This is a genomic window from Carboxylicivirga marina (genome assembly GCF_016612505.1).
Classification (GTDB): Bacteria; Bacteroidota; Bacteroidia; order Bacteroidales; family Marinilabiliaceae; genus Carboxylicivirga; species Carboxylicivirga marina.
Genome location: NZ_JAENRR010000017.1, coordinates 1 through 57,671, shown reverse-complemented (window position 1 = coordinate 57,671; position 57,671 = coordinate 1). Strand labels below are relative to the sequence as shown.

Sequence of the window (57,671 nt, the reverse complement as noted above, 5' to 3'; positions counted from 1 at the left end):
TTGGTTTCTGTTTTTCCTTTGCAGATGTAGCGATTGTGACGGTAAATAGTATTAAGATGAAAAGATATATTACGTTTTTATTCATTTCCATAGATGTTAATGTGTTTCAAAGTTAATACGCCGCTTTGTTTTAATCCAACTTTTATATATCGTGCTGATTGAGGTTGCTCAAGTATGATGTCGAATATACGACCTGTTTTTGTGTGATATGGGTCGTTAGCCCATATTTCATTCCAACTCTTATTGTCTTTCGAAATCCAAATAGTAAGTGAGTTGAGTTGACTATCACCATCTTTACCAGAGGTAATGAGTCGAATAGAATTTATTTCTTTCTTCAGGTTTAAATCGATTATTGCATTGGCTTGGTGTTCATTCTTGGTCTGAATTGTAAACTCAATGTCTTGTTCTTCTTCACTTGATAACAATTGATATTTATGCTTTTTAACTCGCTTATTAATTGAAGAAAAGGATATGGAGGCATTTGGTGATAACCATTTTCCACTTGCTTTTGGAAAAACCATGGCTTGCAAATGTGTTGGGTAGGATTTGAGCAAACCTATTTTATCGTATTCTATAGCCTTGAAACCCTTATTATAGGCAGGTGAATGTTTTGATAAAACAAAATCAGAGGGATTAACCTTACGATAAGTAGGCAGTTGGTTTTCGAATAGTGGATCTAGAGATACTGAACCTTTGTCCCAAGATTTCTCGTTTTGATTAGCAGTGAGAAAATGTTCGATTTTTTCTTTATGAGATAGTGAATAATAAATATTGTCTTTCAATATGCAATCATCTGGTGTGTGGATATTAGATATTTTACGTTCTGTATAAGGCTCAATACTGTTGCGTGTAAAATACATCACATTATTACTTACTATAGAACCCGGAAAAGCTTGCTGTTCAGGATAGGTAGTAAATCGTATGTTGGTATTAATAAACAGGTTATTAATGATGTGGTTGTGACCTTTGTGCACAATGCCACCACTGCAGATAATGTTGTTGGCAAATGTTGTGCCGCGTTGCCAATCATCAGTACGTAAACCGTTACCTACTACATCTATCAGTATATTTGAATTAACCTGGTTACCTGTTCCGGCACCTGATACATTAAGCGCAGCACCGTCACCGATTTTGGTTCTGCAACGATAAATTTCATTGTATTCCACAAGGTTATTTCGGGCATGAAGGTAGGGCAGAAGTGCTTCTTGAGTAACGTTCTCCGGGCTTTGAAGCGCCGAATCCAGTTCGTTCCAACGTAATGTTTTACTGGCTTCGTCCCAATCAACGGCCTGTCCCTCCTTAAATATTGGTCCGCGAACACCACAAATGCCGATGGCTTTACGCGGACAATTTTGTATCAAATTGTGGGCAATATAATTTTCACCACTCTGCCATACGAAAATGGCATGGCCGTGCCAGATGACTTCACCGCAGTGGTCAATAATATTATTTACAATGCGGTTGTTTTTATTTACATCTTTGGTGCCAGGTCCATAACCACATAGCAAAATACCCATGTGCCCAACGTAATTAATAAGGTTATTTTCAATGGCTATATTTTGGGCATGTAAATCCAGGCGAATGGCAGAACAGCCTGATGCTGTGAAATGACATTCTTCAACCCGACAGTTTTCCGCACCTCTGAATCGTAGCAAGGCATTGGCATGATCAAATTTGTCCCAGTCGTGCTGAATACCCCATCCTTTATGATCATCCCACCACTGATAGCGATTACCATGTTTAAATGTCAAGCCTTTAAATGTTATATTTTTAACAGCTTTGTCAACCTCCTTATCGTAATTAATTTGTCCCTCAACTTTAATGTATTCCATTAGTTGAGGTGCTATAATATTATCACTTGGCTTGCCATTTACTGGCCAATAGTATATTTTTCCTTGCTTAGTATCAACTACCCATTCCCCTGGTTCATCCAGATAGATAATGGCATTTTCAATATAGGCAGGGTTATAATCTTTAGGTGTGGTAAATGGAGGAGAGTTGGCCTCATATTTTAACCAGGCTATTTTATTTTCTTCGTCCACACTTTCAAGAGGTGAGAAGTTAACGCACCATGGAACGGGACAAAAGAATACTTCAATATCATTTAGGTTGGGCCAGTTTTGAATCTCATTAGCAGGAAAAGGTATTTGCCTTAATAAAGGTCGGTCTTCTAGCTTTGCGACATTACGGCTAGCAAACTTCTTAAAAATAACTTGTGACATTTGAAAACCTTTGCTTCGTGCACGAGTTAAGCGTTTATCACCATCATAAAGAACATAAAATGGCTTTAATCCCGAAGGTAAATCAGTAACCCATACATGTTTAATTGAGTTTTGGGGCAAATGATTCACGGTGGTATTAAGCTGTCTCCAGTTTGAGATAGTTATTCCTGAACTAAGTTTCGGTTTTGCGTCTTCTGCTGAGCAGTAAGAATAAGTATATCCATCAGGAGCACTATCTTCTAATGCAAAGCTTATAGTTTCGTCAATTTGATAAGTCCCATCTTCCAGATAGACTGTAATATTTTGTCTTCTATCAAAATTAGAAAGGGTTCTGATGTGATTACGGGCACCAATAATTGTCTTGAAAGGATACTCTTTTGAACCCTTATTGTTATCGTGGCCTGTTGGTGAAACATATAATTCTAATGCCTTACCTATGCTTGTAAAAACGAGTAAAATGGATATTGCTAATAGTTTATGCATACTGTATATAACTTGGTAATCTGTTGTTAAAGCAATGCAATTAAGTCATGTTTGTTGTATAGCATGTGTTAAATATGTAATTGTATGTCTTATTTACTGCACTTACTAGTCTTAATAGTTAATTAGACCATAGTTTACGAATTGAAAATGATTTTAATAGCAATGTGTGCAAGTTTTCGTGCAAAATGTTTCTTTGTGGTGCTGTTTAAAATCACTATTTTCATCGAAATAATTTTATCGGTTCAATATTAGAGCTTAACTAAATTTCATTAATCAAATTTTGTGCACTTGATGATTAAAAAGACAGTAGCATGTTTGTTCTTCCTTATGCTCGTTTCTATAACTAAGGCAGGGGCATTGTTCTTTGAGAAGATTTCATTTCCTGTTGATTATGAAATGAAGGTAACGGCAATTGAACAGGATGATGATGGTTACATGTGGGTGGGCACACGGGAAGGTTTATATCGATATGATGGTTATGAGATGGAGCGCATCTTCCCATTGCATGGGGATTCAATTAATTGGCGCAAGCATCAGGTTATTTCTCTTTTGGTAGAGGGGGAGCAATTATGGTTTTCGTTGCACAATGGAGATGTGATGAATTATCAGATGCAGTCAGGGGATGTTACACGTATTTACCCCAAGGCAGGTGAAACTAAATATCAATATGGACGAGCAATTTCTTTAGTTCGGGATAGTCAATCGCAATTGTGGATTGGATTGACCAAAGGCTTGATGAAGATCACTAAGAATCAAGAAGTTGTGCCAATAGGAGATTATTCTAAAGTTTTTAGTCTCTGGTTTAATCACGAAAAACAGCAAACATGGGTTTTGCATGATGATAAGAAGATTTCGGTTATTAATCAGAATGATAGTATTATTCGTGAGTATGATTTTGTATTGCAAAAAGCTGTTCGCCAGTTTCGATCAGGCTGCATTCAAAAAGATCAGGCAGGAGTTATTTGGGCAAGTGTAGGTAATAATGTGTATCAATATTTACCTGATACCGATAATTTTAAAAAAGTAACATCGGTTCAGAATGAAATTATCGATTTTGCCTTTGGGCGAAACAATCGCTTGTGGTTAAACGATGCATTTAAAGAACTAGCCTACTACGATCAGAAAACAGGCAAATTAGAACATATTAAAAGTAGGCCGGAACAGAAAGGCAGTTTAGGGAGTAATAATATCTTTTCGTTACACATGAATCGTTCGGGAGTTTTGTTTATTGGGACGTTGAATGGTTTGTATAAACTTGATTGGACAAAACAGTTCTTTTACCACCTGCCTATTGGAGGTGGAGTAGACTATGCATTGTTTTCGAAAGGTGCTCAGTTGGGCTTGGTGCTGAATAACTTTTTTTACTGGCTTGAACAAAATGAGCAAGGTGCAATTCTTATGAAGGCTCGTGTAGCTTCGGATGTACAGAATGGACTTAAAAAACCGGTAACTATTCCAATAAGTATTCCCAAAGATATCTCTATACTTAAGCGGGCCAGTGATCGTTCTTTGTGGGCAGTTTCTGCTTCGGAAGGTCTAATGTGGATTGATTTAAAAAATAACAAAGCCCATCGTGTTGAGTTAAGACTTGGCCACGATATTCATATCAATGGTGTTAGTAATGGTAAGAATAACGAGCTGTGGCTATCGGCAAATGAAGGTATTTATCGAATATTGTACAAGAAATTTCCTTATCGAATAGAAGAAGTTGAAAAAGTAGAAGCAAACGATGGCAAGCGTTTGCAGAATAGCACATTTACTGCCTTGCACTACGATAAGGAAGGAATGCTGTGGGTCAACGCACGGGGATATGGTATTTTTCGCTATAACCCTTCCACCTTTCAGTGGCAAAAGTTTGAGTTGGGAAATACAAACGCCAATATTGCTGCATTTACACGTATCACCAGTATTAACGAAACATCTGGTGGTACCATCTGGTTAGGATCCACAGATAGTGGCGTGGCCTTTTTTGATAAAGTAAAGAATGATTTCGTAAAAATTTCATCATCAAATGGATTGATGGAAGATGAGGTGTGTGCCATTGTTTTTGAAAGTGAAAATGTAACATGGATTAGCCATGTTAAAGGGCTAACTCGCATTGAGATACCTGAGTTTAAGTTTGATCATTATACTCATGAAAACGGCCTTTTGAGTGGTCAGTTTATTCAGAATGCAGGCTTAAAGTCTGAGAATGGAATTATCTTTTTTGCTAATACGCATGGGTGGGTTTATTTTAATCCATCTATGATGATATTAAATCAGGTGCCACCTCATACGGTACTTAAAAAGTTTCGTGTAAATGGGGTCGAGAAGGTTACGGATTTAAAGCGTTTAAATACTTTTGATTATGAATTAGAATTAACGGGGAAATATAAAAAATTAGAAATGTATGTGAGACCAATGTCTTATACATCTTCGCACCAGAATAAAATTGCTTGGCGCATTGGTGAAGAGGATTGGCAGCAGGTTTCCACCGATACACCATGGTTATCATTGCCAGAGCTAAAAACAGGAGATTACGAATTAGAAATTAGAGCATCTAATAATGATGGAATATGGAGTGATGAAACTATCATTGTGGATTTAAGTGTGAGATCGTCGTTGTCAAGTCGTTTATTGAAGTTGCTCTTACCTTTGTTGGTGCTTGTGTTCTTGGTTATAGCTTACATTCTTTCGGGCAGAGTAATTATTAGTAAGCGCAGAAAAAAAGTAGACGAAGATAAACTCAGCATAGCAGATAAACAACGCATTGATGAGCTTCGAAAATTAATGGAAAAGGAAGAGGTATACCTTAATCCAGAATTATCATTAAAGGATTTAGCCAGTCAATTAAATTGTTCTGCTAATACCTTGTCTTCGGTGTTTAATGATTTATTAAATCAGAATTTTTACGATTACGTTAATAATTACAGAGTTGAACATGTAAAAGCAATGCTGAATAATAAAGATATGGCTCATTACACGCTATTGTCAATTGGGTTTGATTCAGGATTTAACTCCAAATCATCTTTCTATAGAATATTTAAAAAACATACGGGCCTAACGCCATCAGAATATCAAAAACAAGTATTGAGCGAGGGATAGACTCATTGGTAAAATAAAATGTATTTTTTCTAGAGTTCAATAACTAAAAGCAATAGTGGGTAATTTAGTTATGATCTTACTTCTATAGTAATCTAAAATATTTGTTGGATACTAAAAATAGCAGGCAAAGCGATAATTATGATTGTATATGTATTACTGTTTTGCTTTTTTGAAAAAAAAAAATGAATTTATTTCAATAGCGTCCTAAATGCTTTTATTAATTGCTCGAAACGTCTTGTTACGAACCGGCCTCAGCCAGTGAGCCAAAAAACAGGGTTGACATGACGGTTAAGAATTGTTTTTCTGTTTAAGCAGTTTGAGGAACGAAAAGTGTGAGTTTAAAACAATTTCAGTCATGAATCCTAGTTTTTTGAGTGAATTGGAGCGAAGCGGAAATCATGAACACCATAATAGATCAAGCTTAAGTGAACTAAATGGGTGTAGCCGGCGGACTTTTTGCTTACTTTTTTGACTGTAGAATTGAAGTGCAACGTAAATCATGAACTTCAAATAAAACTAACAAAATAGTGAACTAAAAAAGTAAGAGCCATCACGGCTTGAGTGAGAAATAATTAGGACAACATTTAATTTATTTAATGATTACTTGCTGTGTTGTTTTTTTGTTTTTTGTATTGATGCTTACCCAATAAGTTCCAGCTGCCCATTGTGAACAGCTAATTGTCGAGTATTGCTCTTCTATTATCTTTCTTAAGAATAGTTTACCTTCAGCGTTTGTAATCGTTATTAATGCTTGATTATCGGGACAATAAAGAGTAAAGTGATCTGATGTTGGGTTGGGATAAATTTTTACTTCACCTGCCTTACTGGTATTAATGGACGTTGCAGTATTTGTTAACATATACTCAAATGTGTGGGTTTCACTATTTTTTGTTTCAGGTATGTTAATTGAACCAATTAGAGTGTTGTAACCATTCTTAGTTATTGTGATATTAATCGTATGATAGGGATGCAAATGTGTTGTGTAGGTATTTTCATTATTGGAACTGACAGTGATCTTATCGGTATAGGTTCGCTCATCTTCTATTTGGATAGTAACATCATTTAAAAGCACTCCATTTTCATCTTTAATTACAAAGTTAACAGGATGTAATTTCCACTCTCTTCGTGTGGGTAAATAGCCTTCTGGCACCTTTACATTAACTATTTCATTCTCGAGTAACTCTTGCATCATGTTTTTTTCGTCAGCATGCTCAGGAAGGTCGTAAATACTCACTAATTCACTTGGGTCATTTTCTAAATCAAATAAATCCACACCTGAGATGAGTCCATTTTTTGAATCACAGTAACGGATAAGTTTATGTGTTTTAGTTCTGATACCATAATGAGAAGGACAGCTACTGGAGTAAAACTGAAAGAAGGTTGCTGTTCTCTTATTGCTATGGTGTTCACCCCTTAATAGAGGTCTAAAGCTGATGCCCTGCATCTCTTCCGGAGCGGTGGTGCCTGCATAATCGCAAAAGGTTTTTGCAAAATCGATATTGTTAACAATGTCATCACTAGTTGTGCCTGGGCTAATTTCTTGTGGGTAACGAATAATAAAGGGCATACGCAGTGCTTCATCCAAACTCAAACGTTTATCGTAAAAATTGTGTTCGCCCATAAACATTCCTTGATCAGAAGTATAGATGATGATGGTATTGTCCAGTTCACCCATTGCTTCGAGTTGCTGGTAAAGACGTCCAACACTTATGTCAATGGATTTAACGCAGCGTAGATAGTCTTTTAAATATTTCTGGTAAATAGCTTCACGTTGCTCAGCGTCAGTTAAGCCTGTTAGAGTAATAGTGCCTGTGGCCCAATCTGCATCCGCCATTCGTTTACTTAAATCATCTTTTTCAGTTCCTGTTCTAAATAACTGATGTTGCTTGTTTCTTATACCGTTTTCATGTCTGTTACTATAATCATCGTGCAGTGTAAGCGGTTCAGGTATGCTAATACCATCAAATAGATTAGCAATGGCAGCGTCATCCGTTTTGTATTGCCAAGGACCATGTGCTGCTTTATGATGAACCATTAAAAAGAAGGGTTTGTCTTTATTGACCTGGTTTAACCACTCAATGGCCAGGTCGGTATAGAAGTCAGAAACATAGGCATTTCCACCCTTTAGTTTTGAACCGTTTTTTAATACAACTGATGGCTGAAAATAGGATCCTTGGCCATGCGTGACAGCGTAGTAATTATATCCTTGCAAACAGTCACCTTCTATGTGCCACTTACCAACTACCGCAGTTTCATAATTATCAGCTTGTAGAACTTGTGCTATGGTAGGTGTCTCATTACCATTTAACTCTTCTCTTAATGTGAATACACCAGAAGTATGACTGTATCTTCCGGTTATAATTGATGCACGCGAAGGGGCGCATAATGAATTGTTAGCGTAGCAATTGCTTAAGAGAGCACCCTCAGATGCCAATTTATCAATGTTTGGGGTGATATTATGCTGTTTTAAAAAACTTTGCAGATGACTAGGATAGGCCCCTATGGTCGCGGCTGAGTGATCATCTGACATGATAAATAATATATTAGGTCGTTTTTGTGCAAAACTGACTTGGATGAAAAAAAACAAACCAACGAAAGTCAGGCTTTTTTTAATTGATTTTACAAACTGCATATGCTGAAATCATTTGTGATTAATTTACGATGGCAAGATGTCATATTAAAGGTAGAATAAAGTCCATTTTATTAAACTTAAAGCTCAATACATATTCAAAAGGTACTTTTAAAAGTTAAGACAGTTGATAATTTATTTTTAGTCAATTGGTAAGAATCTTGGTCATTTTTGCTTTTTAGTAATTGTTTACACTATTTTACATTTTGCACAGAAATTACAAGAGAGCGTGAGATTTGGACAAAATGAAGAATTCCCATCTCGCTATATTGATTGAAACTTAAGAGAGCGCAATATTTTTCAGTGATTAAATGTGAAAAATTAGATTTGTTATCGTTGGTAATTCCAAATTGGTTCATCGTTGAGTTGTTACTAAAGTATTAAGCACATAGTGGTGTAGAGATATTAGTTATCAGGGTCTCAACAAGAATTGGTACTTAGTATCAGTGGGATAAAACTGATTTGGGTTAATTATTAACAAATGCAAACAAAGACAAAATACATTTAAGAAAAATAAACGGCGAAGCTTAAACAAAAAATTCTATGAAAAAACTCTTAACAAATTTACTATGCCTGTTAATACCGGTATTTGTTCTTGCTCAGGAACGAACCATTACTGGTAAGGTGGTAGATTCGGAAACAAACGAGCCCATACCTGGGGTCAATGTAATTGTGCTTCCAGCGTATAGAGGTACAATTACCGATATGGAAGGAAATTATTCTTTGGCTGATATCTCAAGTTCAGACCAGGTACAGTTTTCATTTATTGGATTTGCTAATCAAACTATTGTTGTTGGTGAGCAAAGTACGATTGATGTTAAATTAGTGCCTGATGTTAACGAGCTGGATGAAGTAGTAGCCATTGGTTATGGAGTGATGAAGAAGAGCGATTTAACAGGTGCTGTTTCTTCTGTTGGTTTGGAGCAAATTCAAATGACAGAAAACATCAGTTTGGATCAGGCATTAGAAGGACGTGTTGCTGGTTTGAATGTGAGTTCGGGTGACGGAACACTTGGAGCAGCAACTAATATTTTTATTCGAGGTGTTGGATCGATAAACTCCAACACTCAACCGTTATTTGTTATTGACGGTTTTCCGATAGAATATTCTTACGATAAGGAGGCTACAGCCTTAGGCGATGATCCTCTTAATCCTCTTGTAAATATTAATCCTGATGACATTGAGTCGATAGAGGTATTAAAAGATGCATCAGCTGCAGCCATTTATGGAGCAAGGGGTGCCAATGGTGTTATTTTAATAACGACCAAGCGTGGTGAAGCAGGTAAAACCAATGTGACCGTAAACGCCTCATTTGGTTTTAAAAAGCCGATGAAGAAAGTCGATATGCTTGAGACACCAGATTATTCGAAGTATATGTATGAAAAGGATGCTGGTGAAGAATGGGACGATTGGAAAGCATGGCAAAGCCCAGATAGTACAAATACAGATTGGCAGGATGTTATATATGACAATCGTTATGCCTTATCCCAGCGCTATGATATTTCCATTGATGGCGGGTCTGAGCAAACAACTTTTAGGACTAATATCAATTATAAAGATGAGTCAGGGGTTATTCAAAATACAAGTCTTCAGAGTTTTAGTGGAGCATTAAAGGTGAACCATAAAGCTGGTCGATGGATGGATATGTTTATGGATGTTAATCTAGCTACATCTGGCAACAGCTCTTCTGCACAGGGGACAGGAAGTACGCCAAAATCTGGTGGTTCAGTAATTAATGCCTTACAGGCTCCCCCAACAAAAGAACCAGACGAGGAAGCAACACAAGATGAGTTGGAAAATGATGATGAGAGTAATGGTGGTTACACGAATCCTTTAACAATGATTCATGGGGTAACCAACAAGAAGCGAAATACGGATATGCGTGTTAACACACAGTTTTTGTTTAAACTGCACCCAAGCTTAACTCTGATGTTACGAGGTGGATATCGCTTAAGTTTTGCTGAGCGTTCACAGTACTATCCTAGTAATACTGGTAGAGGAAATAAGAATAATGGAGATGGTTTTAATTCAACTAATAACAAAAGTTCATTATTAGGAGAATCAACATTAACTTACTTAACAACCATTAATAAGGATCATAATATCAATATAATGGGTGGTGTTTCATATACCGAAAATGTTGATTGGTTTTGGACCGCTCGAAATACTAATTATGGCAATAATGATTTAGCACCCTACAACATGGCCGTTGGTACTGCTCCTTTAGTGCCTGAGAGCTGGTATGAAAAGCCCAAATTGCAATCGTTTTTAGGACGCTTTAACTATAACTATAAAAGCCGCTATTTGGCAACAGCTTCATTCAGGGCCGATGGATCGAGTAAATTTGGTGCTGGTAATAAATATGCCTACTTCCCATCAGGTGCCTTATCTTGGCGTTTAAGTGAAGAAGGGTTTATGTCTGGAGCCACTTGGGTTGATAACCTAAAGCTTAGATCAAGTATTGGTGTTACCGGTAATCAGGGTATACCTTCATACCTATCGCGTGATAATTATACAGTAGCAAATTATGTGTTTGATGGCGAGATGACGAATGGAGCCGGTTCATGGATTACCAATGTACGTGATGATGAATTAGTTTGGGAAACCAGTCGTATGATTGATGCTGGTATTGACTTTGCTGCATTTAAACAACGGTTAATTATAACAGCCGATGTGTATGATAAGGAGACCTATGATATGTTACTTAATACTAATGTATCACCTTCGGCAGGTTTTATGAATGACTGGACAAATGTTGGGTCGATGCGCAACCGAGGTGTTGAAGTTAGCGTGACCGGAGACATATTTAAAAATGCTGGATTCATATGGAGAGCCACAGCCAATTATGCTTATAACGAAAATGAGATATTAAAACTGGCCGATTCTGATTATATATTAATGGATGGTTATATTTTGCAGGAAGGTATGCCTGTAGGAGCATTCCATGGTTACCCAACTGATGGGATTATCAGAACCTTTGAAGAAGCGGCTATAGCTCCGGTGGAAGTTCGCTATACAGCACAAGGTAACATGCCGGGATACCGTCGTTTTAAAGATTTAAACGGTGACGGAATGATTGATAATGTCGATCGGGAAATAATCGGACAGGGCCATCCTGATGGATTTGGTAGTTTGTCCAATGTTTTAACATATAAAGGGTTTCAGTTAAAAGCATTGGTAACATTCCGCCATGGTAATCAGGTTTATAATGCTACCCGCATGAAATTAGAATATATGTATGGTAGTAAGGGTAAGAAAAATCGTATGGCTACCGTTTTGGACCGTTGGAGACAACCTTATGTTTTTGGTGGTGAAGATGAGGGCAATATTGATGGATCTTTGCCATCTGTTGAGTACGATGATAAACTTTTTCATTCAGACTATCTAGAAGATGCTGATTACGTAAAACTAAGGAGTATTTCTCTATTGTATAAGTTTCCTCAAAAAATGATTAAGGATTGGGGCTTTAAGCAACTGTCTTTAAGAACAACAGCTGAAAATATCTGGACAATTACCGGCTACTCAGGTTACGACCCAGAGGTAAGCATGGGACGAAATAAAGGATTGATGCCTGGGTATGATAATGCTGGTGCACCAACACCATTTATATTAACTTTTGGATTGAACGCACGGTTCTAATAAACGTTTAAAACGAAAATAATGATGAAACAAACATATATATCAAGGCTACTAGTTTTTATTATGGGCCTATTGGTTTTCGCTAGTTGTGAAGATTTAATTGTGGAAGAGCCTTATTCGCTTTACACGGATGAGAACTTTTATGAAACCGACAAGCAGGCGATAAGTGCTATAAATGGGGTTTATCGTTGTATGGTTGATCGCGATAATAGCTTAACACCCTACAGTAGTTATGGCATGGCAGGTGCATTGATGATGATGGACATGATGAGCGATATGTGCTACAGTGAAGGTAATAAAACGAATTATGGAGGTCAGATTGCTACCGGAACACACGCAGAGAACGAGGTGGTGTCGAATAATATGTGGGCCTTAAGTTATCTGATGATCAATAAAGCCAACAATGTGATTGGTAATGTGCCTAATATTGAAATGGATTCTGTGCTCCAGCAACGTATTTTAGGAGAGGCCCGCTTTTTAAGAGCCTATGCCTATTTTAATTTGGCTAAATTTTGGGGTAAGGTGCCATTACGAGTTGAAGAAACACGTGATTACGAACCATCAACAACACAAATTGAACGTTCTGAGATACAAGAAGTTTTTCAGGTGATACTGGAAGATTTAGAGTTTGCTGAAAAATCTTTGTTTTTTAAGTATGGCTCATACATGAATGGGGGAGAATTTGGTGATTACCCTCTCGAGTTCTGGGGAAGAAAAGAAATTATTGAAGAGGAAGGGTTAATACGCTATAGTCACCCAAAATTATATTTGCAAACAGATAATGGCCGTGCCAGTATTGAGGCCGCTCGCGGTATGTTGGCGAGAGTGCATCTGTTTTTGGCTTCGATGAATAAGTTTGGTAATGTTGAAGGCTACGATTGGGTAGATTCAGAAGCTTCATATAGAGCAACACGTGACTATTGTAAGAAAATTATTGACTATGGTAACTATGCTCTTGTGGATGACTACATCGAATATTTCTCAACTGACAATAAGCATAATAGCGAAACAATGTTTGAAATAGAACATTATGAACTAGAAGGTAATGGTGGTATCTGGGGCTATTGGCATGGTGATAGTCACCGTATTCGGGCAAGGGTTGAATACCTTGATTTATTTGATGCCGAATTGAGTGAAGATCAAAAGTTTTATGTAGATAGTTTAACCGATGCACGTCTTATCTATAGTGCTAATGTTCGTGAAGGAAAAGATAATCTTGAGATTGCTAAATTCGGCTATAAATCCACTGCCGACTACGATAAGTGGGGTATGCCTGCACATCTTCGATTCAGTAATTTTACCAATGCATTTAATAATGCTGTCAATGTGCCTGTCATGCGTTATGCCGACATTTTATTAATGATGGCAGAGAGCATCAATGAAATTGAAGGACCTGGTCGCTCGTATCAGTATATTAATCAGTTGCGTTCGAGGGCGCGTCGTTCAAATTTTGATGAGACCAACATCCCGGGTGATGTATATGGTATGACACGTGATGAATTCCGATTTTTTGTTTGGGATGAGCGCAAGAGAGAGCTAAGCTTTGAGTGCCATAACTTTGAGGATCTAGTTCGTACCGGCACATTTATGGAGAAGATATCTTCAACAAAAAAAGTAAATAACTGTAACGTTTACTTTTTAAATCCTATTGAATGGATTGAAGCGCCACCCTCATTACTGGCTGATAATGTTGAAGAGCATCACCAGTTGTTTCCAGTTCCTTTGAGTGAAATCAATGTGAATCATGTTATCGACCAAAATCCTGGTTATTAATAAATGATATTTTAACTGTTAAAAAGCAGAACGATGAAAAACAATATAAAATATATATTTCTACTAACCATAATGCTTGTGCTGGGTTTTGGCAATAGCATTGCACAGGAAACAGTGGCTGTTCGTGAAGACTTTGTCGATATAAAAAAGGCAGATGTAACAGTGGTTACTGATAACCCGGAATATTCATGGAAATGGGTATCTCCCTACTCTGGCATTGAGTGGTATGGTTTTTCAAATATTGTAGGCCGTGACCCAATCGATGGTATGGTGATAGAAGGAAAGCGTATCAACATCATGGAGGGGGAATATCTTGAAGCGGTAGTGCCGGCAGATAAGATGTTAGGAGTTTCTAAGCTCTTGTTAGGCTTTAAGAAAACGATGGATGTTGAAATTAATGGTGAAGTAGCATGGACTGGTACTCATAATAAATTGTCACTTAGCAAAGCTATATGGGCTGAAAATATCGATGCCAAAAGCCCATACCGTATTCGCTTTAAGCAAAGTCCTTCGTCCGACGGTATGGTGCAGTTACGTGTTTGCCACCTGTATGGTTGGACACCGGTGGAAATTTCACAGGGTGCAACGGCTGAAGATGGCATGACAGCTGAGTTAGAGTTAAGCGAAGCCTTAACGATTCCTAACGATACAACAATCTATGTTGGACATGGCTTTGACATTGATGTAAATACAAAAGGTAGTGAGGAAGATGTTGAAATTGAAAAAGTTGATATTTATAATAACGGTACAAAAGTAAAACTGTATTTCACCAATATTACTTATCGCCACCATAGTGTAAAAGTGGTGTATGATAAAAGTATAGGTGGTTTTATAAGTGTTAACGATAATACCATGCAGTCCTACGAAGGATTGGAGATTACCAATAACTCACCAATTGTACCTCCTTTATTGCGTAAACCTTGTTGGACTAATGATGGAACTTTTGTTACCATTCGTTTTGATAAGGATATGCAACAGTTCAACCTGACTGACGGCGGTGGTTTCACTATTAATGGCAGTCTGTCTGGTAGTCTAGCAATTGACTCCTTGTACACTGTTGAGGATAACCTTGAACAAATTGTACTTAGATTATCTAGCCCAGCAGTAGCTAATGACATTCTGACTGTTAGTTATGCAGGGGAAAACATCAAGTCTGCCGACGAAGGTGTTTTGGAAGCTTTGAGTGATTTTCCTGTCGTAAATAGTATGGTGGGGGCAGATGCACAGCTAACCCTTGACCCTGCTACTGATTTATTAGGAACTTATGTTAGGGTCTACTTAAGTAAAGAGTTAAATGTTTTACCTGTAGATATTGTTAGCTCATTTGAAGTTAAGGTGAATAACCAGGTAAGGAATATTACCAATGTTACGTTTTATGAGGATAGAGCAAATGAACTTTGTGTTTTTATGGAATCACCAACCATCAAAACAGATGAAATAACTATATCCTATTCAGGAGATAACTTGTCAACTACCGAAGATGCTTCGGTTGTTAAGTTTACAGATCAGCCTGTTGTAAACCATAGTCCGGGAGTACCACCTCTGCCATTGGTAGCTATAACCGATTCGGCGGCAACGAAAGTCATTGTGGAGTTTGAATTTACTTTAGGCTTATATGCTCTGGATGCCTTGGCGAAAGGTGATTTCGTTGTGGAGATTACTACAATGGATGGAACCATGGTTAAGGACTCATTAGTAAATTTTGCCTTTCCATCGTGGGAACACCCTATTTATGGCACCATTTACGAAAGAAATAAAGTAGAGATGGAATTTACCAAGCCAGTGTTGTTTTCAGATCACTTGCATATTATCTATACAGGTACATCTATTCAGGGCTGGGACAGAGGAGTTGTTTTGCCATTTGACATGACTCTTCATAGCCAGATGGCAGGAGCGGATGCCTTTGCTCATAAAGCAATATTGTCGGATGATTTATCATCTATTTTTGTTGAGTTCACACAAGATCTGCAAGTTAATTATGTGTTTGACGATCAGGAGTCAGAAAATCCAGATGCTCAGCAGGTCAATATTGATCCTGCAGATTTCATGATTTCCATTAATGATAGTGAGAACATCGGTAATCCGGATATATTACCAACTAAGCGTTCATTTGCAACTTTTGTATCCCGTTATTTCCACGATGAGAATTCATTAATATTGAATTTAGATTTAGATTTCTATCAGATAACGGATTGGGATACGGTAACTGTTCAAACACCCCTTGGCTCTGTTGAATGGATGTTTGAAGACAGTACACGTGTAACACCTGTTGAAACCTATTTAAATGACCAAGGATCATATGATTGGGGTCGTACTGAGAATGTAACAGGCGTTTGGGTGCCACAATGGGAAGAGTTGCTTGAAGCACGAACCGATTCTGGTTTGGTAAAATGGAGCTACAATGGTGCTGAAATGACGGATACGTTGGGACGTTTTGTTCCTGAGAACGATACTTTAGTGGCCATTCCTTTCTTTGCTAATGGCCTTGAATTACTATTAGATACAATCGTAGTGAAAGACACTAGTTATGTTGAGTTTTCTTTCGGTGATACGATAACTGGTAGCTTCCAATCATACATGCGTAAAGGTAATATCACCTGGGATTATGGCGATTCAACCATCGTGAATAGAGGTAAAAGTGCGCCTTATGGCACTTTATTGACGAGCTACGATATCAATGGCGTTTATACGGCTATATTAGATACGAGCTTTGTACCTACCGACTCTACATCAATTTACTGGAAAGGTGGTGATGATTTAACATTGACCTATGTGCCAGGAGCTAATCGCATTAAAACGGTTGAGCAGGCTTATGATGAGGTATTAACGATTCCTGATTCGACTACTATTGTGACAACTGCGCCTGTTTATGATCCTGTAAGCTTTATTATTAGTGCACCGGCCGAGTTTGCTGGCTCAATATTCAAAGACAGTGTACGAACTGTTGACGATGCTTATTGGGTACTAACCATGGATTACAAATACAAGAGTCAGGGTTTCAGAACTGGTGTTGTTCAACCTTTTGCTTTTGATATGCAAATACCAATGGATGCTGTGAATAAGAGTGCCTTAGCAAAAGATTTTGTTGAGCCTGATAAGGAGGAGGATGAATTAACGGTTTATCCTTTAACATCGCCGGTGGATTATTCGTTAAGCATTAATAATGCCGATGGTTTTACCAATGTTCAAGTATATAGCCTGTCAGGAATGTTGATGATACAAAAAACCATTTCAGATTCATCGATGGATATTCCAGTGGCACACATGCCATCAGGTATTTATATTGTTGTGCTCTCAGGTTCAGAAACGAAAGAGCGATTTACAGGAAAGATTGTTAAGCAATAATACCAATTGTATGTCAAAATGCGCTGAAAGCCATTTTGCTCATTACAATGGTTAATGCCGATACATAATCAAAGCGTCTTAGTTTTAAGGCACATTTTGATTAGTAATCGGTATAATTACTGGTTTAGTTTATAAGGATTGTATAAGGTTTAAGCCTTATACAATCCCATTATTTATAATTAATCAATTAATGATGTACAAAATCGTTAATCAAGTACTATTAAGCATTGTGTTGTTGTGCTGTGTTGCAGTCGTAAATGCTCAAGAAGATTCTGGTAAAGAACTTTTAATAGAAGAATGCGAAAACGTATCGGAAATTTTTGATGAACTGGCATATTATACAACAGAGATTGAGGCCATTAAGAGGCGAAAAACAAAAGGGTACTATTCAAAAGAAGAATTTCCTTATGAGATGCTTGATTTGAGTATGCGTAAGTTTGTGAAGAAAAAGATTACTAAAGCTGAGTTTAATTTTTTTACACATACAATGAAAAATGTGGATAACTATATAGCGGCGATAGAGAATAAACTAAATAAACATATCTCAGATCAAAAAATGGGTTTCGACAATAAAGCAGAACAACAACGCTTTAGAGATGCCCAACTGGCTGCAGAACAAGCTTTTGCAAAAGATAAAGCGCAGTTGGATGTTAATTGCATCAATGCGACCAAAGACTCAAAAAAGACGAAAAAGAAAAATAAAAACTAACCCTTTTTATTTAAAATTAGACTTTTTGGTGGGGTGGTTTCTTGTGAAGGAAGTTACCCCATTTTTTATGTTTTAATATGCTTGCTTCCACGTTATGAAAAAATTACTTCCATTAATAATTCTTATGGCTGGCCTTATGGTTTCAGCCTTTGGCCTGATCGATGACGCACCCCTTAAACGATTGGTTGATAAAATACACCAGCAAACAATTCATAATCATCAGGAGAAGTTATACTTGCATTTTGACCGGCCAGTGTACCATGCTGGCGACGATGCCTGGTTTAAAGCTTACCTTTTAAATGCTGCCAATCATAAACCCGAAAAGGCTGAAAAGATTATTTACCTCGAGTTGATTAATCCTAATGGCAAGGTGGTTAGTAAAAAAATATTTAAGGTGAATGAGGGAAGGTGTCAGGGGACCTTCCCTTTACACGAAGATTTGTCGAGTGGCAAATATTTAGCGGTAGCCTACACCAACTGGATGCGTAACGCCGGTGCCGATTTCTTCTTTAAACGGCAGATTATGATTTTGAATGAGGCCGAATCAATAAGGAGCAATTCCTTGTTGTCATCTGAATTGGTCAATGCATCTGACAATTTAATTGATGACACTTTATCATTAGCGACAAAAATTGTATCAGCACCCGAACTGGCTCTTCAATTTTTTCCTGAAGGTGGTGAGCTTGTCGCTGGACTAAACTCTCTGGTGGCTTTTGAAGGCCTTAATCAGCTTGGCAAAGCCATGGATTTTGAGGGCTATATTATTGATGATACAGGTCAGCGTTATGCCTTTATCAAACCCCTGAAAGATGGAAAGGGTTACTTTTCATTAAAGCCCTTAGCCGGAAGACAATATATGGCTGTTATATCGGGTAACAATGGTGAAAATCTGCGGTTCGCACTACCAAGCGTACGAGCACAAGGGTATTCAATGACTGTTACAAATACCTATGCCAACGAAGAAATTGAAGTAAAGGTGATGGCACAAGCACACGATAAGCAACCCATGGTTTATTTATTAGCCATGCAGAATGGTTCGGTGAAAGTAGCTCTACAGGGTAAAATAAATGGTCGAAGCCTTACGTTTACGATTCCCAAGAATAAATTCAGAACAGGCGTGGTGCAATTTACCGTTTTGGATCACTTGCAAATACCTCGTTGCGAAAGACTTTCCTTCATTAATCATTATGATGAACTTAATATTGCTATTCAGGTATCGGATAGAGAACCAAACAGGCGAGAAGCCGTGAAAGTAAATTTGCAAGTGACGGATAAACAAGGGCAAGCTATTGAAGGTGATTTCTCAATGGCTGTCAGTGACCTTTCACTGGTGCCAGACTCATTATATCAGCACCACAGCTTAGTTGATTACCTGAGTATTTCGTCGGATATACCCAATGTTCCAGCTAGGCTTCCGGAACTGTTAGAGAACAGCCGGGGAGCACACAATAAGATGGAGTTACTAATGCTGACCAATGGATGGCGACGCTTTAACTGGAAAGCCTGTTTACTTGATAGTGTACCTGAACCAAGTTATACGATGGAAGAGGGCATGTATGTGAAGGGGCAAGTGAAAAAACGTAAAAGCAATAAACCTGTATCAAAAGGAGTGGAGGTGACCATGATAACACAAGGTAATATCGTTGATTTTTACCGCGTTAAAACAGATGAAAAAGGACAGTTTAATTTCCCCCTGTTTGATTTTAATGATACGGTTGATGTGGTGGTTCAAACACGAAATAAACTATCGTACAAAAGTGATTTTGTGGTTGAACTTGAATCTAACCTGTCGTTTCAGCCTGTTGATAAAGGGGCGCGTGAACGGATGAATGTAGAGGAGAACGTAGCGACCACTTTCTTTACCAGTGATGCGTCGCATGTAGATGCAAGTGCTTTTGATCGTAGCGGAGTGGTGCGAGCACAAAAAGAACGATTAACGGATTTAGGACTGATGGATACAACTGATATATTTATTCAGGAAGTTGAAGTTGTTTCCAACAGAGAAAAGACGCCCAAGGAGGAGATGAACGAATTTTTTGGAGCAGCCAATGCCATGATTAGTGAAAAACAGGTAGAAGCCATTGCAAAAAATACGCCCTGGCACAGTGGTTTAATCGACCTATTATTTGATGCCATACCCGAACTGCAAGTAACTGTAAATGGGCACGACGAGCTTGCTAATGATAATGTGTTGTTGAGCGGTAATTTTGAGAGAAGTATCGATGCCAATGCTGATGATGTTTCGAGCGAAGGTTCTTATCAGGCGCCGGTAGTGTCAAAGGAATACATCCATTTTGTAATGCCTAATAAGGGCTTACATACCTTTTATATATTTATTGATGGTCAGTTTATAGGTAGTACCGATGGAAATGGTTATTTGAATGGTCTGCAGCCACCATTAGAACTCAATGATTTTATTAGTATGGATCCGGCCACTATGCAGTCAATAGAACTGCGTCACGATTTAAAAAATCATCCGGTTCAGTATGCTTTGTCTGTGCAAAGTACTTTAGAAGGCAGCCCATATGATTTACCACCCGCTGTATTGTCTATTTATACCAAAGACGGCAAAGGTCTTTATTCGGGTAAAAAGAAGAAAGGGGTGGGTAACTTGCGCCTGTTTGGTTACACACGTGAGCGTGAGTTTTACAGTCCTTTATATGATGGTGAGGCTGATGAAGCAATTACCTTTGATAAACGAGCTACCTTATTCTGGAAGCCAAGTGTTAAAACGGATAATGAAGGAAAAGCTAGCATTGAGTTTTATAATTCAGATGTAGCACAAGCCTTTAGAGTGGATGTAGCTGGTATGTCAAACTCATCATTGCCTGGAGCCAAACGTGAGGTGTTTGGAGTTGTTGATCAGGCATTATCAAACAATATAGATGCAGATAAACATGTAGCTGAGATAAGGCATAAAAGAACAAGTACAACACATCAATTTACCCAAGATAAATGGCAGCGCTATCAAGTCGAATATGCACAAGAGCACTTGTTAATAGGTATTGTGTTGGATGAGCAGGGGCAAGGGATAGCTTTTGCGGATATCAGCTTAAAAGATTCACCCATTGGAACAACTGCTAATGCATCCGGTATCTTTGCTTTGGAAAAGGCCATGCTTGCAAATGATGATATAATACAAATTAGTAATGCCGGTAAAGGGTATGTGGAGCTTTCGCTTGAGCAACTTAAAAACAAAGCCATGCAGGTTACATGTGTTAGTCGTACTGACCAGCCATCTGATTTATCTGTTGAACAAGTGATGAAAGAAGTGTACGCCATTGCTGCTGCCAAAAGAAAAGATAAGCTACAAGCCTTTGAGGCGGTGTATCGTCAGATGCTAATGAAAGATAACTTACTGTATGGCTTAGCCGATTTTGGACTACAAATAGAACAAAATAATGTGCTACGTGCCCAGGTGCCTCATATATCAAATATTGTGCAAGGGCGAGTTTATAAAACTGATGATTACGGACAGGCTATCAGGTGGGAACCGCTGGCAAGTATAAGCAACGAAGTGGTACAACTAATCGATCCTTTACAGACCTTGATGCCCTTTGTTGATAAAGCACATCGAAATAGCTTTAAATACCGTCTGAAAGGGCTAAATACATACCGTGGCAAAGAAGTGATAGTTATCGATTTTGAACAGCTTGAAGGTAGCTACCATAGCTTTTACGATGGGCGTATGTTAATCGATAGCCAAACCAATAAAATAATGCATTGCGAATGGTGGGCTGCAGCGGCCGCTGAATCATTTCAAACGGCTGACCGTTATATCAAACCAGGTCATCGATATGAGTCAGTAGCTTTCACTAATAACCATCTGCAATGTTCATATACCCATTTGGGTGATCAACCAGTACTCAAACACCAGGTTGAACAAGTAGAATTAATGGCCGATGGACAAGCGATTGCTTACTCGCGCGAATTATGCTTTTCCCAGATAAAAATTCAGGGAGAAAAGTTGAAACGCCAGGCACTAAAAGATCAGTTTGCGCGTCGTTCACTCATTAACCGGGTGAGCTATCAACCTAAGTATTGGCGCGAAAAGAGTGTTCTGTTACCTGATTTTTATATGATGGACCAGGTGAAGTATTTGCACGAAATAGAGTTTTATAAGGGAAATCATTAATCAAGAAGGTGTCCAAAATAAAATTAGGACATGCTTATCGCTATGATTAAAAGAGATGATTGTGAGCGAGATTGTTTGTAGGCGTGTGTTCTTTAAGCGTCATGCGTTTTGCCCTTTTTTAAAATAGGTTTTGATTTTGGCTATGAGCTTTAGTAAAACCGAGAAGTTGAGAGCTTGCTCGAAAATCACTCGGTTGCACTTAAGTTCTAGGTAAATAAGAAAGAGATTTTGAAAGCAGCCTTGACCTTTTTTGCTTCGTTTTTTTGGCCAAAAATATGAAGTCGGGTTTGGGCGGAAAGCCCAATCAAATATATAAATAGGGCAAAATTGATAGTAATAGGTATTTTATAATATGCCTGATTGGCAGCCCGTAATCAAGAAAGATGGAATATCAGTGAGAGAGAAGTATAACAAACCTATAAGCTTTAAAAGGTAATAGTGTACGACCCAATTGGGTATTAATATAAAACCCAATTGGGTTTGAGAGTAGAACCTAACTGGGTGTTATAATAGTGCCTTGTGTGGAGTTTTCTATAAGACAGTGAGTTGCAGGTTGAGAGTTCCTTGTCGAACAGATTGTGTGCGTGGTAATTTAGCCTTCACAGAAATAGAGTATATGCTTTTATTGATTTTCTCAGGGAAGATGAATAGCAACTCAGACGGCTTGTTTTTAACAATGTGTTCTATTTTCAGTTCATGACCGTCATTATTTGATAGAAAGATACCCTGCTCTGGATCTGTTTCGTCAAATTTAAGTAAGCGACCCTTTATAGATGCTACCTGACCAGGGGTAAAAGTTCCATCTGTTTTTTTTGTGTGTAAATCAATAAAACGAATAAGTTGTGGGGAGCGCTGTTGATGTGTGACTTGCTTAACCTTTATTTGCTGTTCAATTTGCAATAATCGTTTACCAGGGCGCAGGTTTAATTTTACCTGATGCTTTTTATGCGTAAAACTTTCATGCTCATCGTTAAAGGTGCCTTTTATGCTTGGTGTGATATTGAATAGTTCGGTTTTGATATGAGCGCCATCACTCACAAGGCTTTCAATGGCATGACTGAATTCTTCCATTACAGCTAATGCTTCAGCTTTGGTAACTGTTGAGCCACGCCTTATCATGTGCTCAATAACGTGCTCAATGGTATAACTATCGTTTTTATTTACTGAGCTAATGTATTTTCCTGATTTTGTTTTTAAGGTGTTGGGCACCAAACTGTATCTTAAGGGCATAGGTTTGTTGTTTAAGCTTAGAGTATAAAGCTATAAAAAATATTTATTCAAGCTGTTAACAAAAAAAGCAGAGCCCATTAATGAACCCTGCCTTTTTACACAAACTAAAAATCAATTTTATTTGAGTAACTCCATAAAATTACCTTGTATATCTAATGGATCATCCATGTCTTTTTGAAGCTGCACTAATTCGGCAAACATGGCTTTTACTTTTTCTGGTTGTTGAGCCGAAATATCGTTCATCTCCTGTGGATCCTTATTTAGATCGTACAACAATAACTGTGGTACTTCAGGGTAAGCGATGAGCTTATAGCCATCTTTACGAATACTTCGTTGCAAATCTCTGTAGCAACCATAAATAGCATCGTAGGCACTTTCGGTTTGCTTGCCTTGAGCCAATGCCAGTAAACTACTGAATTCAACGTATGCTGGTTGTTCTGCTCCGGCTAATTCTAATGCTGTCGGCATAATATCCTGTAAGTACACATCAGCTTCCACCTTGCTGCCCTTCGGAATATCAGGACCAATAACAATCAGTGGTGAACGTGTACTGTGATCGTATAAACTTTGCTTACCTATTAATCCATGGTTTCCACAAGCTAAACCATGATCAGCAGTGTAAAAAATATAGGTATTATCCATTTCACCACTTGCTTTTAAAGCATCAATAATACGCCCAATCTCACGATCCATATGGCTAATAATGGCGTAATACTCCTGGCGGTTAACTTTAACAGAATACTCTGTGCGAGGGAATGGCGCTAAACGCTCATCGCGTAATGCCGGTCCATTACCAATTTTATCTTGATTTGCGTATTCGGGCATAAATGTTTCAGGAACCGCAATGTTCTCCAGTGGGTACATATCCACAAATTCTTTTGGTGATTGGCGAGGATCATGTGGAGCATTAAAAGCTAAATACATAAAAAATGGCTTGTCTTTGGTTTTGGTGTCATCAATAAAGCCAAGTGCTTCATCGCCCAATACCTCTGTCCAATGCTTGCCACCCTGCCAAAAACCACCATATTCTTCTTTCCAGGGTTTCCAGCCTTCATCGCCTTCTTCTGTAAACGTACGATTATAACGCTCATCGGTTTGCTTTGGCATGCCTGAACGCACCGTTCCAACATTGTTAAACATTTTTTTTGCATCAGCCTTTACATGCCATTTTCCTGTCATATACGTTTCGTATCCGGCATTTTCCATCAAGTTACCCCAGAACGTTTCGGTGTACTCGGGTTTTTTTAACTGTTTTTCAATGGCATGGGCTTTCCATACACTTCGCCCGGTATTAATCATGGTACGTGAGGCAATACAAACAGCACCATTCCAGGCACCCATGTTAAAGTTATGGGCAAAGTAAGCCCCGTTATTAACCAACTTATCTAAGTTAGGTGTGATTATTTCGTTATTGCCAGTGGCATTAATGGTATTAAAACATTGATCATCGGCGAATAAGAAGATGATATTAGGTTTTTTTGCCGGCTTATCGGCTGTGCATGAAATCACAGATGTGAATAATGCTGCAAATAAAAATGCGCTTAGTAATTTCTTCATCTTAAATTATAACTCTTGGTGAATGTTGTTATTTAGTTTGTATCAAAAGTAAATAAAAGGCTGATAATAATTGGTTAATATTGCCCCATTGTTAGTTCAAATTGCACACTTTGCTTCAGCATAGTTCCTAATGGTTTGACTAAAAGCAGTGGTACTGGTTCTTCTCATCAAATGAAATATTTGTCAATAAAAGTGTAACTTCGGTGTTTAGTCAAATGCCTGAACATTGCTTTTGTTTTGGTGATTAGTGAGTTATATGTGTTGGACTTAGGTGTGAAAGGGTGCATTATAAGAGACTTGTTCATTTTGTATTACTAATAGAGATATATGAAATAGACACTTGAAAGTTATCTCGATTAATTTGCATCAATAACACTTAATAAAAACACATAAAGATATGAAGAGAGCTTTATTAATATTATTAGTTATAAGTATTGGCGGATTAGGATTCGCACAAAAGAGTTATGAGCCTAATTGGGAATCACTCGATTCACGAGAATGTCCACAATGGTTTCCAGATGCTAAGTTTGGGATATTTATTCATTGGGGCTTGTACTCGGTGCCCGGATATACCAACAAAGGAACTTATGCTGAATGGTATTGGAATGCTTTATTAGAAGACCCGAATACCGCAAATGAAAAACGAAAGTTAAGACATGAGGTCATTACATCTTTTCATAACAAAAACTACGGAGCTGATTTTAAATACGCCGACTTTAGAAAGGATTTTACCTGTGAGTTATTTAACCCAAGTGAGTGGGCTGATATCTTCAAACGCTCGGGTGCTAAGTATGTAGTGCTGACATCAAAACACCACGATGGTTATTGCTTATGGCCCAATAAAGAAGCAAGCACTAGTTTTGGTATGGCTTGGAACTCTGTTGAGTCAGGGCCTAAGCGCGACTTAGTGCGTGAACTGACCGATGCCGTTCGTGATGAGGATATTAAAATGGGTCTTTACTATTCGATATGGGATTGGTTTAATCCTTACTGGACCAAGCAGCAGCAGCAATTGATGAGTTCAGGTAATATGGCTGTTAATTTTAATGAGAAAGCCGATAAGGTGACGCCAGCCAAAAAGAAGGAGCTTAAAGCCGCTAAGGAAGGGCTTTCGAAATATGTGCATGAGGTCATGTATCCACAGTTTAAAGAGTTGGTAAATGAGTACCAGCCATCATTACTGTTTTCTGATGGCGACTGGTGGATGAATGATGAATTGTGGGAGACCAAACCAATGTTGGCATGGCTATATAACAATGCTCCAAACAAAGATGAAGTGGTGATAAACGACCGTTGGGGCAAAGGACGAGGTCAACACGGTGGTTATTACACCACTGAGTATGGCGCAGGCTTTGAAGGGATAGATAAGCCATGGGAAGAGAATCGTGGTATTGGTATGTCATTTGGAGTAAACCGTATCGAAAACATCGATGACTACCGCACGGAAAAAGAACTTTTGTTTATGTTGGCTGATTTGGTGAGTCGTGGTGGCAACCTTCTTTTAAATATCGGACCAAATGCTGATGGTACCATACCTGTTATTATGCAGGAGCGTCTGATTCAAATTGGAAACTGGTTGGATGTAAATGGTGAAGCTATCTACGGAACACGAGCGAACAGTGAATCAGCACAATGGAGTGAAGGTAAACGCCCGGTTTTCAGCAAGCATGATTTTCATGCGGGTTTTCCGATTTATGAGATGACGATAGCTCCTAAAGCAGGTAACGCTTTTAAAGAATGCTGGTACACTCGTAAAGAAAATACATTGTATGCTTTAACACCAGGATGGCCAAAAAATAATCAACTGGTATTACGTAATTTATCTATAAATGAAAATACCAAAGTAAGTATGTTGGGAGTCGATAAGGAACTGGACTATACGATTGATAATGGGCAAATACAAATCGATTTATCGACTATTTCAATTAACGATTTGCCATGTAATCATATCTACACCATAAAAATTACTAACGTTAACTAAGCTAAAATGAGGCAAGTAAGAATATTGCAATTAGGTATGTTGGTGTTGCTGGTGAGTAGTTTCTCTTGCAAGACTGCAAAGCAAGCCAAAAGAGAAGTGCAAAAGCCCAATATTTTGTATATCATGTCCGACGACCATACTTCACAGGGTTTTGGTGTGTATGGTAGTCGTTTAGCATCTTTAAATCCTACACCAACCATTGACAGGTTGGCCCACGAAGGTATTTTATTCGAGAATGCCTTTTGTACAAATGCCATTTGTACGCCATCGCGTGCTACAATCATGACTGGGCAATACAGTCAGGCCAATGGTGTTCAGGATTTAGATGGTAACTTACCTGAGGAACGTCAGTACTTGGCACATGAGATGAAAAAGTTGGGCTACCAGACAGCTGTTATTGGTAAGTGGCACTTGAAGAAAACACCTGCTGCCTTTGATTATTACAATGTATTATATGGGCAGGGCGACTATTTTGACCCTGTATTGGCTGAGAAAGGCTCTAGTGATTCCATCATAACCAAATTCCATGGTAAAAAAGGCTTATGGCCTGGTAAGCAATATGAGGGGCATTCATCGGATGTCATCACTGATTTATCTTTAGAGTGGTTAAAGAACAAGCGCGATAAAGATAAGCCTTTCTTTTTGATGCACCATTTTAAAGCACCTCACGACATGTTTGAGTTTGCACCACGCTATGCTGATTATCTGGAGGATGTAACAATTCCAGAACCAGAAAGCTTATGGGATAACAAAAACAATGGTTCGGTTGGTACCCGCGGATATAACGACTCCTTGCTGGATACTATTGGTTCGTCGGTAGGTCATCGAAACATCATTCGTAACATGGGCATGCACATGAAGATTGATCAGGATATACCAGATCCGGAATACAAGCGATTGGCTTATCAAGAGTACCTAAAACGTTATTTACGCTGTGTAAAAGGGGTTGATGACAATGTGAAGCGTTTGTTTGATTATATGGAAGCCGAGGGTTTGATGGAGAATACCATTATTATCTACACTGGCGACCAGGGTTTTATGCTGGGTGAACACGATTATATCGACAAGCGTTGGATGTATGAAGAGAGCTTGCGCATGCCATTTTTAGTGCGTTATCCTGAAATGATTAAAGCAGGAACGCGTACCGATGCCATCATTAATAATGCCGATTTTGCTCCTACTATCATCGATTTGGCGGGTGGTAAAGCACCTGAATATATGCAGGGCGAGAGCTTTGTTGATATATTACCTGAAGGAAAAGAACCTGAAGGATGGAAGCAGGCCACTTACTATCGCTATTGGATGCACATGGCTCATAAGCACAGTAACCCTGCTCATTTTGGAATCCGCACAAAAGATTATAAGCTGATCTTATTTTATGGTTTGGATTATATGAAACGTGGAAAGAAACCGAAGGGGTTCTCACATAACCCGGCTTCTATGTCTGCATTTCAAACACCCTTAGCATGGGAGTTTTACGACCTGAAGAAAGATCCTAAAGAAATGGATAACCGATACGATGACCCGGCCTATGCCGATGTCATCAGTTCCTTGAAACAGCAGTTAAAACAAATGCGTACAGAACTGAATGAAGGAGATGAGAAGTACCCACAGATACAGGCCTTGATTGAAGCCAATTGGTAAAAGAACACCTTTATTAAGCTAGAATAGGATGGTTTCATAAATTTGAAGCCATCCTATTTTTATAGGGAGGTGAGATTTATAGTATTCTTTGATATTTCTGTGCTATTTTTGTCTGCTGGGAAATTGCATTTTGTGAAGTATTAAATCACTTAAAAATCCAATATGAAGAATCTAGTTTTAATGGTCTTAGTTGTATTGCTATGCGGTACGGCCATAGCCCAAGAAAAAAAGAGTAAGAAAAGTAAGAAATACAAAAAGGTTGAAAGTATTTATCCTGTTTATTTAGAACTCTGTGAGTTAAATGAAGAGCAAAAAACAGCATTATACTCCTTACTTATTAATCGTCAGAATGAATTAACTGAGTGTAAAAAAGAGTATAAGAACAAGGGCGAAGAGGCAAGTAAAGCGCTTGTGGAAATTAGAAAAAGCTACCTGGTAAAGATGGAAGAGCTAATTGGCCAGGAAAATATGACCAAAATGCAGGAATACAAAAGTTCTCAAATACGAATGGGAATGAAAGAGTTAGAAGCAAGTTTGTAACATTAGTTTTGAATTGAATATACCCCGAGAGTATTATTTGTCAAAGGACAGGTAATACTCTTTTTTTGTTTATGTTTCAGAGTATTTGAAATAGTTTTTGTCAAATTTTTGATAGAAACTAAAAGGCGAACCTTATTTTTTTACAGTTCACATACTCAAAATTCAGTTATGATTAAATCAAAACTTGTCAAGTTAACTGCTACACTTGCTCTGTGCTTGCTTAACTTTTTCGTAAGTGCTAAAGAATACGCTTTAACACCTTCTGATATGAGCGCTGCTAAGAAAGCCAAAGCAGGAGATATACTGTGGCTATCGGCCGGAATCTACTCACAGAAATTATTACTAAGCAACTTGAAAGGTACCGCTGCTAAACCAATTATCATTCAGGCCATACCTGGTGAAAAAGTACTGTTTGATGGGACAGATGATTTATCAGGCGATTGGCAAGTCCTTAGTGCTGATATGCCGGAAGGTAAAATGATACAAGAAGCTCAATGGGAAAAGCTTAAGGGTAAGCTGTATTGTAAAAAACTCGATGCACCTATTTATGGATTAATTTATAAGGGACGCCTAATGAGTCAGGCACGTTGGCCTAATGCTCGCTGGGATGATCCCTGGAGACTGGATCGTTACTTTGTTCTGCGTCGAGCTGAGGATACTTCAATAAAGGGCACTATTTACGATGGTTTAAGTACTGATAACACCCTTGAGGAGTCATCAAAATGGTTGCATTACGATCGCTCACAATGCCGACACCGCGATGAAATGTTGGGTGATACTGATATTTCGTATCAGGGAGCAGTGGCTGTTATGAGCTACACCTGGGGAAGCTGGGCGAGTAAGGTAACCAGTCATCAGGCTGGAGATAACGACTTTAATTACGACATCAATTTTGAAAAGAGTGGCACCATTAAAAAAGAAGCACTCACTTTTTTAAATAAGCGTGTTGGTTGGGAGAAAGGAAAGGGAAAGTTTAGAAAGAGTGGCCATGCTGGTATTCAGTTCTTTCTAATGGGTTTGCCTGCTTTGGATATAGAAGAGGAGTGGTGGTATGATAAGAAGAGTGGTGTGCTCTATTTTATTTCGCCCCAAGGTGAAAATCCTGATAAAGGGCAGATAAGGGGTAAGCGACGCGATTATATCTTTGAGGCCCGACATTGTCAATACCTACACATAAAAGGAATTTAGTTTCATGGAGCAGCGGCCTTACTTAAAGGGTGTAGCTACAGTCGTTTAGAGGATTGTAATTTCACGTTCTCAGCTACTAATAAATTTGAAGTTGATAATTTCGATATACCAGTAACAACACGCATTGAAAATGCCAATGGTAAAAACTATAAAAATACCATGTATGGTAATGCATTAGTTAATTGCCAGTTTACCTATTTAGATGGCAATGCCTTTGAAGGTCGTAGCAACGGCTTAATTATTGATAATGTCTTGATTTATCGCACACAGCAAACTACTCTGGGACTTGATTCGCGTTCCATGAGTATTAACCGACCGTCTGTGGTACGACGGGTAACAATTGACGATGTGGGTGCTTCAGTCGGCATAAAAGGAGGTGGTATAGCTTCTGTTTATAAGTTGAATAATATCATGCATTTTGGGGGCTTGCAGTATGATGGCGCTTCATTACAAATGGGCGGTCGTGATAAAGTTATATACCGATATAATTGGCCACACGATCATCCCAAGCGCTCGTGTCGTTTTGATGCGAGGGGGTACCCGACTTATGCCAATGCTTTTGGTGAGATGAGTTATAATGTAGCCTGGAATACGCCTGGTGGCTTTGCCATTAAAGGCGATGACCATTTGTTGCACAATAACTTGATACTTGGAGATGGTGGTTTTGAGCTTTTTAACATGAAGCAATGGGCCAGTAAAAACGAACGTACGGTAGTGGCTAATAATATTGTCGCTAATTTATCGGCCGGCTTCTATGATTGGGAGAAAGTAGGTACACGTAAAAATAACCTGACTGGAAAGTATGAAGATGTGGATGATTATTGGCTGAAGGAAACGCTTGTTGAAGCTAATCATCCAACAATAATTGGCAAAGACATGCAGGTATTTGATGATGGTAATACGCGGGGACGTAAGAAGTCGCCTCTTTTGGCCATTCAACACAATAACTATCATAATGATCCCAAAGCTGTTTTGCGTGACCCTGATAATTTAGATTTTCGATTGAAGGAAGGTACTGTATTAGTAAATGGAGGTTATGAATTATCCAGCAATGATGTGCCATGGAAAACAATAGCGTTTACCGGAAGATACTCCTCAGATGCGGCTCCCAATATAGGTCCATATGGAGTTGAAAAAGAGTATTATAGGATTCCTGGATTTCAATTCCCACAAGCATCAACGCCCATACCTTGTGATGGAACGAGAAATGCCAAGCGTGATTGTGACTTGATGTGGCTCGCTGGATATGGGGCCGATAAACACATTGTGTATGTAGGCCATTCAAAAACAGAAGTAGAGCAGGCCACAAGCGGAGGAAAAAAATTTGAAGGGAATAAAAATATCTACTCATTTGCAGAAGAACTGGAAAAAGGAGAAACGATATATTGGCGTGTTGATGCCCTTATGGGTACACATGTTATTAAGTGACAAGTGTGGAGATTTATGGTTGAGTAAACAGCTTTTACCAACCTTTTGTGCTACTGAATAGTTTGTAGATCTCCTTAGGTGATATAAATAATAGTATTTGTGCATTTCGTTATATAGGAAGATTGAAGGAAATTATACTTTTACAAACAGCTAATAATACTATAAGTCAGCTAGTGATACTGGCAGAATAGTAATATTCAGAAACAATTTGGTGTCAAATGATTTTGTAAAAAATAATCTATGAAAAAGTTATTATTCTTGTTTCTGATAGCGATGGCGGTGAATGCCAATGCTATTCAAAAAACGTCCAAAGAAGATGCCTGTAAAAGAGTAGTGGACAAAATTATGCATGCATGGAAAGAGGTTTGTTCCTTAAATGAAAAGCAAGAAACCGCATTGTACACATTGTTAATCGAAAGGCAAAGCGAGATTTATGATGTTCGAAAAGCTAATAAAGGAGACAAGAATAAGCAACAGATAGAGGTTGATAAAATTCGATCGCTTTATAATCCTAAAATTGAGAAAGAAGTAGGTGAAATAAACATGCGTTTGATGGATGCTTATTGGAATACACAGATCGGAATGGATATGAACGATTTAATAAATGCAAAGGTATAGTACCGTTTACTAATCAAAATGCACCTTAAAATCAAGGTGCTTTGATTAAATATCGGCATTTATCATTGTAACGATCAAAATGGCTTTAAGCGCATTTTGAAGTACAATTGGTATAATAAGTGCATGTGATGAACTAAATTGAAATTACACATACATAAATTAAAAAATAATGAATATGAAAAATCTATTAATGCTGGCTCTATTATTTATTTGCATAGCAGCTAATGCACAAAACAAGGAGCCTTATGTCAAGGTTGCAGAAAAGAATCTGAAAACCTGGGTGGAAGTTTGTGATCTCGATGATCAACAACAAAAGGACCTTTTAGTGGTAGTGACTAAGAAGCAAAAAGAATTGCACACTATTAAGTTTGAAAATAAGGACAATAAAGAGCAAGCAAAGGCTTTAGGAAAAGAAGTGACTAAAAAATATTCCAAAGAAATTAAGGATATTGTAGGTGCTGAAAATATTCAGAAAATGAATGCTTACTACAGAAAAGCCAATAAGAAATAATTATTGAAGAAGCTGTTTTACGTTAATTGTAAAACAGTTTCTTATTTTTGCTGAAAACAATTCAATGGATATTTAGGTTTACCAACTAAATATTTATATCTCACCCATACCCTATTAAAATAGTGAAAGTAACTAACTGGTTTAATATGATAAGTATAGGGGAGTGTTCTGGTAAAATTAAAAGACAAAGTATTCAACTTTGGGTGATTACTTCTATGTTGATCGCTGTCCACTCTTCTTATGCACAAGTTGAAGTAGTCAACTCCACTCTTCAGTTTCAAAACATCGGTATCGAACAAGGATTTTCTCAGAATTCAGTTTCCGATATACTGCAAGATTCAAGAGGTTTTATGTGGTTTGCCACACCCAATGGCTTATTCCAATACGATGGCTACAAATTCAAAACCTATTCCAACGAAGAGAATAACCCTAATAGTATCAGTCATAATCAATTGGTCGATATCCAGAAGGGTAGGAATGGTAGTATTTGGTGTCTGACGAACAGTGTTATTAACCGATACAACCCTGTTGCCGATAACTTTACCCGTTTTGACCTAAAACATACTGGTCTAACAAGCTTCAGGAGTATATGTATCGATCGCGAAAATCCAAGACGAATATGGTTAGGAACCGATGATAATATGGCATTGGTTCTGCTAAACGAGACTTCTAGTGATATTATAAAAATTATTTATCCTGCAATTGTGTCACCTAAAATCGAACATGTAGGTGCATTACGCATTAACTCCATCAGTCAGGATTCAAAAGGAAATATATGGACGTCCTTTCGTAATTACTTGATTAAGATTGTATTGAATGAGGGTAAGCCAGTGGTGCAGAGTATTGGTAAAAAAGGTTATATTTCTTTTTTTGTTGAAAATGCTAATGGTGACATGGTTGTATCACTGCCAAACGGGATATCAAAGGTGCTGGAACGTAATGATGAATTACTGTATAATACAAGCGAGACACGCATTCAACTTCCTGACAATTATACAAACAGAAAAATTAATCAAATTATTGTAAAGGAGGATGGAAGGTTGCTATTGGTGAGTTGGCGAACAGGTATTCTTGAGCTAAATTCGAATTATGAAGAGCTCGCATCTTATCCCCTTAGAAAGAATAAAGATGACTTTAATGGAGGTGACTTTAGTAGAGTGTTGGTCGATAAAAGTGGTATTTTGTGGTTAGGGACATATAGGGGCGGCTTGTATAAATGTGATTTACACCGAAAACCCTTCTTCACAGTCGGGCACCGAAAAGATGGTAAAAGTGGTATTTTAACCGATCGTTTTATTAATCAGATAAGCGGTGACAAAAATGGAAATATATGGCTTGGTACCCATTCAGGCGGTATTAATCGTCTAAAAATTGATGAACAAAAGGTAAAGTATTATTCTAATTTTAATAAGGAAGTTGGCTTGAGTAATAATGCCAATTGTTGGGCCACTTGTTACGATAGTAACGGAAATCTCTGGCTTAGTTATGACGGCCTTGGAATAAAAAGGGTGCGTATAAATAATGAAGGTGAGGTTGGGAGTGTAACGACTTATGATGCAAGCACTAAGCCTGCATTGCCTTTGGGCAGCGTACATTTCTTTTATGAAGACAGAAACGGCATTATTTGGATGGCTAACCACGCCAGAGGTGGTTTGGCCTTAATAGAAGACGCAAATACGAATCCTCAATTTATTTTCATAAAAGATTTACGTTTTGAAGATATAAGTGTTTCTGCGTTGTATTACGATGAAGATGAGTACTTATGGGTTGCCACTTTGCACCATGGTATTTTTAAAATGAAGTTTGATGAGGAATATCAAGTAAAGGAACTGGTTAATATATCTGAACTTAATGATATAGCTGATGTTCCTGTGTTTTCATTTTATGAGGATGCACAAAAAAACATGTGGATGGCAACATTTGGACATGGATTAGTTAAATTATTGCCAAGTGAACAAGTGCACAAATATACCAGGACATCGTATAGAAAGAAGAATGGTTTACCTAACGATGCAGTATATGCTATCCTTAATACCAGTGATGATAGTTTATGGATCAGTACTGACGATGGTATTTCATGTTTTAGAATAAAAGAAGAAACATTTGTTAATTATAATGTGTTTGATGGGCTTCAGAATAATAATTTCAGGAAATGGTCAGCCCTAAAAAATAGCGATGGGTATCTGTTATTTGGTGGAACAAGTGGCTTTACTTATTTTAAACCTGAGGATTTTAGTAGCGTGGTAAAGCTACCTCAGGTGCAAATAACAAAATTGAATGTATTACAAAAAGATGTTCCTTTTTGGGCCTATCAGTATCGAAATGAAAAATCAGCCAACAGTGATTTACAAGAATTGATATTAGAGCCTAATCAGCATTCATTTTCAGTTGAATTTGCTTCATTGCAATTCGCAAACCCGGAAAAAATAAAATATAAGTACCAATTATTAGGTGCTGATAAGGATTGGATTACTGTTGATTCTGATCAAAGACTTGCCGCTTATGCGCATTTGAACCATGGGCATTACACCTTTAGGGTTGCCGCCTCATCAACCGGGGGTGTTTTTAGCGATGACTATGCGCAAATTGATCTTTACCTGCAGCCACATTGGTATGAAACGTGGTGGGCTTTTATGCTCTACTTATTTACAATTGTTGGATTAAGCATTGTAGGCTTAAGGTTTCAGTATAGGCGTCAGCAATTGCGAAGCCAGTTGCAACTTGAGAAAATGGAGCGCAAAAATTCCATTGAGCTAAACAAGGCAAAGCTTAATTTCTTTACTAATATTTCTCATGAGTTAAAAACACCTTTGACAATAATATCTGGTCTTGTTGATAAAACACTTAATTCACAGGATTTTTCAAATGCAAAATCAAATCTATCCAGCATCGGTAAAAACTCTAATCGCATGTTGCAGTTAGTGAATCAATTACTTGATTTTAGAAAAGTTGAAGCAGGACACTTACCAGCTAGTTTTGTGAAAACTGATTTTGTTGACTTTACGCGTGAGATTAGTGAATCCTTTAAGGTTTATGCAGCAAACAAAAACTATGAATTTAATTTTAGTAGTGAGTTTGAAAAGCTGGATGTGATATTTGATCCTGACAAAATTGAAAAGGTCATTAGCAACCTATTGGCAAATGCGATTAAGTATACCCAAGAGGGAGGGAGTATTAATATTCAGCTTTCTGATGTTAATGCTTCTTATGGCGATAGAATTAGTGTATTGAATAAAAAAAGCCAATTGTCGGATTATCTGCAAGTTGTTGTAAGTGACAATGGTAAAGGTATTGCAGCAGATCAGGTTAATAAGGTTTTTGAAGAGTTTTATCAAGTCAACAAAAATGACAGTTATACCAATGTAGATAAGGGTGTTGGTATCGGGTTGGCATACTCAAAGATGCTAATCGAATTGCATAACGGAGTAATTTTTGCAGAGTCAGACGAAGGGAAAGGAGCTAGCTTTTATGTTATTATTCCAAGGATACAAGAAGGTAATGTAGATGATGAGGAAGTATCTGATCAACAAGTACAAGAAGCAATTGGAAATGCGCATAATAAGTACGATGATGCCCCTTTTGTTATCCAAAATAGTGTTGAAAATTTGAATGAGGAAATTATATTTCATGATCATGAAATACTTGTGGTTGAGGATAATAATGAAATTCGTGAGTTTCTGGTTGATTATCTGAAAAAGCACTTTAAGGTTATTGAAGCTGAAGATGGTCAGCAGGGATTTGAATTAGCAATGGAGCGCATACCTGATTTGATTATCTCGGATGTGATGATGCCAAATATGGATGGATACGAAATGTGTAAATTGGTAAAAGAGGATGAAAAAACAAATCATATACCAATCATATTACTTACAGCTAATGCACAAACTGAGCAACGCATAGAGGGCTTAAAAGCTGGTGCAGATTCATACATTCCTAAGCCATTTCACCTTGAACATCTTATAACCCGAATTCAGAAGTTGTTGGAGTTAAGAAGTAAACTCAAACAAAAATACCTGTCGTTATCGGGTGAAATGACTCTAGAAGAGATTGACTTTAATGCCGAGGATAAATCATTTCTGAAAAATATCGACGCCATAATTGAAGAAAATCTTTCTAACTCAGAATTGTCTGTTAAAGATATCGAATCATCACTCGGTTATAGTCGTATGCAACTGTACCGGAAACTGAAAAGTATTACTGATTTATCAGCCGTAGAATATATCAGAAACTACCGCTTAAAAAAGGCTGTAGAAATGATGCATTCGACCAATTTACGCGTAACAGAAATTGTTTTCTCAGTTGGCTTTACCAGTGCCTCATACTTTGGTAAGTGTTTCAGGCAAAAGTATGGTAAAACACCAACTGATTTTGTTAAAGACGCCAGAAACCTATAAGTCGTATAGAGTTATTCTGTACTTGTTGAAGGGCAATTGTTGTAACTGGTTGCCTGGAAAAAAATACTCTTAATATTTGTATGAACTTTCTAAATTTTAACACAAATAGCACATTTAGTATGTGTTGTATTGTGTAAGGTGTAGAAATTGAGGTGTTTATGTTGTGGGTGTAATTGTTATAGTGAATGGGAAGATCGTAATACAAAATGTTAAAATGTGTTAGCAATTTTGAAATTGACAAAAAGTAACAAGCACGATACAGTTGCTAAAGGGAAGTTTAAATGAAAAAGTCTAAAGAACATTTTATGAAAAAGATGTTTAATATGCGAGATCTGGCTAAAATGCTAGTCGCATTGCTAATACTGTTGTATTCAGGCCATGTAATGGCGCAGGATGGGCATAGTATTAGCGGTTTAGTTACAGATAATACTGGTGATCCTATTCCAGGTGTTAATGTTGTTGAGAAAGGAACAACTACTGTTACCATTACTAATATGGATGGTGAATACAATCTGACACTATCAGGTCAAAACGTTATTGTAAGTTTCTCATTTATTGGTATGGAAACGAAAGAGGTTTTCTTTGCATATAATAATTAAAAGCAAGCTCATGCATAAAATAATTATAGCATTGTTTTTCATGCTCGTTGAATTGGGAAATAGTAATGCTCAACAACAGATTGTGAATGGTGATTTTGAAAACACCCCAGTGGGAGAAATTGCAGGCTCAATAGATGGCTGGCAATTTAAGTCACCGGGTAATGGTGTACAAGCCAATTTCTTTATTGAAGAAAGTTCAGGAAACAAACAGTTACGTGTCGATATTGGTGCTTTGGGCTCACCTGAGTATCCTTACAATATAGCATTTCAAACAGCTAGCGATAGTGAGTTAAGCTTTAAGAATGGTGATGTTGTAAATTACTCCTTCTACGCCCAAGGGCAGGTTGATGGTCAGCAACTACGGCTTAAGTTACGTGATAGTAACAATGGTAATAGCGACCTGCATGTGTTCACGCTAACAGACCAAATGAAAGAGTATACGTTTAGTAGTACATATACTGCCACCAGAAGTGACTATCAGCTTATGTTTCATCTGGCCTATAATACTGGTTCGTATTGGATTGATGACGTAAAAATAGTGGCGGCTGATGATACGTCGGTAAAAAACTACTATGTATCAACTGCAGATGGCAATGATAATAATGACGGTTCAGAGTCTTCACCTTTTAAAACGATACAAAAAGCAGCTAATGTAATTAAGGCTGGTGAGACCTGCTACATTAAAGAAGGTAGATATCGAGAGGCAGTAAGTTTGTCATCAAAGCAGGGAAACGAACAGGATAAGATTACTTTTCAGGCTTATCCCGGGCATCAGGTGGTGATTGATGGTACAGTAGATATTAATCAGACGTGGCAAGTATATAGTGGTAACATCTATAAAACAAACTTCTCAACCGATATCTGGCAACTGTTTGTCAATGATAATATGGTTACATCAGCACGTTGGCCCAATGCCAAAGCATGGACTGATGAAATGTGGGATAATGAAAACCACTGGGGGCACCAGAGTGATGATAGTAGCTATGGTATTATGGTTGATGACGGGACGCTTAATCTGGCCGGTCAAACAGAAGATTTTACTGGGGCCATAGCCATCTTAAATGTTGGTTCCTGGTTATCATTTGCCGAAACAGTAGAATCGCACGGTGGCAGTAGTGCCACATTTACCTATTCAACCAACTTTAACGAAGGTCAATATCATCATAAAAAAACACACGGGAAATATTTTTTCGAAGCCAGTCTGGCATGTTTGGATGCACCCAACGAATGGTATTATAACAAAGCAAGCAACGAACTGTATTTGTATGCTGAAGATGGTCAAAATCCGACCGGCAAGAGTATTACAGGTAAACGACTTACTTATGGCTTAAGCGTTAGTTTTTCAACACATATAGTATTTAAAGACATAGACTTTTTTGCGTGTACATTTGCTGTTAACAACTCAACAAACTGTACCATAGAAAACAGTGATGTTACGTTTCCAAGTTATTCCAGACGAATGTTGGGAGAGATTACCAAAGCAGCGCCAACAATTGTAAATGCCGGATCATCGATCTTAGATTCATACAATGTTATTCGCAACTGTGCATTTCAGTATGCAGATGGTACAGGAATGGAGATTATAGGTAAAAACGATACTATTGATAACTGTTCTTTCTACCAGATAGATTACAGTTGTGTGGGGTCACTGCATGATGTTATGGTGAACGCGCGTAATGCCAATGATCTGACGTTCAGATACAACACCATGTCTTACGGCGGAAACTCAGTGGGAATTAAAATGGGCTTAAGCAACAAAATTGAGTATAACCTAGTGTCAAAACAGGGTGGCTTACAAAATGATGGAGCTGCTATTCAGGCTGATGCCTCAGAATCCGACGGAGCTGTAATGACGCATAATTGGGTGATGAATACCGTAAAATATGGCCTACGTTTTGATTCGCCATGGAATAGTCCTGCTGTTTATGGAACTTATGGAAGAATGGATTATAATGTGGTATGGGGTTCTAAGCCAATGATCCCTAAGGGTGATTATCATACGATTTACAATAATACTACCTTTGATAATGTAGGAGCAGATATTAGTATTTTCAATGATGAAGCACATGGTGGTGTAAATGTTAATACCGTTGTAAGAAATAATATAGCAGGTATTATTAGCGGAAGCAATTCGGGTGCAAACATCCCTCCGGCTGGTATTATTGAGAGTTGCTGGATAGGAACAGAGCAAACACCGCAAGCAGAAGTGAGTACTCAGTTAAATGATGCAACAAATCGCGATTTCAGACCGGGTAAAAACAGTGCCTTAATTGATGAAGGCATGGAACTTAGTGGTGTTACCGATGGATTTATAGGTGATGCTCCGGATATTGGGGCTTATGAATTCAATGACACTCACTACTGGATTCCGGGCAGAAAAGAAGCATATGCTACCCATCCTATACCATTGAATAGTGGAATATCTAATAGCGATACAGTTGACCTGATGTGGCGTCAAGGGTATAATGCTTCCTCGCATCGTGTATACTTTGGTACATCATCCGTATCGGTGGAATCAGCCACCGTGTCTTCGCCGGAATATCTGGGTGAGTTTTCTAATAATATAGTATCTCCTGGCGTTTTAAGCGCTAATCAAACTTATTATTGGCGAGTTGATGCTGTTACGCCAGAAGGAGTAAGTAAAGGAGAAGTATGGAGTTTTACAGCCGGAATAGATGTCAATAGTTCCAGTACGGCTATTTTTGCCCCAAAGGTACAAAGTACATTAAAAGTAACACCTAATCCGACATCAGGAAAGTTAAGCGTTTTTATTACTGAACTACACGAACAAGTAATTAATGTGTATGATATGGGTGGTAAGCTCTTAGCCTATGTAGAACCTTCGATGCAGGAAATTGTAAATGTTGACTTGTCACACCTGAATAGAGGGGTATATATCGTCAAGTATAAAGAACGATCTGCTCAGGTGCTTAAAAAATAGAAAAATACTATGGTAATATTTTTTCGAATAGTTATTGATAAATAGTCACAGAGTTAATGAACTTTAGTGGTTATTTTTAACCAATTCAGATTAGTTTTGATTGTAACGCTTAATAACCAATTGTATGGTAGTAAGGTTTTCGGTCAAATAATTTTTTTAAAAACACAGTATGACTACAAATGGATTAGTAATTGGGAAAAATGGTAGAGGCAATCCTATACCTTAAATCTATTTTCACCTACATATATTTTGTGCCGATATGATGGCACATTTTTAACATATAAAGGAGGGAAGTGAAATGAACAACTGAGTAATAAAATTGGATATACCATATCCAAAAAACTCAAACCAAAACAAATGGAAGACAGGATTTTTTCAACATGTAAATAAAGGATGGATAAATATTCAAAACAAAAATAATACAGCCTATAAATAACCAGAAGAAAAATCCAAAATCAAAATTATTTAAATAGCTAAGATTAAATTATGAAAAAATTATTCAAAAAATTATTGCATTACCCCAGGGCACTCACAGCTCTTATATTAGTATTTACGACAATTCAAATTTCGGGTCAGAATATTGTTGTAAAAGGTAATGTTTCCGACGAAGATGGTGAATCACTCCCCGGAGTTAATATTGTTATAAAAGGTACAGTCACAGGTGTAATAACTGACATGGATGGTAATTACAATTTGACCGGCGCATCCCAATCTGATGTTTTGGTATTTTCCTTTATAGGGATGGAAACTCAGGAAATACTTGTCGGTTCCCAAACTGTAATTAACGTAACATTAAAATCAGGTATCAGCCTCGAGGAGGTGATTGCTGTGGGTTATGGTTCTGTGCGCAAAAGTGACCTGACAGGGTCGGTGGCCAGTATTCGTACCGAGGATATTGTTAAGTCAGGTGCCGCTACCTTGGAACAGGCACTGGCAGGGAGAATGGCCGGTGTTCAAATACAAAACTCGGACAATGCTCCAGGAGCAGGACTAGAAATCAGAATTAGAGGTAATAACTCCATAAACGCCAGTAGTGCACCACTATATGTAATTGATGGATTTCCCATTGAAGGAAGTAGCGATGAAGCTACCAATCTTTCTTCTACAGGAATGAGTCCTCTATCCGGAATTGATCCTAGTGACATTGAATCCATCGACGTATTAAAAGATGCTTCTGCCACTGCCATATATGGTGCCCGCGGTGCGAATGGTGTCGTGATTATTAAAACTAAGTCGGGAAAAAGCGGAAAACTAACAGTCGACTTTAGTGCAAGTGGTGGTGTACAACAAATGATACAAAAGTACGACATGATGGACAATATGGAGTATGCCCGTATGCGTCATAATCGTATTTACAAATACCCGGATACATACGGGAATGAAGTAGATGAGACTATTGACGCCAACGCCTATTTTAAAGACTGGGAGACATTTAAAGATTCTACCAATACACGATGGATAGATGAAGTAAGCCAGCCTGGCATCATTCAAAACTACAATCTTTCGACATCCGGAGGTAATGCAAAGACTAATTATCTGGCAAGTGTTAGTTACTACAACAACAAAGGTGTTGTTAAGCATACTGAATTTGAAAGAATTACCACCAACTTCAAAATCTTTAGCGATGTAAACTCATTCCTTAAGTTGGGTATTAACTCCCGCATGTCCTATTCGGTTAATGATGGTACAGTATCTATTAATTCAACAGGTTCGGCCAATTATGCCGGAGTATTGCAACAAGCCTTAAGAGCTAGTCCTTTATTGGATGTCAACGCCACTGCTAAAGATCTGGTAAATAATGATGATGATATCATTTACAACCCCAACACAAACCCATTGGTTTTATTAGAGGAAGTAGATATGTTACGCAAGGAAATCACCAATTATTCTAACGCCTTTGCAGAATTCAACTTACTTCCGGGATTAAAATTCAAAGCACTTGGAGGATTATCCCTCTCATACAGCAAGAATGCCAGATACTTCCCATCATATACTTCCTGGGGAGATAAAGCGAATGGATCGGCTGGAATTCAGAATCAACTAAGCACTCGTTGGTTATCAGAAAATACGCTATCCTATTTTAAAAAGTTGGGTAAACACAGGATCAACGCCTTAGCAGGTACTTCTTATCAATCTACTATCATAGAACAGCTCAATGTTGAGAATAGTAACTTCCCAATAGAAACGTTAGGCATAGACAATATTGGTGTGGGTGAAGCCTATGGTGCTCCGAACTCTTCCAAATCTTCATTTGCACTGGGTTCTTATTTCGGTAGAATCAATTATAATTATGCAGATCGCTATCTGATTACTGCAACCATGCGTACTGATGGATCCTCGAAATTTGCGGACGGAAAAAAATGGGGTAATTTCCCTTCCTTAGCTTTTGCATGGCGAGCTTCTGAAGAAAGCTTCATTAAGAACCTGGGTATTTTCGACAACCTGAAAATACGTGCAGGATGGGGATTAACAGGTAATCCAAACATTCCTCCATACATGTCAATGGCAGGATACAATCTAATAAAGTATCCTTCAGCCTCGAACTTAGCTACGGGAATTTACCCGACCAGAACAGGAAATCCTAATCTGACATGGGAAACCACAGAATCAACCAATGTTGGAATAGATATGGGATTCATCAACAATAAAATCAATGTAACTGTTGATGCCTATTTAAAAAGAACAACAGACCTGCTTCTTGATACTGACATTGGCCCTTCAACCGGATATGCTAAATTCCTTTACAATTCAGGACAGGTTAATAACAAAGGTCTTGAAATAGCCATCAATACAGTAAATTTTGATCGGAAGTTTAAATGGTTCACCGACTTCAATATCGCCTTTAACCGTAATGAAATAGTTGACCTTGGTAGTTTAGCCACCAGTGACTGGATGTATGTTCCAGGTACCAAAAACTATGACACCGCTATTCTGAAAGAAGGAGAAGAAATTGGTTTATGGTATGGCTATAAAAATAATGGCATCTGGCAGCAAGATGAGTTTGAATGGGATGGATCTCAATATATCCTGAAGCCCATTGGAACAGATGAGAACGGTAACAACATTTATCCTGCCGTCCCATCAACCGCCATTGAACCGGGAATGCGCAAATATATGGACTTAAGTGGACCTGATGGTAAGCCTGATGGTGAAATCAATTCCTATGACATGACCATTATCGGACGTTCACAACCCAAGCATTTTGGCGGTATAAACAACCGTTTTGAATACAAAGGTTTTGATATGTCCATCTTCATGGAATGGAGCTATGGAAGAGAAGTGTTTAATGCGAATAACCTGTTCCTGATCGATGCTTTCCAGAATTATAACCACCTGGATGCTGACTACTGGTCACCGATCATTTACGAACTGGATGAAAACGGACTGGAAACAAGTACCGTTGTAGATCCGGGTAATCCGGATGGTATCTATCCTGAATTTGGAAAAAGCAGCTATGGAAACGACACCCATGATGCTTTTATTGAAGACGCCTCCTACTTACGCATCAAAAGTATCAATTTTGGATATAACTTCAACAAACAACAGCTAAAGAAATTAAACATAGAAGGCCTTCGCATCTATTGTAACCTATTGAACATGCATACATTCACCAACTACTCAGGTTACGATCCTAATGCGAATTCCAATACATTAAAAGGCTTACGTCCCGGATACGACTTTAGCTCATATCCTTTGGCCAGAACTATTATGCTAGGTTTAAATATTAAGTTATAAAAGATAAAATGATAGAAATGAAGCAATTAACAAAATATATACCCATCATTTTTATGGCCATAACACTTGTGAGCTGTTATGACCTGGAAGAGAAACCCTATTCTTTTTTGACTGATGATAATTTATTCCAGTCGGAGGATGATTATAATGCGGCCGTTTTGGGAGCATACGAGGGACTTATTAAGAGTGATGAAGGTGAGTTTGGATTATGGAAAGTAGTTTATCCGGTTTACGGCTGGGGAATCTCGGGAACCGACATTTTCAACTATATTCCAAATAATAAATTTTCAAAATTTGGTAATTATAATCTTACCTCCCTCACAGATCAGATAAGCAATGTATGGACCGATTCGTACAAAGTGATCAACAGAGCCAATAACATTATCTGGAATGCTGGAAAAGAGGGTGCTTTGGATACACAATTAACCAACAAATACGTCGCTGAAGCCCGTTTTATCAGAGCCTTTTTATATTTTGATATGGTACAGTTTTATGGAAGTATACCCATACGAACTAAACCTACACAGGATATTTTTACAGATCACCCCCAAACAAAAGCTAATGAAGAAGATGTGTATCAGTTAATCATCAGCGATCTTGAATTTGCCGAGACACATCTTGATGAGGCCAGCGATTTTGGTAGAGCTAACAAATGGGTGGCTAAAGGACTGTTATCAAAAGTATTGCTCACTTATGGAGGATACCCTGTAAAGAACTATAGCGATAATACCATTTTTGAGAAGGCGGCAGCCAAAGCCCTGGAAGTCATTGAAAATTCAGGTTATAGTTTGAATCCTACCACAGAGGGTAGTCCGGACGCATTCTTTGAATATGGAAAGATGTTTCTTGAATCAGGCGAAAACAGCAATGAAATACTCTTTGATATACAATTTTTAGGTCCTGAGCAAGGAGGTGCCTGGGGTTATAAATCCATAAATGGTGGTCAGCGTTGGGACGGAAACTATTATTACCAATGGGGAGGGACAGCAGTAGGCTCACAATTTGCCATGAGTTTCCACGATTCAGATATCAGATTTCAGTGGTCTATTGGTCCTTATGCTTTAAACAACAATGGGCGCATTACAAAACCGCTTAACAACTGGACTCCCGCTAAATTTAGACCAGAAAGAATAGAAGAAGGATGGGGAAATTCGATTAATGCACCAATACTGCGGATGGCAGATGTATATCTTCTCTTTGCAGAGGCCTATAATGAAGCCTACGGTAGCCCAACAGGTGGATCTTTAACCATGAATGCTTACGATGCCATGAATGCAGTTCGTAAAAGAGCGCAGGTGCCGTTAATGGACGATGCATACCTTATGGCAGACAATCCAGATGGTGCTGAACTATTGTATGGCATGAGTTTCAATGGATTTGATAAAACAGATGCCAACTATACCGGCCGCCATGCATATTACAGCGGATCAGCCAAAGAACGTTTCCGTGAAGCGATTTTAATGGAAAGAGGATGGGAATTATGTTTTGAGCGTCATCGTTGGTTCGACCTTAAAAGAACCAACACATTGCTTAATTACTGTAGAAATTCCGAATATTTAAACAACGGTAAATTAAATGCCTCGACCGACCCGGTGGATAAATCAACTTTTGCACCCAATCAGGTACCAACGGCAAAAATTACATGGAAAGCATGGCATTCAACTAACATACAGGATCACAACATTTATTTGCCATTACCAGAAAAAGAATTACTACTGAATCCCGCACTAACACTAGAGGATCAGAATGAGGGTTATTAAACCTTTAAAAGCAAAAATTTTATAGTCTTTATTATTTGGAAGCAGTGTTTTACGCACTGCTTCCTTCGTTTTACAAGGTTAATATCCATATTAAATCACATCTCTGGCATAATTAAAGCTTGAACTCCGTCAGAGTTCTTTATTCGCTTTCTTCCATTTAAAGAAAATGTTATACCTTTTGATACAAATGAACAAGTATTTAACTTGGACATACACTATCATTGCAATTCAGAAATCTATTTTTTAGATTTCAAACGGTAATTGACAAAATTAACAAGAAACGTGTTCTTCTTGATTTATAAGAATGAAGGGGTTGTTTGTTAGCAATAAGTCAAAAGCTCAATTTTTAAAAACACAATTTTATGAATACTTATCGATTGTTAATGATACTCCCTTTTTTCCTTTATTCTTTATTATCAGGCATCACGCTTATAGCACAAGATAATAGCTATTATATATCCGAAAATGGTAACGATGCTAACACGGGAAGTTCTACTAGCCCGTTTAAAACGATTGCATACGCTCTAACAAAACTTAATGATAATGATGAGCTGATACTTAAAGCCGGAACATACCGGGAGGTAATCATTGCCAACTCATTTAATAAGCAGATACGTATAGCTGGTGAACCAGGACAGGATGTTTTTATCAACGTAACCCAAACATTGCCTGCTAATTGGGAATTATGGAAAGAGGGGATCTGGAAAATGCAGATAGATTTTGACATATGGCAATTATTTAATGCTGATGAATTGGTACACGTAGCCCGATGGCCCAATGCCACTTTCCAAGACACATCGATATGGCGAATGACCGAGGCAATGCGATACACTGATGGTGGTTACGATAGTAAAAATGGGGGGTTTACAGGCAAATGCTCAAATGGCATTATTTATGATGCGGATTTCCCTGATGGGTATTCTGGTACTTTTAACGAAGGGGATAGTGACTACGCCTCTGGCAACACGGAATCACTGATTGAGTCGAACACCGATTTTACCGGTGCAATTGCTGTTCTAAACGTGGGGCATTGGTTAACCTGGGCTAGGAAAATATCAAGTCATAATGCGGGTGATGACCACTTTAGCTACGCAGATTCTATTCCAGAGACCAAGTTGCAAAAGCATTTTGCCTATTACATACTAGGGCTACCTGCATTAGATAGCGAAAACGAATGGTGGTTTGATGCTTCTACCCAAACGGTATATTACTATCCTCCAGTGGGAGCTAATCCTAATGAGCTAAATTTACAAGCCAGAACAACTGATTTTGCGTTAGAATTAAACTTCTCCCAGAATATCACCTTTGAAAACCTACACTTCTTTGGCGGTGGTTTTAATATTCGTAATTCTGAGAACATCACCCTTAAAAACTGCAATTTCTATTATCCCTCTACCAATAAGTTTGTGCTTGAAGAGTTTGATTGGTTCTCACAGAACAACAACGTTGTAAACAAAATGTCTTCTATAAACAAAGGACAAGACAATAAAATAATCAACTGTGAGTTCGCCTACAGCAATGCCCCTCTTTATTTTGGTGGAAATAATATTTTGGTGGAAAATTGTAACTTCCACAATATCGAATGGGACATGAATTCCGGCGGTGCATCTGGATCAGTAATGATTGGTGAAGGGGGCGTTTTTAGACATAACACCATTTGCTTAAGTGGTAACTCCGAAGGACTCCGACTAACAGCAACCAATGCCATAGCGGAGTACAATCATCTTTCTGATATGGGTAACCTGCAGCACGATGGCTCTGGTATAAATGTGGGCACCAAAAATCATTATGGAACACGGGTGAGTCATAATTGGGTACACGACTGTAATCGACAAGGCATCCGTTTTGATTACCATGGCACCAATTTACTCCGTGAAGATGGTGAGGTTTATGGTGATGGGGTTTATATGAACAACGTAACTTGGAATACCCAGCCCAATCAGGTAAAAGGCGATCGCCATTTGATCCTCAACAATACCATTGTTAACTGCAATACTTTTCCCATCCCTGAAGAGGAAAGGATGAATATTTCGATACAGGGATACCAGGCCATGCATGGGATAGAAGGTAACGAGAGTAGCCTTACACGAAATAACATAGCTAACATGACGCATCGTAGCTGGAATCTTGATGGTGGCAGTGTGTCGGCCTATCAAATACCAGGTGTTGTCGATCATAACAACAAAGAGCCTGGGGCGGCCTATAAATACCTGAATAATCCTGAGATTTATGACTTCAGGCCTAAGAAAGGCAGCCCTTTGGTGGATGCTGGCGAAGTGGTGCAAGCAGAAGAGATTAATAGCCCAGTGGCTAATTTCTCATCCATCAGCTTTGTGGGAGGTGCGCCTGATATAGGAGCCTACGAATATGGAAATTTACATTACTGGATTCCGGGACGAAAAGATGCATTAGCAACTCACCCGATACCATTTGACGGAGCTACATCCAAGGGTGATACCCTTGATTTAATGTGGAGAGAAGGATATGCTGCCAAATCTCATCGCGTATATTTTGGTAGTTCAGCTGGAGCGGTGGAATCAGCAAATGAGTCATCTAATGAATGTTTGGGCGAATTCACTAATAATATTGTTTCGCCAGGCAAGCTTGAGGCCAATCAAACTTATTATTGGCGCGTGGATGCTCTTACTGAAGCAGGTGTGAAAAAAGGAGAGGTGTGGAGCTTTATTGCAGGCGTGGATACCAATCATTCTACCACTGCTATTTTTTCACCATCCAGGTTCTCCAAATTAAAAGTTGCTCCTAATCCGGTTGAAAATGAGATAACTGTTTTTTTTAATGAAAATCAGGATACAGATATTAAATTGTTTAATATGATGGGTGCCTTGGTGGCTTCAATTAAGCCTACCCATCAACATATGGTTACCATAGATTTAGCTCATTTGCCTCAAGGTATTTATATCGTGAGCTATAAAGAATTCTCAGCTCAGATTGTTAAGAAATAGAGAACTATAAAAGTACTACTATTGCGAATAGTTATTGATAAATAGTCACAGGGTTAACGAGCTTAGAGGCTATTTTTTTGCCTCATAGTTTATCTTTCGATTTACTGCTTTCCTCAGATTAGTGATAACAAATAGCTTTTAAAAGCTTTGTTAAAAAGAATTGTAGTATTTGTGATAATCGTTATAGAAATCAAAAAGCATAGCAACTAGTTTTATACAAAAGCTCTTAAAAAAGAGAATTCGTTTTATGAATGAATCTAATATTTACTAAGAAATGACTTATGGAAAATATGTACCTGTATTGTGGCTAGTTGTCTTAATGATTATTTCAGCATGCAACTCTAATTGTCAAAAAGAAGATGAGGAAAATGGCCTTGAAAAACTAAGTGCTTCAATGAAACGTTATAAAACGCAGTGGGAAGATAAGGAACCTCGCGAAAATGAGTTTTATACCTGTTTCAAATACAAAGCGCTTAAAGGCTTGGAATATGAGGAAGGTATTAGTCGTCGTGACCCGAGTTCTGTAATCAAAGTAGATGATAAATATTATGTGTATTATACACGTAGTCCTAAAACAGAGGCACCCGTGGGTTACAAAAGAGCTACGGATAAGTTGCCGGCCAATACCTGGGATTTATGTGATATTTTCTATGCCACTTCAACTGACGGAAAAACCTGGGAAGAGCAAGGGGTCGCAGCCTCGCGCGGACCGGAAGGTGAATTTGATGACAGAAGTGTGTTTACACCGGATATCATGGTTTATAAAGGGAAATACTACTTATACTACCAGGCAGTAAAAACACCTTATAAACAACGTACACGTAATGTGATTGGTATGTCCTGGGCCGACTCGCCTGAAGGACCATGGCACCGTCATCCGTCATCGGTGCTTGAGCCTGGTGAGATGGGTGAATGGGAAGGTGAAGAAGATGACCGTCGTAAGATTAAGTCATACGGTGCCTTTGATAGTCATAAAGTGCATGACCCGAACTTAATTGTACGTGATGGTAAAATATGGATGTACTACAAAGCGCATCCGATGGGCGTGCAGAGTAAGCTTAAGAAACCGTATCCTGATTTCTCAATGGGCGTAGCCATGGCTGAAACGCCAGAAGGACCTTTCGAGAAGCATTCCCTGAACCCAATTTCAGCGAGTGGACATGAAGCCTTAGTATGGCCATACAAAGAGGGTGTAGCAACAATTATTATAGCCAATGGGCCTGAGAAAAATACGGTTCAATGGGCCCGTGATGGTGTTAATTTTGAAGTGAAGGCTCATGTGGTATTGCCACCCGATGCAGCTGGTTTATTCTGTCCCGATAAATATGATAATACCAAAAATGGCAAAGGATTTACCTGGGGGCTATGTCATATTGCTCAGCGTCCGGATCGCCCTTGGGCTTACCTAATTGGTTTTGAGTGTGACTTAAGTAGTGAGGTAGAAAAGTCACAATTTAAAAAAGAAAACATTCGTTTTGATGAATATTCACGAGTGAATTCAAACAGGGCATTTGTCTGGAAAAAATAAGAAATATAATACAAGGCAGTTATCATGCATAAGATAGTATTAGGATTATTGGTGGTTTTTGCTCTGATGGCATGTAATATACCACAGAAGAGTCAAGATAATAAGGTTGATGTGGAAGCATCACAGTCAACTGATAAAATGGAATGGTGGCGTAACGACCGTTTCGGTATGTTTATCCACTTTGGCCTGTATTCACAGTGCGAGGGTTATTGGAAAGATGAGTCGATTGGGGGTATTGGCGAATGGATTTTCAAACATGCTAAAATTCCGGTAGACGAATATAAAGAACTGGCTAATACATTTACATGTGAAAACATGGATGTGGATGCCTGGGCAAAGCTGGCCAAGGAGAGTGGAATGAAGTATGTGGTGATAACCACAAAGCATCACGATGGTTTTGCACTCTTCCATTCTAAGGTAAATGATTTTAATGTGGTGGATGCCACACCTTATAGTAAAGATATAATTGCTGAGTTTGTAGAGGCTTGCCGCAAATACGATCTTAAAATAGGCTTTTACTATTCGCAGTATCAGGATTGGAGTTATCAGGGTGCTGGTGGTAATAATTGGGATAAACCCTATGCCTGGTCAAAAGAAGGCTTTAAAAATTACATGGATGAAAAGGCTTTACCTCAGGTGCGTGAATTGTTAACTAACTACGGCAAAATCGACATGATTTGGTTCGATACACCGGGTAAAATGAAGAAAGAAGAAAGTGAAGCTTTCTTGAACCTGGCCAAAGACGTACAGCCTAAGATTATTGTGAGTGGCCGTGTGGGTAATGATGTGGGCGATTATGTGCAAATGGAAGACAATGATTTACCAAAGCGTCGTCCTGATTTTGACTGGGAAGCTCCAGTTACCATGAACCATACCTGGGCTTATAAACGTGATGATCATCACTGGAAGAGTGCTGGCTATATGCTTTGGCAGTTAACTTATTCGGCTGCTATGGGAGGAAATTACCTCTTAAATATTGGTCCAAAGGGTGATGGTTCTGTTCCACAAGAAAGTGTAAATCGCCTGAAGGTAATCGGTGATTGGATGAAGGTGAACAGCGAAGTGATTTACGAAGCTGATCCAAGCCCGTTTGTTAACGCCTTTAACTGGGGTGGTATTACCCATAAAGGAAACAAATTATACCTGAATATTACCGATTGGCCAAAGAGGCAATTGTCTATTTTCGGACTTCAAAATAAAGTGAACAAAGCATACTTCTTAGCCAGTGGCGATGCTGTTGAAACATCTCGTGAAGGTGAATATCTTGTTTTAGCCTTACCTGATGAAGCTCCCGATAGGAATGCAACGGTTGTCGTGTTAGAAATAGAGGGTGAGCCAATCGTTAATCAGGCATTGGTTCAAAAACTGGATGGGCAAATCATCCTTGAAAGTGAATTGGCTGAGAATACAACAGGCCGTATGACACACTTTGGTTCAGTTAAAAAATGGATGAAGCCAAAAGGAAAACTAGCGTGGGATTTTGAAGTCACTCAAGCGGGTAAATTCAAAGTGGAAGTGATCACAACCGGATTCAAACGTATGGCATGGCCAGAAAAACCCGCTTTGTGGGATGGTGGTCATAAGGTTAAGATTGTGGTTGACGAACAGGAAATCAAAGGTGAGGTTGATAAAGACCGAACAGAAAAAGCACCACATGATTTGTATAACGACTTTAAGGTGGCCGAAATGGGGACAGTTACAATCAAAGAAGCTGGTAGGCACCATTTAGAATTGGTTGCTGAGACGATAGTGAATTCCAATAAAGCAGGCTTAGCGGTGCGTATGGTTCGATTGGTGCCCTCGAAGTAATTTACAAGATATACCATAAAGTATGAAGCATCTTATTGTTTCAGGATTTATTGTATTATGTTCAGATAGAATTGCTTTAAAATCAGCTTTGCACATTCTTTTATTGTTAAAGTAATCAATCTAAATAAAATGAGTTAATGAAGTGTGAAATCTGTTGTATATTTTATTGATAGATTTTACTTAATTGCATATTTAAAACAAAAAATAATTTACTAGCCATGAGGTTCTTTTTTCTCCTATTAGCATTTTTATTAATTTACAGTCAATTTTTATCGGCGCAAAACACCAAGCCCAATGTTATTTTAATAATTACCGATGACCAAGGCTATGGTGATATTGCCGCACTTGGCAATAAAATAATTAAAACACCCAATATGGATAAACTTTATCACGAAGGTATCCGATTTACGAACTTTCACTGCGGTACCACCTGTGCGCCCAGTCGTTCGGGGTTGATGAGTGGAGCCGATGGTAATAGAGCTGGGGTGTGGCATACTATCGGAGGGTGTAATATCCTGCGTGAAAAATTTGTGACCATGCCCGATGTGTTTAAAGCTAACGGCTATGCCACAGCTATGTATGGCAAATGGCATTTAGGTGATGCTTACCCTTATTTACCCGAAGATCGTGGTTTTGACGAAACGGTGTATCATGGTGCCGGAGGGGTAGGGCAAACACCCGATTTCTGGGAAAACGATTATTTTGACGATACCTATTTCAGAAATGGAGTGCCCGAAAAGTTTGAAGGCTATTGTAGCGATGTGTTTTTCCGAGAAGCCATTGATTTTATCGAGCGAAAAAAAGAGGAGCCATTTTTTGTCTACATATCAACCAATGCGCCACATAGTCCATTCAATGTGGAGAAAAAGTACTACGATATTTATAAGGATGAAACATCTATTACCGAAAAACAAAAGACCTTTTACGGTATGATTACCAATATTGACGATAACATGGCCATTCTGGATAAGAAGCTGGAAGAATTGGGCTTGAAGGATAATACCATTCTTATTTTCACAACGGATAATGGTACTGCTACAGGAGTTGATAAAAAAGATGGTGTTGAATATGGCTTTAATGCCGGCATGAGGGGAAAAAAGGGATCGCAATACGATGGTGGTCACCGTGTGCCTTTGCTTGTTCGTTGGAAGGACGGTAAACTTGTTGGCGGACATGATGTGAACCAACTGGCCATGAACTACGATATGATGCCTACCCTGATGAACCTGTGTAAGCTCACAAAAGTTCCGGGACCGTCATTGGATGGCATCAGCTTGGCGCCGCTAATGACCAAAGAAGTAAAGGAATGGCCGCATCGCTATTGTGTGGTGGATAACAATCGCAGGCAACAACCGCAGAAATGGCAAAAGAGTGCTGTCATGGATGACGAATGGCGTTTGATCAACGGGAAAGAGCTTTACAACATTCGTAAAGATATTGGTCAGGAAAATAATATAGCCGCTCAGCACCCCGAAAAGGTGAAAGAGATGCGCGAAGCCTACGAGCAATGGTGGGATTATACCTCACGCGATTTCGGTCATTATGAAGCCTATAAAATTGGTGTGCCACATATTGATGAACACATCATTACTGTGCACGATCTACATACATTTACACAAGTACCCTGGTTTCAGTCGCATGTGCGCAATCCCAAACGAGGTAAGCAACATGCTTTGGCACAAGGCTATTGGATGATAGATGTTCAGCAGGCTGGTGAGTATGAAATAACCTTAAGCCGCTGGCCACGCGAATCGGGAATGGGCTTTAGTGACACCACACCTAAACTGGGTGAAGAATCGAATTACTACGATGCCATGCCGGAAGGTATTGTGCTGGATATTGAAAAAGCCACATTGAGCATTGAAGGGCTTTACCTGGAACAAAAGGTTGATATGAGTCAGAAAGACATCACTTTTAAAGCACATTTGGCCGAAGGACGTAAGCAAATGCAAGCTTACTTTACAGAGAAGGAAGGCCTTGATTTTGCTGCTTTCTACCTGTATATACGTAAGTTGTAACTTCTATTTAGAAATAGGCAAAAAGCAGAAGTGGATAGATTATCCTTTCTGCTTTTTTTATTTTCAAGTAAAATATTCGAACAAGCTAATAACCTGTTACATTCTCACAAGCAATAAAATTAAGTGGAGGGGATTATATATATCATTTGGGATATTTGTGATAGTGGAGTTGATAAACAGATAGTAGTTTCACATGCATTGAAATAGCAATAACAGTTCTATGAAAATCAGCTTTATAGGCATGGGTGTGAAACAAGTATTTTGTATTGGAATCCTCTTTTTATCAAATATAATTTCTTCGTTTGCACAAGTAACACTGATCAAAATGTATAAACTAAAAATAATACTGTTAGCATCATTCTTATGCATCGTTAGCATAATGCCAAAGCCCGGGGTATGATGAAAAAATCAAATATTAAAAAATAGTATAATTATACTAAAATGAAGAAATGCAGATTAATATGGCTGTTGCTGGTAGTTTCTAGCTCTGTATTTAATTAAAAAGTTTATAAAAAAATGAAATCAATAAAACGCGATATGTATCATCGAATAATATTTACCTCATTTATGCTTTGCATGTTGTTCGTCAGCAATATTAGAGCACAAGAAGAATCAAAGACATACTATATAAGTGAAACCGGTAATGATGTCGGTATTGGAAGTTCATCCAACCCCTTTCAAACCATTAAACATGCCTTATCGGTTATGAAAGATAATGATGAGCTCGTATTAAAGAATGGAACCTACAATGAAGTCATTGCAGCAAAGAAATACACAAAAAAAATCAGAATAAGTGCTGAAAATGAGGGTGAAGTCACAATCGATCTTTCTAAGAAACTACCATCAAAATGGATTGAGTGGAAAGATGGTATATGGAAAGTTCAGATTGATTTCGATGTTTGGCAATTATTTCATGAGGATACATTGGTGCAAGTGGCTCGCTGGCCCAATGCAGGCTTTGAGGATAACTCAATCTGGAGAATGACACAAAGTATGAGAACTGCCGATGGGGGCTATAATTTTAAGAAGAACGCGTTTTATGGCAAATGCAGCAGTGGAGTTATTTACGATGCTCCATTTACAGCCAGTAACAGCAAAGAGTTTAGTGAAGGCGATGGCCAGTACCACAACATTAAAAACACCCCGTCTTTAGCTGAATCAAATATTGACTTTACCGGTGCTATTGCCGTTTTAAATATTGGACATTGGTTAACCTGGACTCGACCTATTAAATCACATTCTGCCGGCAGCGATCATTTCACCTATGAAAATCCTGTTGAAGACAAGTACCTGCAAACGTATTTTGCCTGGTATATATTAGGCCTTCAGGCCTTGGATATCGAAAACGAATGGTGGTTTGATAAAGAGAACAAAACAGTTTATTATAAACCGCCGGCAGGTAGTAACCCCAATAAAATGAACTTAAGGGTGCGCTCTTCTGATTTTGCTTTAGAGCTGACAAATTCTAAAAACATCACCTTAAAAGGGATAGAGTTTTTTGGAGCAGGGTATAATGTTCGGTTTTGCGAGAATATTACGATTGAAAATTGCATTTTCAAATACCCTTCAACAAATAAGTTTATGCTGGGACATTTAGAATGGTTCACACCATTTAATACTAAACCAAACAAAATGTCTTCGTTTATTAAAGGTGCAAACAATCGTTTTATAAATTGTGAGGTAGCCTATAGCAATGCTCCAATCTATTTCGAAGGCGAAGGTATGCTGGTTGAAAACTGCTATTTTCATGATATTGAATGGGACATGAACTCCAATGGATCTTCCGGATCGGTATATGGTGGACAAGGCATTATATTCAGGCAGAATACCATTTGCAGAGCGGGCAACTCAGAAGGTCTGAGGCTTACAAAATCGCATGGTGTAGCAGAGTATAACCATTTGTATGATTTGAGCAACTTACAGCACGATGGTTCCGGTATTAATGTGGGAACAAAAAGCCATTACGGTAGCCGCGTAAGTCATAACTGGGTGCACGACTGCAACCGTCAGGGTATTCGCTTCGATTATCATGGTTTTGAATTGCTGCGTGAAGATGGCGAAGTACATGGCGATGGGGTGATTATGAATAACGTAACCTGGAATACGCAGATCAATCAGATTAAAGGAGACCGCCATTTGGTGTTAAACAATACCATCGTTAATTCAAAGCGCTACCCGAAGCCAGAAGAGGAAAGGGTAAACACCACCTTACATGGTTATAAATGTATGCACGGCATTGATGGTAACGAAAGTACGCTTACTCGTAATAACATTGCCAACCTTGCCCACCGTAGCTGGTATCTGGATGGAAAGAAAGGTGTACCTGCTTTTCAGATACCCGGACAGGCAGATCATAATGTAAAAGAAGCGGCTGCGGCTCATAAATACCTGAATAACGTTTATAAATTCGATTTCAGGCCAAAGAAAAACAGCCCCTTGGTAGATGCAGGTGCAACTGTGCGTTCAGAGGAAATTAAAAGTCCTGTGGCTAATTATGCAGGCCTCCACTTTGTTGGACAAGCACCTGATATTGGCGCTTACGAATATGGCGATGCCTATTATTGGATACCTGGAAGAAAAGAAAAGCAGGCTTCTTTCCCAATCCCTATGCATGGCGATACCATTAATACCAAGCAAGCTGATTTGATGTTTAGAAATGCCTATAAAGCCAGTGGAGCAATGATCTATATTGCTGACAATAAAATACAGCTAGAAAAGATAAAACCTGGTAGCAAAAAGGCTCTGGTTACTACTTTATCGGGAAAAGACAATGTTGTTAACCTATTTGATCATGTTAACCTTAAACCCAATACAAGCTATTATTGGCGGGTTGATGCCATCACGCCTGAGGGAATTACTAAGGGGAAGATATGGAAGTTTACAACATCAAAGCAAATTAATTAGAACAGATGAGGCTGTCTCAAAAGTCAAAAAAGAATCTTTGAAACTTATAATTTGTAACTAACTTCAATATTTGTTACCCCTAATTGACTTCGTCGATCTTCGATTCTCCTAAAGTGGAGGTTTGGAGAGGTAGAAATAAGGTTAAGTTTTAATCTATAAGTTGTCTGGATTTTAAATTCACTTTTGAGACAGCCTCCTTTTTTTTTAACAAGTCAACCAAGCCTTTCTTTAACCTGAATAATTCATGAACCAAATTTAAGAAGAAATGGACTCAATATTTAATTTAAGGAGTCATCTTCAACTG

28 protein-coding genes (1 of these 28 running past the window's edge) are annotated in these 57,671 nt (G+C 38.3%); 23 read left to right on the top strand and 5 right to left on the bottom strand.

The window, feature by feature from the left end; genetic code table 11:
- Positions 1 to 85 carry the 5' end (the start) of an arylsulfatase gene (locus tag JIV24_RS09245; protein ID WP_200464750.1) on the bottom strand. The gene continues 1,661 nt to the left of window position 1, outside the view, so only the first 85 of its 1,746 coding nucleotides appear in the window; its start codon is at positions 83 to 85; its stop codon lies off the left edge, out of view.
- A complete protein-coding gene (locus JIV24_RS09240) occupies positions 78 to 2,705 on the bottom strand; it encodes a right-handed parallel beta-helix repeat-containing protein (RefSeq protein ID WP_200464749.1) in 2,628 nt (875 codons plus the stop codon). The genes JIV24_RS09245 and JIV24_RS09240 overlap by 8 nt, the downstream gene beginning before the upstream one ends.
- 291 nt (positions 2,706 to 2,996) lie before the next feature.
- Here JIV24_RS09240 and JIV24_RS09235 point away from each other — a divergent pair, with 291 nt between their 5' ends.
- Entirely contained in the window at positions 2,997 to 5,789 is a 2,793-nt protein-coding gene (locus JIV24_RS09235) for a ligand-binding sensor domain-containing protein (protein ID WP_200464748.1), read from the top strand.
- Between the two features lie 589 nt (positions 5,790 to 6,378).
- On the opposite strand, the gene JIV24_RS09230 is transcribed toward JIV24_RS09235, so the two are convergent.
- Positions 6,379 to 8,421 (bottom strand): sulfatase-like hydrolase/transferase, encoded by a 2,043-nt coding sequence (locus tag JIV24_RS09230; RefSeq protein ID WP_200464747.1) that lies wholly within the window; start codon positions 8,419 to 8,421, stop codon positions 6,379 to 6,381.
- Positions 8,422 to 8,961: 540 nt separating this feature from the next.
- Between JIV24_RS09230 and JIV24_RS09225 the strand changes: the two genes are divergently transcribed.
- The 5 genes from JIV24_RS09225 to JIV24_RS09205 all read left to right on the top strand — a co-directional run bounded on the left by JIV24_RS09225 (position 8,962) and on the right by JIV24_RS09205 (position 22,019).
- On the top strand, positions 8,962 to 12,057 hold the full coding sequence (locus tag JIV24_RS09225) for a SusC/RagA family TonB-linked outer membrane protein (RefSeq protein ID WP_200464746.1): 3,096 nt from the start codon (positions 8,962 to 8,964) through the stop codon (positions 12,055 to 12,057).
- A 21-nt stretch (positions 12,058 to 12,078) separates the two neighbouring features.
- The gene (locus tag JIV24_RS09220; protein WP_200464745.1) at positions 12,079 to 13,830 is read left to right on the top strand and encodes a RagB/SusD family nutrient uptake outer membrane protein; all 1,752 of its coding nucleotides are present in this window, start codon (positions 12,079 to 12,081) and stop codon (positions 13,828 to 13,830) included.
- Between the two features lie 33 nt (positions 13,831 to 13,863).
- Entirely contained in the window at positions 13,864 to 17,175 is a 3,312-nt protein-coding gene (locus JIV24_RS09215; RefSeq protein WP_200464744.1) for a T9SS type A sorting domain-containing protein, read from the top strand.
- Between the two features lie 193 nt (positions 17,176 to 17,368).
- Positions 17,369 to 17,884: a hypothetical protein gene (locus JIV24_RS09210; RefSeq protein WP_234445768.1), complete on the top strand. Its 516-nt coding sequence runs from the start codon at positions 17,369 to 17,371 to the stop codon at positions 17,882 to 17,884.
- A gap of 94 nt (positions 17,885 to 17,978) precedes the next feature.
- Entirely contained in the window at positions 17,979 to 22,019 is a 4,041-nt protein-coding gene (locus JIV24_RS09205; protein ID WP_200464742.1) for an MG2 domain-containing protein, read from the top strand.
- A gap of 531 nt (positions 22,020 to 22,550) precedes the next feature.
- Here the strand turns inward: JIV24_RS09205 and JIV24_RS09200 are convergent.
- A complete protein-coding gene (locus JIV24_RS09200) occupies positions 22,551 to 23,249 on the bottom strand; it encodes an HU family DNA-binding protein (RefSeq protein WP_200464741.1) in 699 nt (232 codons plus the stop codon).
- Positions 23,250 to 23,366: 117 nt separating this feature from the next.
- The gene (locus JIV24_RS09195; RefSeq protein WP_200464740.1) at positions 23,367 to 24,806 is read right to left on the bottom strand and encodes a sulfatase-like hydrolase/transferase; all 1,440 of its coding nucleotides are present in this window, start codon (positions 24,804 to 24,806) and stop codon (positions 23,367 to 23,369) included.
- 397 nt (positions 24,807 to 25,203) lie between these two features.
- Here JIV24_RS09195 and JIV24_RS09190 point away from each other — a divergent pair, with 397 nt between their 5' ends.
- The 17 genes from JIV24_RS09190 (at position 25,204) to JIV24_RS09110 (ending at position 57,367) form a co-directional block, all read left to right on the top strand.
- Positions 25,204 to 26,787 (top strand): alpha-L-fucosidase, encoded by a 1,584-nt coding sequence (locus JIV24_RS09190; protein WP_200464739.1) that lies wholly within the window; start codon positions 25,204 to 25,206, stop codon positions 26,785 to 26,787.
- A 6-nt stretch (positions 26,788 to 26,793) separates the two neighbouring features.
- Positions 26,794 to 28,431: a sulfatase family protein gene (locus tag JIV24_RS09185; RefSeq protein WP_200464738.1), complete on the top strand. Its 1,638-nt coding sequence runs from the start codon at positions 26,794 to 26,796 to the stop codon at positions 28,429 to 28,431.
- A gap of 162 nt (positions 28,432 to 28,593) precedes the next feature.
- Positions 28,594 to 28,971 carry a hypothetical protein gene (locus tag JIV24_RS09180; RefSeq protein WP_200464737.1) on the top strand — a complete coding sequence of 126 codons (378 nt, stop codon included), beginning with the start codon at positions 28,594 to 28,596 and terminating at the stop codon, positions 28,969 to 28,971.
- A 168-nt stretch (positions 28,972 to 29,139) separates the two neighbouring features.
- Positions 29,140 to 30,159, top strand: coding sequence for a hypothetical protein (locus JIV24_RS09175; protein ID WP_200464736.1), 1,020 nt, complete (start codon positions 29,140 to 29,142; stop codon positions 30,157 to 30,159).
- A gap of 159 nt (positions 30,160 to 30,318) precedes the next feature.
- Positions 30,319 to 31,587, top strand: coding sequence for a hypothetical protein (locus JIV24_RS09170; RefSeq protein WP_200464735.1), 1,269 nt, complete (start codon positions 30,319 to 30,321; stop codon positions 31,585 to 31,587).
- Positions 31,588 to 31,827: 240 nt separating this feature from the next.
- Complete coding sequence (locus JIV24_RS09165; protein WP_200464734.1) at positions 31,828 to 32,205, top strand: hypothetical protein; 378 nt, start codon at positions 31,828 to 31,830, stop codon at positions 32,203 to 32,205.
- A 175-nt stretch (positions 32,206 to 32,380) separates the two neighbouring features.
- A complete protein-coding gene (locus JIV24_RS09160; RefSeq protein ID WP_200464733.1) occupies positions 32,381 to 32,716 on the top strand; it encodes a hypothetical protein in 336 nt (111 codons plus the stop codon).
- A gap of 146 nt (positions 32,717 to 32,862) precedes the next feature.
- A complete protein-coding gene (locus JIV24_RS09155; RefSeq protein WP_200464732.1) occupies positions 32,863 to 37,110 on the top strand; it encodes a hybrid sensor histidine kinase/response regulator transcription factor in 4,248 nt (1,415 codons plus the stop codon).
- A 281-nt stretch (positions 37,111 to 37,391) separates the two neighbouring features.
- On the top strand, positions 37,392 to 37,709 hold the full coding sequence (locus JIV24_RS09150; RefSeq protein WP_200464731.1) for a carboxypeptidase-like regulatory domain-containing protein: 318 nt from the start codon (positions 37,392 to 37,394) through the stop codon (positions 37,707 to 37,709).
- Positions 37,710 to 37,719: 10 nt separating this feature from the next.
- Complete coding sequence (locus JIV24_RS09145; protein ID WP_200464730.1) at positions 37,720 to 40,650, top strand: T9SS type A sorting domain-containing protein; 2,931 nt, start codon at positions 37,720 to 37,722, stop codon at positions 40,648 to 40,650.
- A gap of 486 nt (positions 40,651 to 41,136) precedes the next feature.
- Positions 41,137 to 44,385, top strand: coding sequence for a SusC/RagA family TonB-linked outer membrane protein (locus JIV24_RS09140; RefSeq protein WP_200464729.1), 3,249 nt, complete (start codon positions 41,137 to 41,139; stop codon positions 44,383 to 44,385).
- 17 nt (positions 44,386 to 44,402) lie between these two features.
- Positions 44,403 to 46,145 (top strand): RagB/SusD family nutrient uptake outer membrane protein, encoded by a 1,743-nt coding sequence (locus JIV24_RS09135; protein WP_200464728.1) that lies wholly within the window; start codon positions 44,403 to 44,405, stop codon positions 46,143 to 46,145.
- Positions 46,146 to 46,507: 362 nt separating this feature from the next.
- Positions 46,508 to 49,108, top strand: a complete 2,601-nt coding sequence (locus JIV24_RS09130) for a T9SS type A sorting domain-containing protein (protein ID WP_200464727.1) — start codon at positions 46,508 to 46,510, stop codon at positions 49,106 to 49,108.
- Positions 49,109 to 49,382: 274 nt separating this feature from the next.
- Positions 49,383 to 50,636, top strand: a complete 1,254-nt coding sequence (locus JIV24_RS09125; RefSeq protein ID WP_200464726.1) for a glycoside hydrolase family 117 protein — start codon at positions 49,383 to 49,385, stop codon at positions 50,634 to 50,636.
- Positions 50,637 to 50,660: 24 nt separating this feature from the next.
- On the top strand, positions 50,661 to 52,445 hold the full coding sequence (locus tag JIV24_RS09120; RefSeq protein WP_200464725.1) for an alpha-L-fucosidase: 1,785 nt from the start codon (positions 50,661 to 50,663) through the stop codon (positions 52,443 to 52,445).
- 218 nt (positions 52,446 to 52,663) lie between these two features.
- Positions 52,664 to 54,463 carry an arylsulfatase gene (locus JIV24_RS09115; protein WP_200464724.1) on the top strand — a complete coding sequence of 600 codons (1,800 nt, stop codon included), beginning with the start codon at positions 52,664 to 52,666 and terminating at the stop codon, positions 54,461 to 54,463.
- 516 nt (positions 54,464 to 54,979) lie between these two features.
- The gene (locus tag JIV24_RS09110; RefSeq protein WP_200464723.1) at positions 54,980 to 57,367 is read left to right on the top strand and encodes a right-handed parallel beta-helix repeat-containing protein; all 2,388 of its coding nucleotides are present in this window, start codon (positions 54,980 to 54,982) and stop codon (positions 57,365 to 57,367) included.
- Positions 57,368 to 57,671 lie beyond the last annotated feature (304 nt).

Excerpts from the sequence above, each read along its gene's own strand:
- JIV24_RS09240 (WP_200464749.1), bottom strand. The coding sequence starts at position 2,705 with ATGCATAAACTATTAGCAATATCCATTTTACTCGTTTTTACAAGCATA.
- JIV24_RS09235 (WP_200464748.1), top strand. The coding sequence starts at position 2,997 with ATGATTAAAAAGACAGTAGCATGTTTGTTCTTCCTTATGCTCGTTTCT.
- JIV24_RS09230 (WP_200464747.1), bottom strand. The coding sequence starts at position 8,421 with ATGCAGTTTGTAAAATCAATTAAAAAAAGCCTGACTTTCGTTGGTTTG.
- JIV24_RS09225 (WP_200464746.1), top strand. The coding sequence starts at position 8,962 with ATGAAAAAACTCTTAACAAATTTACTATGCCTGTTAATACCGGTATTT.
- JIV24_RS09220 (WP_200464745.1), top strand. The coding sequence starts at position 12,079 with ATGATGAAACAAACATATATATCAAGGCTACTAGTTTTTATTATGGGC.
- JIV24_RS09215 (WP_200464744.1), top strand. The coding sequence starts at position 13,864 with ATGAAAAACAATATAAAATATATATTTCTACTAACCATAATGCTTGTG.
- JIV24_RS09210 (WP_234445768.1), top strand. The coding sequence starts at position 17,369 with ATGTACAAAATCGTTAATCAAGTACTATTAAGCATTGTGTTGTTGTGC.
- JIV24_RS09205 (WP_200464742.1), top strand. The coding sequence starts at position 17,979 with ATGAAAAAATTACTTCCATTAATAATTCTTATGGCTGGCCTTATGGTT.
- JIV24_RS09200 (WP_200464741.1), bottom strand. The coding sequence starts at position 23,249 with ATGCCCTTAAGATACAGTTTGGTGCCCAACACCTTAAAAACAAAATCA.
- JIV24_RS09195 (WP_200464740.1), bottom strand. The coding sequence starts at position 24,806 with ATGAAGAAATTACTAAGCGCATTTTTATTTGCAGCATTATTCACATCT.
- JIV24_RS09190 (WP_200464739.1), top strand. The coding sequence starts at position 25,204 with ATGAAGAGAGCTTTATTAATATTATTAGTTATAAGTATTGGCGGATTA.
- JIV24_RS09185 (WP_200464738.1), top strand. The coding sequence starts at position 26,794 with ATGAGGCAAGTAAGAATATTGCAATTAGGTATGTTGGTGTTGCTGGTG.
- JIV24_RS09180 (WP_200464737.1), top strand. The coding sequence starts at position 28,594 with ATGAAGAATCTAGTTTTAATGGTCTTAGTTGTATTGCTATGCGGTACG.
- JIV24_RS09175 (WP_200464736.1), top strand. The coding sequence starts at position 29,140 with ATGATTAAATCAAAACTTGTCAAGTTAACTGCTACACTTGCTCTGTGC.
- JIV24_RS09170 (WP_200464735.1), top strand. The coding sequence starts at position 30,319 with ATGTATGGTAATGCATTAGTTAATTGCCAGTTTACCTATTTAGATGGC.
- JIV24_RS09165 (WP_200464734.1), top strand. The coding sequence starts at position 31,828 with ATGAAAAAGTTATTATTCTTGTTTCTGATAGCGATGGCGGTGAATGCC.
- JIV24_RS09160 (WP_200464733.1), top strand. The coding sequence starts at position 32,381 with ATGAAAAATCTATTAATGCTGGCTCTATTATTTATTTGCATAGCAGCT.
- JIV24_RS09155 (WP_200464732.1), top strand. The coding sequence starts at position 32,863 with ATGATAAGTATAGGGGAGTGTTCTGGTAAAATTAAAAGACAAAGTATT.
- JIV24_RS09150 (WP_200464731.1), top strand. The coding sequence starts at position 37,392 with ATGAAAAAGTCTAAAGAACATTTTATGAAAAAGATGTTTAATATGCGA.
- JIV24_RS09145 (WP_200464730.1), top strand. The coding sequence starts at position 37,720 with ATGCATAAAATAATTATAGCATTGTTTTTCATGCTCGTTGAATTGGGA.
- JIV24_RS09140 (WP_200464729.1), top strand. The coding sequence starts at position 41,137 with ATGAAAAAATTATTCAAAAAATTATTGCATTACCCCAGGGCACTCACA.
- JIV24_RS09135 (WP_200464728.1), top strand. The coding sequence starts at position 44,403 with ATGAAGCAATTAACAAAATATATACCCATCATTTTTATGGCCATAACA.
- JIV24_RS09130 (WP_200464727.1), top strand. The coding sequence starts at position 46,508 with ATGAATACTTATCGATTGTTAATGATACTCCCTTTTTTCCTTTATTCT.
- JIV24_RS09125 (WP_200464726.1), top strand. The coding sequence starts at position 49,383 with ATGACTTATGGAAAATATGTACCTGTATTGTGGCTAGTTGTCTTAATG.
- JIV24_RS09120 (WP_200464725.1), top strand. The coding sequence starts at position 50,661 with ATGCATAAGATAGTATTAGGATTATTGGTGGTTTTTGCTCTGATGGCA.
- JIV24_RS09115 (WP_200464724.1), top strand. The coding sequence starts at position 52,664 with ATGAGGTTCTTTTTTCTCCTATTAGCATTTTTATTAATTTACAGTCAA.
- JIV24_RS09110 (WP_200464723.1), top strand. The coding sequence starts at position 54,980 with ATGAAATCAATAAAACGCGATATGTATCATCGAATAATATTTACCTCA.